58 protein-coding genes and 1 pseudogene are annotated in these 55,766 nt (G+C 68.9%); 24 read left to right on the top strand and 35 right to left on the bottom strand.

Annotated features, from left to right (window positions below):
- The coding region (locus N802_RS20520) for a hypothetical protein (RefSeq protein ID WP_169743451.1) at positions 1 to 1,294 on the top strand (1,294 nt) is incomplete at its 5' end.
- 26 nt (positions 1,295 to 1,320) lie between these two features.
- On the opposite strand, the pseudogene N802_RS15900 reads toward N802_RS20520, so the two are convergent.
- Both N802_RS15900 and N802_RS15910 read right to left on the bottom strand, forming a co-directional pair.
- Positions 1,321 to 1,944, bottom strand: a pseudogene (locus N802_RS15900) (LysR substrate-binding domain-containing protein); the annotation flags it as partial.
- A gap of 529 nt (positions 1,945 to 2,473) precedes the next feature.
- A complete protein-coding gene (locus tag N802_RS15910) occupies positions 2,474 to 3,388 on the bottom strand; it encodes a LysR family transcriptional regulator (protein ID WP_052110054.1) in 915 nt (304 codons plus the stop codon).
- Positions 3,389 to 3,561: 173 nt separating this feature from the next.
- Between N802_RS15910 and N802_RS20930 the strand changes: the two genes are divergently transcribed.
- Both N802_RS20930 and N802_RS15920 read left to right on the top strand, forming a co-directional pair.
- A complete protein-coding gene (locus tag N802_RS20930) occupies positions 3,562 to 4,218 on the top strand; it encodes a CatB-related O-acetyltransferase (protein ID WP_425402491.1) in 657 nt (218 codons plus the stop codon).
- Positions 4,218 to 4,454, top strand: coding sequence for a WhiB family transcriptional regulator (locus tag N802_RS15920; protein WP_035918144.1), 237 nt, complete (start codon positions 4,218 to 4,220; stop codon positions 4,452 to 4,454). The genes N802_RS20930 and N802_RS15920 overlap by 1 nt, the downstream gene beginning before the upstream one ends.
- Before the next feature lie 89 nt (positions 4,455 to 4,543).
- Here the strand turns inward: N802_RS15920 and N802_RS15925 are convergent, their stop codons facing one another.
- Together N802_RS15925 and N802_RS15930 are read right to left on the bottom strand one after the other, a co-directional pair.
- The gene (locus N802_RS15925) at positions 4,544 to 5,140 is read right to left on the bottom strand and encodes a peroxidase-related enzyme (RefSeq protein WP_084072283.1); all 597 of its coding nucleotides are present in this window, start codon (positions 5,138 to 5,140) and stop codon (positions 4,544 to 4,546) included.
- Positions 5,137 to 5,940 (bottom strand): aminoglycoside phosphotransferase, encoded by an 804-nt coding sequence (locus N802_RS15930; protein WP_052110055.1) that lies wholly within the window; start codon positions 5,938 to 5,940, stop codon positions 5,137 to 5,139. The genes N802_RS15925 and N802_RS15930 overlap by 4 nt, the downstream gene beginning before the upstream one ends.
- 204 nt (positions 5,941 to 6,144) lie before the next feature.
- Here N802_RS15930 and N802_RS15935 point away from each other — a divergent pair, with 204 nt between their 5' ends.
- The 4 genes from N802_RS15935 (at position 6,145) to N802_RS15945 (ending at position 9,454) form a co-directional block, all read left to right on the top strand.
- On the top strand, positions 6,145 to 7,170 hold the full coding sequence (locus N802_RS15935; RefSeq protein WP_035918146.1) for a Vgb family protein: 1,026 nt from the start codon (positions 6,145 to 6,147) through the stop codon (positions 7,168 to 7,170).
- A gap of 97 nt (positions 7,171 to 7,267) precedes the next feature.
- A complete protein-coding gene (locus tag N802_RS15940) occupies positions 7,268 to 8,698 on the top strand; it encodes a hypothetical protein (protein ID WP_156971460.1) in 1,431 nt (476 codons plus the stop codon).
- 359 nt (positions 8,699 to 9,057) lie between these two features.
- On the top strand, positions 9,058 to 9,210 hold the full coding sequence (locus N802_RS20330) for a hypothetical protein (RefSeq protein ID WP_156971461.1): 153 nt from the start codon (positions 9,058 to 9,060) through the stop codon (positions 9,208 to 9,210).
- 4 nt (positions 9,211 to 9,214) lie between these two features.
- Positions 9,215 to 9,454: a WhiB family transcriptional regulator gene (locus N802_RS15945; RefSeq protein ID WP_035918148.1), complete on the top strand. Its 240-nt coding sequence runs from the start codon at positions 9,215 to 9,217 to the stop codon at positions 9,452 to 9,454.
- Positions 9,455 to 9,492: 38 nt separating this feature from the next.
- Here N802_RS15945 and N802_RS15950 read toward each other — a convergent pair whose 3' ends face one another.
- Positions 9,493 to 9,921 carry a hypothetical protein gene (locus N802_RS15950; protein WP_156971462.1) on the bottom strand — a complete coding sequence of 143 codons (429 nt, stop codon included), beginning with the start codon at positions 9,919 to 9,921 and terminating at the stop codon, positions 9,493 to 9,495.
- Positions 9,922 to 10,112: 191 nt separating this feature from the next.
- Here N802_RS15950 and N802_RS15955 point away from each other — a divergent pair, with 191 nt between their 5' ends.
- On the top strand, positions 10,113 to 10,586 hold the full coding sequence (locus N802_RS15955; protein WP_156971463.1) for a hypothetical protein: 474 nt from the start codon (positions 10,113 to 10,115) through the stop codon (positions 10,584 to 10,586).
- 1 nt (position 10,587) lies between these two features.
- On the opposite strand, the gene N802_RS15960 is transcribed toward N802_RS15955, so the two are convergent.
- The 5 genes from N802_RS15960 to N802_RS15980 form a co-directional block, all read right to left on the bottom strand.
- Positions 10,588 to 10,983 (bottom strand): type II toxin-antitoxin system VapC family toxin, encoded by a 396-nt coding sequence (locus tag N802_RS15960; RefSeq protein ID WP_035918151.1) that lies wholly within the window; start codon positions 10,981 to 10,983, stop codon positions 10,588 to 10,590.
- Positions 10,980 to 11,207 (bottom strand): FitA-like ribbon-helix-helix domain-containing protein, encoded by a 228-nt coding sequence (locus tag N802_RS15965; RefSeq protein WP_035918152.1) that lies wholly within the window; start codon positions 11,205 to 11,207, stop codon positions 10,980 to 10,982. Before N802_RS15965 ends, N802_RS15960 begins: the two co-directional genes overlap by 4 nt.
- A gap of 45 nt (positions 11,208 to 11,252) precedes the next feature.
- Entirely contained in the window at positions 11,253 to 11,723 is a 471-nt protein-coding gene (locus tag N802_RS15970; RefSeq protein ID WP_035918153.1) for an SRPBCC family protein, read from the bottom strand.
- A gap of 185 nt (positions 11,724 to 11,908) precedes the next feature.
- Positions 11,909 to 12,958, bottom strand: coding sequence for an LLM class flavin-dependent oxidoreductase (locus N802_RS15975; protein WP_035918155.1), 1,050 nt, complete (start codon positions 12,956 to 12,958; stop codon positions 11,909 to 11,911).
- 26 nt (positions 12,959 to 12,984) lie between these two features.
- Entirely contained in the window at positions 12,985 to 13,452 is a 468-nt protein-coding gene (locus N802_RS15980) for an SRPBCC domain-containing protein (protein WP_035918157.1), read from the bottom strand.
- Positions 13,453 to 13,596: 144 nt separating this feature from the next.
- Between N802_RS15980 and N802_RS15985 the strand changes: the two genes are divergently transcribed.
- A complete protein-coding gene (locus N802_RS15985; RefSeq protein ID WP_052110056.1) occupies positions 13,597 to 14,115 on the top strand; it encodes a pyridoxamine 5'-phosphate oxidase family protein in 519 nt (172 codons plus the stop codon).
- 115 nt (positions 14,116 to 14,230) lie between these two features.
- On the opposite strand, the gene N802_RS15990 is transcribed toward N802_RS15985, so the two are convergent.
- Both N802_RS15990 and N802_RS15995 read right to left on the bottom strand, forming a co-directional pair.
- On the bottom strand, positions 14,231 to 14,899 hold the full coding sequence (locus N802_RS15990) for an IclR family transcriptional regulator (RefSeq protein WP_035918160.1): 669 nt from the start codon (positions 14,897 to 14,899) through the stop codon (positions 14,231 to 14,233).
- Positions 14,900 to 14,941: 42 nt separating this feature from the next.
- Positions 14,942 to 16,207 (bottom strand): homogentisate 1,2-dioxygenase, encoded by a 1,266-nt coding sequence (locus N802_RS15995; protein ID WP_035918162.1) that lies wholly within the window; start codon positions 16,205 to 16,207, stop codon positions 14,942 to 14,944.
- A gap of 190 nt (positions 16,208 to 16,397) precedes the next feature.
- On the opposite strand from N802_RS15995, the gene fahA reads away from it, so the two are divergent.
- Entirely contained in the window at positions 16,398 to 17,723 is a 1,326-nt protein-coding gene (gene fahA, locus N802_RS16000; RefSeq protein WP_035918164.1) for a fumarylacetoacetase, read from the top strand.
- Between the two features lie 17 nt (positions 17,724 to 17,740).
- Here fahA and N802_RS16005 read toward each other — a convergent pair whose 3' ends face one another.
- The 4 genes from N802_RS16005 to N802_RS16020 are packed head-to-tail and all read right to left on the bottom strand — an operon-like array spanning position 17,741 to position 20,493.
- Positions 17,741 to 18,976, bottom strand: coding sequence for a hypothetical protein (locus N802_RS16005; RefSeq protein ID WP_035918166.1), 1,236 nt, complete (start codon positions 18,974 to 18,976; stop codon positions 17,741 to 17,743).
- Entirely contained in the window at positions 18,973 to 19,272 is a 300-nt protein-coding gene (locus N802_RS16010; protein WP_035918170.1) for a hypothetical protein, read from the bottom strand. The genes N802_RS16005 and N802_RS16010 overlap by 4 nt, the downstream gene beginning before the upstream one ends.
- Positions 19,265 to 19,681 carry an SAV_915 family protein gene (locus N802_RS16015; RefSeq protein WP_156971464.1) on the bottom strand — a complete coding sequence of 139 codons (417 nt, stop codon included), beginning with the start codon at positions 19,679 to 19,681 and terminating at the stop codon, positions 19,265 to 19,267. The genes N802_RS16010 and N802_RS16015 overlap by 8 nt, the downstream gene beginning before the upstream one ends.
- A gap of 50 nt (positions 19,682 to 19,731) precedes the next feature.
- Positions 19,732 to 20,493, bottom strand: a complete 762-nt coding sequence (locus tag N802_RS16020) for a hypothetical protein (protein WP_035918172.1) — start codon at positions 20,491 to 20,493, stop codon at positions 19,732 to 19,734.
- A gap of 557 nt (positions 20,494 to 21,050) precedes the next feature.
- On the opposite strand from N802_RS16020, the gene N802_RS16025 reads away from it, so the two are divergent.
- From N802_RS16025 to N802_RS16040, 4 genes are all read left to right on the top strand, one after another.
- Positions 21,051 to 21,569 (top strand): Fur family transcriptional regulator, encoded by a 519-nt coding sequence (locus N802_RS16025; RefSeq protein ID WP_425402490.1) that lies wholly within the window; start codon positions 21,051 to 21,053, stop codon positions 21,567 to 21,569.
- Positions 21,566 to 23,773: a catalase/peroxidase HPI gene (gene katG, locus N802_RS16030; RefSeq protein ID WP_035918174.1), complete on the top strand. Its 2,208-nt coding sequence runs from the start codon at positions 21,566 to 21,568 to the stop codon at positions 23,771 to 23,773. The genes N802_RS16025 and katG overlap by 4 nt, the downstream gene beginning before the upstream one ends.
- A gap of 240 nt (positions 23,774 to 24,013) precedes the next feature.
- Entirely contained in the window at positions 24,014 to 25,231 is a 1,218-nt protein-coding gene (locus tag N802_RS19670; protein WP_156971465.1) for a serine hydrolase domain-containing protein, read from the top strand.
- A gap of 67 nt (positions 25,232 to 25,298) precedes the next feature.
- On the top strand, positions 25,299 to 27,095 hold the full coding sequence (locus tag N802_RS16040) for an alkaline phosphatase D family protein (protein ID WP_035918177.1): 1,797 nt from the start codon (positions 25,299 to 25,301) through the stop codon (positions 27,093 to 27,095).
- Between the two features lie 40 nt (positions 27,096 to 27,135).
- On the opposite strand, the gene N802_RS16045 is transcribed toward N802_RS16040, so the two are convergent.
- Entirely contained in the window at positions 27,136 to 27,513 is a 378-nt protein-coding gene (locus N802_RS16045) for a YybH family protein (protein ID WP_035918179.1), read from the bottom strand.
- Positions 27,514 to 27,612: 99 nt separating this feature from the next.
- On the opposite strand from N802_RS16045, the gene N802_RS16050 reads away from it, so the two are divergent.
- Both N802_RS16050 and N802_RS16055 read left to right on the top strand, forming a co-directional pair.
- The gene (locus tag N802_RS16050; protein WP_035918181.1) at positions 27,613 to 27,948 is read left to right on the top strand and encodes a P-loop NTPase family protein; all 336 of its coding nucleotides are present in this window, start codon (positions 27,613 to 27,615) and stop codon (positions 27,946 to 27,948) included.
- Positions 27,949 to 27,994: 46 nt separating this feature from the next.
- On the top strand, positions 27,995 to 28,990 hold the full coding sequence (locus N802_RS16055; protein WP_035918182.1) for a DNA topoisomerase IB: 996 nt from the start codon (positions 27,995 to 27,997) through the stop codon (positions 28,988 to 28,990).
- 115 nt (positions 28,991 to 29,105) lie between these two features.
- Here the strand turns inward: N802_RS16055 and N802_RS16060 are convergent, their stop codons facing one another.
- Genes N802_RS16060 through N802_RS21020 form a run of 4 tightly spaced genes read right to left on the bottom strand, consistent with a single transcriptional unit; the run spans position 29,106 to position 31,710 of the window.
- A complete protein-coding gene (locus N802_RS16060; RefSeq protein WP_035918184.1) occupies positions 29,106 to 29,630 on the bottom strand; it encodes a GNAT family N-acetyltransferase in 525 nt (174 codons plus the stop codon).
- 4 nt (positions 29,631 to 29,634) lie between these two features.
- Positions 29,635 to 30,342 (bottom strand): M50 family metallopeptidase, encoded by a 708-nt coding sequence (locus N802_RS16065; protein ID WP_035918187.1) that lies wholly within the window; start codon positions 30,340 to 30,342, stop codon positions 29,635 to 29,637.
- A 59-nt stretch (positions 30,343 to 30,401) separates the two neighbouring features.
- Positions 30,402 to 31,592 carry a N(5)-(carboxyethyl)ornithine synthase gene (locus N802_RS16070; protein WP_035918189.1) on the bottom strand — a complete coding sequence of 397 codons (1,191 nt, stop codon included), beginning with the start codon at positions 31,590 to 31,592 and terminating at the stop codon, positions 30,402 to 30,404.
- Positions 31,576 to 31,710, bottom strand: a complete 135-nt coding sequence (locus tag N802_RS21020) for a hypothetical protein (protein ID WP_281175151.1) — start codon at positions 31,708 to 31,710, stop codon at positions 31,576 to 31,578. The genes N802_RS16070 and N802_RS21020 overlap by 17 nt, the downstream gene beginning before the upstream one ends.
- 131 nt (positions 31,711 to 31,841) lie before the next feature.
- Here N802_RS21020 and N802_RS16075 point away from each other — a divergent pair, with 131 nt between their 5' ends.
- Positions 31,842 to 33,062 (top strand): ABC transporter substrate-binding protein, encoded by a 1,221-nt coding sequence (locus N802_RS16075; protein WP_052110059.1) that lies wholly within the window; start codon positions 31,842 to 31,844, stop codon positions 33,060 to 33,062.
- Positions 33,063 to 33,132: 70 nt separating this feature from the next.
- Positions 33,133 to 34,605, top strand: coding sequence for an MFS transporter (locus tag N802_RS16080; protein ID WP_052110060.1), 1,473 nt, complete (start codon positions 33,133 to 33,135; stop codon positions 34,603 to 34,605).
- A gap of 102 nt (positions 34,606 to 34,707) precedes the next feature.
- Here the strand turns inward: N802_RS16080 and N802_RS16085 are convergent, their stop codons facing one another.
- The 6 genes from N802_RS16085 to N802_RS19675 form a co-directional block, all read right to left on the bottom strand.
- A complete protein-coding gene (locus tag N802_RS16085) occupies positions 34,708 to 35,328 on the bottom strand; it encodes a GntR family transcriptional regulator (protein ID WP_035918191.1) in 621 nt (206 codons plus the stop codon).
- Positions 35,329 to 35,388: 60 nt separating this feature from the next.
- Entirely contained in the window at positions 35,389 to 35,811 is a 423-nt protein-coding gene (locus N802_RS16090; RefSeq protein ID WP_035918194.1) for a VOC family protein, read from the bottom strand.
- A gap of 59 nt (positions 35,812 to 35,870) precedes the next feature.
- Positions 35,871 to 37,403, bottom strand: a complete 1,533-nt coding sequence (locus tag N802_RS16095; RefSeq protein WP_245613980.1) for a multicopper oxidase family protein — start codon at positions 37,401 to 37,403, stop codon at positions 35,871 to 35,873.
- A 19-nt stretch (positions 37,404 to 37,422) separates the two neighbouring features.
- Complete coding sequence (locus tag N802_RS16100; RefSeq protein ID WP_052110062.1) at positions 37,423 to 37,938, bottom strand: hypothetical protein; 516 nt, start codon at positions 37,936 to 37,938, stop codon at positions 37,423 to 37,425.
- A 120-nt stretch (positions 37,939 to 38,058) separates the two neighbouring features.
- Positions 38,059 to 38,703: a response regulator transcription factor gene (locus N802_RS16105; protein WP_035918196.1), complete on the bottom strand. Its 645-nt coding sequence runs from the start codon at positions 38,701 to 38,703 to the stop codon at positions 38,059 to 38,061.
- Positions 38,700 to 40,931: a sensor histidine kinase gene (locus N802_RS19675; RefSeq protein ID WP_052110063.1), complete on the bottom strand. Its 2,232-nt coding sequence runs from the start codon at positions 40,929 to 40,931 to the stop codon at positions 38,700 to 38,702. Before N802_RS19675 ends, N802_RS16105 begins: the two co-directional genes overlap by 4 nt.
- A gap of 159 nt (positions 40,932 to 41,090) precedes the next feature.
- Between N802_RS19675 and N802_RS16115 the strand changes: the two genes are divergently transcribed.
- Positions 41,091 to 41,522 carry an OsmC family peroxiredoxin gene (locus N802_RS16115; protein WP_035918197.1) on the top strand — a complete coding sequence of 144 codons (432 nt, stop codon included), beginning with the start codon at positions 41,091 to 41,093 and terminating at the stop codon, positions 41,520 to 41,522.
- A 44-nt stretch (positions 41,523 to 41,566) separates the two neighbouring features.
- Here N802_RS16115 and N802_RS16120 read toward each other — a convergent pair whose 3' ends face one another.
- A complete protein-coding gene (locus tag N802_RS16120; protein ID WP_035918201.1) occupies positions 41,567 to 42,667 on the bottom strand; it encodes an NAD(P)-binding domain-containing protein in 1,101 nt (366 codons plus the stop codon).
- Positions 42,668 to 43,022: 355 nt separating this feature from the next.
- Between N802_RS16120 and N802_RS16125 the strand changes: the two genes are divergently transcribed.
- A complete protein-coding gene (locus tag N802_RS16125; RefSeq protein WP_035918206.1) occupies positions 43,023 to 43,529 on the top strand; it encodes a DUF6318 family protein in 507 nt (168 codons plus the stop codon).
- A gap of 71 nt (positions 43,530 to 43,600) precedes the next feature.
- On the top strand, positions 43,601 to 44,605 hold the full coding sequence (locus N802_RS16130) for a thermonuclease family protein (RefSeq protein ID WP_245613981.1): 1,005 nt from the start codon (positions 43,601 to 43,603) through the stop codon (positions 44,603 to 44,605).
- 24 nt (positions 44,606 to 44,629) lie between these two features.
- Here the strand turns inward: N802_RS16130 and N802_RS16135 are convergent, their stop codons facing one another.
- The 6 genes from N802_RS16135 to bioB form a co-directional block, all read right to left on the bottom strand.
- Positions 44,630 to 45,562 (bottom strand): alpha/beta hydrolase, encoded by a 933-nt coding sequence (locus N802_RS16135; protein WP_035918211.1) that lies wholly within the window; start codon positions 45,560 to 45,562, stop codon positions 44,630 to 44,632.
- 75 nt (positions 45,563 to 45,637) lie between these two features.
- The gene (bioD, locus tag N802_RS16140; RefSeq protein WP_052110064.1) at positions 45,638 to 46,393 is read right to left on the bottom strand and encodes a dethiobiotin synthase; all 756 of its coding nucleotides are present in this window, start codon (positions 46,391 to 46,393) and stop codon (positions 45,638 to 45,640) included.
- Positions 46,390 to 47,463: a cytochrome P450 gene (locus tag N802_RS16145; RefSeq protein WP_035918214.1), complete on the bottom strand. Its 1,074-nt coding sequence runs from the start codon at positions 47,461 to 47,463 to the stop codon at positions 46,390 to 46,392. The genes bioD and N802_RS16145 overlap by 4 nt, the downstream gene beginning before the upstream one ends.
- 194 nt (positions 47,464 to 47,657) lie before the next feature.
- Positions 47,658 to 48,785: an 8-amino-7-oxononanoate synthase gene (locus tag N802_RS16150; RefSeq protein ID WP_035918218.1), complete on the bottom strand. Its 1,128-nt coding sequence runs from the start codon at positions 48,783 to 48,785 to the stop codon at positions 47,658 to 47,660.
- Entirely contained in the window at positions 48,785 to 50,140 is a 1,356-nt protein-coding gene (gene bioA, locus N802_RS16155; RefSeq protein ID WP_035918221.1) for an adenosylmethionine--8-amino-7-oxononanoate transaminase, read from the bottom strand. Before bioA ends, N802_RS16150 begins: the two co-directional genes overlap by 1 nt.
- A complete protein-coding gene (bioB, locus tag N802_RS16160) occupies positions 50,133 to 51,203 on the bottom strand; it encodes a biotin synthase BioB (protein WP_035918225.1) in 1,071 nt (356 codons plus the stop codon). Before bioB ends, bioA begins: the two co-directional genes overlap by 8 nt.
- A gap of 54 nt (positions 51,204 to 51,257) precedes the next feature.
- Here bioB and N802_RS16165 point away from each other — a divergent pair, with 54 nt between their 5' ends.
- Positions 51,258 to 51,833: a TetR family transcriptional regulator gene (locus N802_RS16165; protein WP_035918227.1), complete on the top strand. Its 576-nt coding sequence runs from the start codon at positions 51,258 to 51,260 to the stop codon at positions 51,831 to 51,833.
- A gap of 240 nt (positions 51,834 to 52,073) precedes the next feature.
- Here the strand turns inward: N802_RS16165 and N802_RS16170 are convergent, their stop codons facing one another.
- Positions 52,074 to 53,588, bottom strand: coding sequence for a DEAD/DEAH box helicase (locus tag N802_RS16170; RefSeq protein WP_052110065.1), 1,515 nt, complete (start codon positions 53,586 to 53,588; stop codon positions 52,074 to 52,076).
- A gap of 253 nt (positions 53,589 to 53,841) precedes the next feature.
- On the opposite strand from N802_RS16170, the gene N802_RS16175 reads away from it, so the two are divergent.
- A complete protein-coding gene (locus N802_RS16175) occupies positions 53,842 to 54,744 on the top strand; it encodes an ROK family protein (RefSeq protein WP_035918229.1) in 903 nt (300 codons plus the stop codon).
- A complete protein-coding gene (locus tag N802_RS16180; protein ID WP_035918231.1) occupies positions 54,741 to 55,670 on the top strand; it encodes a 1-phosphofructokinase family hexose kinase in 930 nt (309 codons plus the stop codon). Before N802_RS16175 ends, N802_RS16180 begins: the two co-directional genes overlap by 4 nt.
- Positions 55,671 to 55,766 lie beyond the last annotated feature (96 nt).

The following is a 55,766-nucleotide window of genomic DNA, read 5'->3' on the forward strand; positions in this document are numbered from 1 at the left end:
CCCAATCCCCACCACTCCCCGGGGCTCTGTCTGTGGCTGCTGTTTGAGCTGGACAACCAGGCGGTCAAACGGACACATCTTGAAGCACCCCAAGGTCGATCAAGAGTTGACCGTCGCGATCCTCAGACGGTCCCGTCATGGCAAGAATGCTCGCCCGGACCTGAGTGGCTACGCAGAAGTCCTGACGACGGAGCGTGCCGAGTTCGCCGAGTTGGTCCTTGCACACTGTGATGACAGGGCGCTGGTGAATCTGGCCATCACGACCCATTCCGATTTCTGGTCCCCTGGACACGCCGTGATGTTGGCCGCGAGGAGTCTCGACTGGCCTCAACGCCTGGCTCGATCTGTGACCGCCACAGTGCACTCCCACATGGGAGCGTCTCTCCCGCCCGACGTCGATGCGCTCGTGGCAGAGGCAGGCAAGAGCGCCGAGGAGGGCACTCGGGCGAGTGCCGAGCTGGCTGCAGCACTTGAGACGGCGAAGCGTCTGTATCCCATCGAGGGCCAGCTGAGTGACCGCAGTCAGTCCCCCGAGGAACTGGTCAAGGCACTCGCCCAGGCGCCTCACCTGAGGGCGATCGAGGGCCAGCTTCGCGGATGGAGCGGTGACTTGCCTTGGCAGGAGCTCGCGGACGCCGTTGAGGAAGGCCGCCTCGGGAGAGCCGTTCGCAGCTGTCTGGCGACTTGGCCCGGTGCGAGCCCCGGTTTCGTGAGGCACGTTGTGGGGTCCGGGGAAGCGAGTTCTCTCTACGACCGCGTTGACCCGCGCTACTGGCTCGAGTGCTTGCTTGCTGATCCAGTTCAGGAAGGCGATCCTTATCGGTCAGCCCGGGTGGACCTCGCTCAACGTCTGATGCCGGACGAATCGGATGACTTCCGACCCCGGATGCCACACGGGGAGTGGGCGCTCGCGGCCCACCGGTTCCTGAGGAATGGGCTCCTCTGCGGGGCCGACGATCCAGCGGAACGACAAGATCTCCTGAAGGTGGCCAGTAAGTGGTTTGAGGACGGAGCGATCGAACCCAGCGTGGTGGCAGGGACGTTGCCACTTGCCCTGGCCAGCCAGTTCTGGTTTGCAATAGATCCGGATGCCGACGCCTGGGCAGTGACCGCACCGTCCGGCGACCCGATCCCTGCCGCCTTCGGGCGGTGGGTCGAAGCCAAACTTCGCGAACCTGAGCGCGAGTTCTCCGAAGGCGTCATCGCTTCCACCCTCGAGGCGCTGCACAGTTGGGAGGATTCCTTCCCGGATCTCATCGGGTCCGCCGAAGAACTCCAAGATCAGGAGAGCTGAGGCTCCAGCGCAGTAGGTGGCTGGACTCAGGGCACAGCGACAGCGCGGGGGCCGAGTTCTTCGGCGACGCGGACGAACGCGTTCACGTGCGGCGGCGGTGCGACCGTGTCGGGCAGTGCCAGTGCCCACTCCGTCACGGGCGCGTCCTCGATCGGGATGAGCACGACCCCCGGGAAGGTGTAGTACTTCAGCACGTGCTCGTTCACGGGGCTTACCGCGCGTCCCGCCGCCACCAGAGCCAGCAACTCGTGAAACGTCCGCGCCTGCGGCCCGCGGTGAATCATCCGACCATCTGGGGTGCGCTTCGGGCAGATCGCGTGAAGCCACTCCTGCGGCATCAGCGGCCCCCCATCGGGCACGGTGCGACCGGCCAGGCCCTCCAGCGACACCCGCGAGCGACCCGCCAACTCGGAGTCCGCCGGCACAGCCAGCAGCCGCCCCTCCGTCAGCACGGTCGGCCCCGACCGCAGACCCGGACTCGGCACCGGACGCCACATCACCTGGAGGTCCACTGCCCCTGACGTCGCGAGCCCCAACGGGTCACTGAAGTGGAACTCGGTGAACTCGACATCGCACTCAGGGTGCCGCTCCACGAACGCGTCGACGAGCCACGTCAGCTCCGGCGGCACCGCCGCCATCGCGCTGATCCGGACCCTCCGGCACCCTGAGCGGCGCCATAGAGGACGTACTCATGCTCCGCGTTAAGACGTTGACCATTCGCGTTATGAGCGCGTTATTGCGCGTTATGGAGACATGGGATCTGCGAGGGCTGATTGCGGGCGGGGAGACGTTCACTGTCGAGTCAAACGAGCAGCGAAGGTGCCCTGCACGACACCGATATCGTCCACGCGGTCATGTGCCTCGCCTATGGGGAGGTGGTCATCTCCTCCTGGGGGTCGAGGACGACGGGACCGTGAGCGGTGTCCATCCTCGCCACGGCACCCGCACTGATCCCGCCCGCCTGCAAGCGCTCATCGTCAACAAGATGATCGGGAGTCGACGCACTGCACGCTACGTCGCCGGGTCCGGAGCAGCCCAGGTCGAATCGCGCGATCGTCCTTGACGCCCTCGGACCCGAATGATGTCGGCGACGACGTGGCATCGCGACGCGCAACTTGCATCGCCTGGCGGAGCAAAAGACACTCCCTCAGCCGTCCCCTTCGAGGTGAGCCCGCGGATTCAGGGCACAGCGACAGCGCGGGGGCCGAGGTCTTCGGCGACGCGCACGAACGCGCTCACGTGCGGCGGCGGCGCCACCGAGTCGGGCAGCGCCAGCGCCCACTCCATCACCCGCGCATCCTCGATCGGGATGAGCACGACCCCCGGGAACGTGTAGTACTTCGTCACGTGCTCGTTCACCGGGCTTACCGCGCGTCCGGCCGCGATCAGCGCCAACAGTTCATGGAACGTGCGCGCCTGCGGACCGCGGTGAATCATCCGACCACCCGGGGTCCGCGCCGGACAGATCGCGTGGAGCCACTCCTGCGGCATCAGCGGCCCCCCATCGGGCACGGTACGACCGGCCAGGTCCTCCATCGACACCCGCGAGCGACCGGCCAACTCGGAGTCCGCCGGCACCGCCAGCAGCCGCCCCTCCGTCAGCACCGTCGGCCCCGACCGCAGACCCGGACTCGGCACCGGACGCCACATCACCTGCAGGTCCACGGCCCCTGACGCCGCGAGCCCCAACGGGTCGCTGAAGTGGAACTCGGTGAACTCGACATCGCACTCCGGGTGCCGCTCCACGAACGCGTCAACGAGCCACGTCAGCTCCGACGGCACCGCCGCCATCGCGCCGATCCGCACCGTCCCCGCGACGCGCTCCCCCTCACCGCCGCTCTGAACCGCACCTGCCGCCAACGCATTTCGCAGTTGTGTGTATGCCGGGTGCAACTCCTCCCGCATCTTCCGTCCCAGCGGCGTGAGTGAGACCGTGCGCGACGTCCGCTCGAAGAGCGCGCCTCCGAGGGCGCGTTCCTGGCGACTGATCGACTGACTCACCCGGGCCTGCGACAGGTGCAGACGAGTCGCCGTACGGCCGAAATGCAGCTCGTCGGCCAGAGTCAGGAAGATCTCGATGTCGCGCAGTTCCACGGCTCCCCCTTCGTCGCTGTGTCGTCGCTCGTGTCGTCGTGCAGTCGTCAATCACTCTGGCTAATGCCAGTCATGCGGAAGTGGCCGTTGATCAGATCCACAGGCTAGATGAGGCTCGAGGCAACCCGATTCACTGCCTGAAGGACACCACTGTGCCCGCGCCCGACCACACCGTGCCAGTTCCCACTCTGCCCGACCCCACCACCGTTCACCCACTTCCGGCCCACGACCGCGTCGTCTTCCTCGCCCCACTGATCACCTCGCCGCAGATCGAGGTCGGCGACTACACGTACTACGACGACCCCATCGGCGCCGTGCGCTTCGAGTGCCAGAACGTTCTCTACGCCTACGGTCCCGAACGCCTCGTCATCGGCCGCTATTGCGCCATCGCCAGTGGCACCCGCTTCCTCATGGCCGGCGCGGAGCACCCGACCATGGGCGTCTCGACGTACCCGTTCACGATGTTCGGCGGTCGCTGGGCCGAGCAGACCCTCGACCTCGTGACCTCCATGCCGAGCCGCGGCGACACCGTTGTCGGCAACGACGTCTGGTTCGGGCACAACGTCACCGTCATGCCGGGGGTCACGATCGGCGATGGCGCGATCATCGCGGCGGGAGCCGTCGTCGCAGGCGACGTGCCGGCATACACGGTCGTGGGTGGGAATCCGGCCCGAACGATTCGGCGACGCTACGACGACCAAGAAGTCGAGCTTCTCCTCGCAGCCGCGTGGTGGAACTGGCCCATCGAACTCGTCACCAAACACACGCGCACGATCATGGCCGGCACCCCCGCCGAGATCGCGGACATCGCCCGAATCGCGGTGCTCTGATGCAGCTCCCCTGCCAGGCGCATCCGGAGGACCTGTGGTTCGCCGAGGAACCCGACGACATCGAGCGCGCCCAGGCTCTCTGCCACTCCTGCCCCCTCCGGCGGGAGTGCCTCACGGACGCGCTCGACCGCCGCGAACCCGTGGGTGTCTGGGGTGGCGAGATCCTCCACAAGGGCGCGATCGTCCCGCGCAAACCACGCGCTGGCCGCCCCCGCAAGCACCCCGCCGCCGCCTGACGCGACGCCCGGCTTGCGTCACCGTGTGGAGCAAAGACACTCCCTGAGCGGACACCGCAGGGTTCCAGACCCAGAGGTCCGCCGCCAACTCACGCGTCGCGCGGCACCCGACCCATCACATAGAACTCCGCATTGGGCATGAGCCCGCTCCAGTGGACGAGGCGGTTGCTCATCGCGAAGAACGCCGTGATGGCGCCGACATCCTGGACGTCCTCCTCCGAGAGGCCGTGGGAGCGCAACAGGTCGAGGTCGGCATCGACGATCTCGACCGGGCGCACGGCGAGCTTCACCGCGACCGAGATGATGGCGCGCTGCCGCTCGTCGAGGTCCGCCTTGCGCCAGTCCGTGGCGAGTTGGTCACTGATGTAGGGGTTCTTGGAGCGGATGCGGGCGATGGCTCCATGCGCGACCACGCAATAGAGACAACCGTTTTCAGCACTTGTCGCGACGACGATCATCTCGCGCTCGGCCTTGGACAGGCCGGGTGTCTCCCGGTCCATGAGGGAGTCGTGGAAGTCGAAGAACGCCCGCATCTCGTCCGGGCGCTGGGCGATGCCGAGGAAGACGTTGGGGATGAACCCGGACTTCTCACTCACGGCCGCGATGCGGTCCTGGAGGTCCCGCGGCAGGTCCTCGACGTCGACCACGGGGAAGCGCTTCATGATGCTGGGGTCCAGCCTGGTCATTCGGGTCTCCTTGCCGCGGCGGCTTCGAAAGCGTGCTCATAGGTCACCACATCGGGCTCGAGGTCGCTGAGCAACCGGAAGATCCCCGCCCGCAGCATCGCCTGCCGCGCCGCCCCCACCGACCAGTCGCCCATCACCGCCACCCGCGCGCGCCCCGTGACGACGGCGTCGAGGACGCACACCGCCTCGGCCCACAGCGTGGGTCGCCAATAGGGCGCAAAGTCGATCACGAACGGCACCCCCTCACCATCGAGGAGCACGTTCCCGAAGAGGCCACCGTGGACGAGTTGGTCCGGTCCGAGGTCGGTCCCGTCCCGCTCCGCCGACAGTCGCGCGACAAGCGCCTCCACCTCCGTCGGTATGCCGTCCGCCCGCCTCTCGTCGAACGCGACCCGTTCCGCTCGTGCCCACCGGTCGTCACGATCCCGTATGCCGTCCGGCTCGCTTCCGACCTTGGCCGCCAGTCGCGCGTGGAGCAGCCGACCGGTGGCGAGCACGACGTCGAGCTCTTGGCACGGACGGGTGTCGGGTTCGAATCGTGTTGCGCCCCAACCCTGTTCGACCCAGTGCAACTCACGGGTAGGGATCGGCATGGCCAGTCGCAGCGACCGCGGGCGCTCGTGATCGAGGTCGGCCGAAAGCCGAGCGATGATCGGGTTGAGCCAGACAGCCACCCGGGGATCCCGCCCCGGTGACAACACGAGGTCGCCGGCCAGCGCTGAGTGCCCCTGGCCCCCGGCCAGGGGCGCCGAGTCCGCGGGCACGGCATACAGGTCAAGGACCTCGGGCGGTGGACGCACGATCGCAACGCTGCCACAACGAGACCTGGCCGGGGACGCGTCGGCGGCAGGCCACATCAGAAGGTCGCTGATTGTCCCGAAGGCATTGTGCCCGGCTTCTTGGCGGTGCCAGAGTGACGGGGAGTGCAACAGTCCGGACCTCTCGTGGGCCGCCGGGGTCCTAGAGCGCTCGCCTCTGTGCGGCCCGTTCAGAGGTGGAAAATCATGTCCAAGAGGCGTGTGCTGACCGCGACACTCGCGGCAGGGCTGGTGCTGTCAATGGGGAGCGCGGCGCTGGCCGCACCCGCGACGCGAGTGCTGAAGCAGTTCAAGGTGCCGACGGCGAACAGTCTGCCTCGCGCCATCACCAACGGATCCGACGGCAACCGGTGGTTCACCGAGAGCGACAACAACGTCAACTTCGCGAAGATCGCGCGCATCACTCCGTCCGGTGCGATCACCGAGTTCGATGTGACCGCGGCCGACGGGTGCAACTCGTGCGGCATCAGCGACATCGCCCATGGCCCGGGCAACATTCTCTACATCACCGCCAACGGCGGGGACCTGATCCGGTTCAACGTGTCGACTCTTGCCTTCGAGCCGCCGGTGCCGATTGCGACAGCTGAGCGCTCGGCCAGTTCGGTCGACAGCGTGGCCGTGAGCGGCAGCGACGTGTGGATCAGCGACTTCAACGCAGACGTGGTCTGGCGCTACAACCTCTCGACCCAGCAGTTCACCACGATCGACGTGATCGACCCGGCCGACATCGCCGTGGACGGGGCCGGCGACGCCTGGTTCGCGCAGTCCCAGCACAACCCGGATGGCACCAGCAACATCGGCCGCATCGACGAGGGCACGGGCGCGGTCACGGACACCTTCGTTGTCAATGCCGCGGCGGTTGACCTCACCGTCTCACCGGTCGACGGGAGGGTCTGGTTCTCCGCCCGATTCCCGAACTTCCTCACCTCAGCAGAGGCGGGAGTCGGCTACGTCGACCCGGCCGACAGCACCAGCGACTTCTTCCCGCTGCCCACCAATGGCCCCGCCAACATCGCCGCCGGCGCCGACGGCAGCATCTGGTTCACGCAAACGCTCAAGGGCAACGCCGCCAGCATCACCAACGCCGGCGTCATCAGCGAGTTCAAGGCCGTCAAGGGCAGTGGGCCAGAGGGCATCGTCGTGGCACCCAACGGCGACCCTTGGTACACGATGCTGGACGCCAACAAGATCGCTGCGCTCGTGACAAAGTAGGCCGCGGGGCCGCCAGAAGGTCACCGCTGCATCGAGGCCGGGGGACGGCTCGTCGCCCGTCGCGGCGCCTCCAACGAATCGTGGAACAGTGAGCGTCATGTCCTCGACCTCAGCGCCGGGTGGCTCCGGTGACCACGACCTCCTTCTGACCCACGCTGCTCGCTGGGCCGAGTCGAAGAAGCGGCCACTCGACCTCGCCCTGCTGGAGACGGTGCTCGACCTGGTCACGAAGTACGACGAGCGGTCGGCGCAGGCCTGGCCCCCGGGATCCGCGCGCAACCTCGTGCTGCATCGGTGGCCAGCCAATGGTCCCACCGCACTCCCCGACCGCGACGCCCTACGCGACAGCCTCGACACGTACTGGCGGTTCCTGCGCGCGACCGGCCGCATGACGTCGGGCTCGGCGGCACCGGCCGACCTCGTCAAGGAGCTGCGTCGGGCCCTGCCCGCGATGGCGGAGGCCACCGGCGACCGTTCCAACTGGTCGCAGGGGCGTGTCCTCCAGGACTTCGGGTCCTCGATCGGCATCGAGCTCGACGGAGTCGCCACGATGGAGGAGATGCAGGCCCGCCTCGACCGGATCATGGCCGCATGGAACGCGCTGCCGACCGAGGAGCGCATCCGGCTCATGCCCGATCCCTCCCCGAGGTCGGCGATGGGTGTGCGTGCCACAGAGGTGGCGAGCCAGATGCTTGGGGGCGGCGCCCCTGCGGCCGGCGAGCACGTCGGTGAACCTGACCCCGACGATATGGCGAGCGTCTATCCGCACTATCGACGCGGCATACCGAGTGTTGCAGTGCGGCAGGCCGCCGAGTCCGGCTTCGCCCGCAAGCTCTCGGCGCTCCTCGACTGGCTCGGTGACGGCAAGGCGGTGACGAGCACCGGAGTCCTCAAGCCGGCGCTCGCGCAGGAGGCATTCGCAGCACTGGACCTCGCGACGTGGGAGCGGCGCTACGAGGCGCTCGCGGATCCACACGGCGCCTGGGCAGCGGCGAAGCTGACTCCCGAGGCCAAGGATCACGATGCCCGGGCGCGCGCGTCGTCGATCCGGCGTGCCGGCGAGAATCTTGCACTCGACCGGTTGTGGTGGGTGGGGCAGGCCACCGAGGTGATCCGGGTGACGTCGACCCGAGCACTCCGGGCGGAGGCTGTGTCAGGTGATCCGCTGATCGGCGCCATCACACAGGTCGTGTCGCTGCTGGAACGCGTCGAGCACAACCCCACCGACATGCTGGCTCACATCCTGCTGCGCGCCATGGTGTCGCCCGACGGGGAGATCGATCTCGAGGACGTGCGCGAGGACGAATGGGAGACAGGTGGATTCGCCGATCGATATGGCGAGGTTCACGAGTTCATCGACGTGTGGCGGGACATCTCGGACGGCAGGATTGGACGATGTGTGGCGCTCTTCGACGACATGGCGCTCTGGACGCGACAGGGTGATGACCTCACGATCACCGACTTCGGACGCGAGGCGGCCGTGGTCGTCATGAGCTTGGCCGATCAGCTGGACGACGAACGCGACTGACCGCCGGAACGATCGAAGGCGACCCGAACCTCACCGACTAGCAGGTACGGACCTCGATCCAAGGGGTCGCTGCGATCCGGCTTGCGTCACGGTGTGGCGCAAAGACACTCCCTGGCCCGACCCCTCATGACCCCCTCCAACCCCGCAACCGCAGGCGAACCAGCCCACCTCGATCCGGGGCGGGAAGCGGGTCGCGGGCGGACGGCATACGCGCGCCTGAGGTAGTGACGAAAAGGTGCGCCTGAGGTAGCTCCCACGCACGAAATACGGCACCTGCCCGATGTGGGGGCCTACCTCAGGCGACGACTGTGGACGTGTCAGCAACCGCTGCCACCGACACAGGTCAGGAAGGACCGGTCATGAACACCACGTTCCTCACCCCCGAAGCGGTCCGGGCCGAGATGCACGCCCGCTACGGCCTCTACCCCGAGACGCAGGAGCGTCCCGGCTCCTCGCTCCACGTCATCCGCCGGGTTCGCGCCCGGGTCCAGGCCGCCCGCAACGCCCGCTGAAGCGGTGAGCAGGCTTCCTTGCCAGGTCCGTTCCGACGACCTGTGGTTCGCCGACGCGCCCGCCGACATCGAACTGGCGCAGGCGTTGTGCGGAGGCTGTCCCGTCCGACAGCAGTGCCTCACCGAGGCCCTCGACCGCGGCGAGCGCTGGGGCGTCTGGGGAGGCGAGATCCTCCACGAGGGCGCGGTCGTCGCGCGCAAACCGCGCGCCGGCCGCCCGCGCAAGCACCCCGTCGCAGCCTGAGGCGCGCGGTCGGCTCGCGCAGCGTGAGATGGACCGAGTCAGGAACCCACCATGGACCTGAACTCCGGGCACTGGAACTCGATCGCGGCGATCGCGACCTTCGCCGCCGCGTCGCTCTGGAGCTGGAACGTGTCCTTGAGCCAGGGGCCGACATCGGCCGGCTTCCCTGATTCGATCCGGGTGCACGTACCGCTGGCCAGCTCGTCCATCTTGGCGCTGTCGTCCATGCCGGCCGCCTTGGCCACGGCATAGAACGCGATCTTGGCACCCAGCGCTTCTCCCACTTCCTCGGGAGTCGTCGCCGACACCGAGGGCGTGGCACTGGCCGCAGCCGTCGAGGCTGCTGATGCGACCGACGTCGTCGGCGTGGTCGATGCCGAGCTCGCAGGGGCGGATGACGTCGGGGAGGCCGAGCAGGCGCACGCGACGGTTGCGAGGACAGCAAGGGTCAGGAGCATGTGCTTCACGGGTGGAGTGTGCTGCATCGCGATGTCGACCCTCAGCGGATTCCATGATTTCGTCAGGGTTCCCGCGACCTACCGCGTGGGCCTCACCCGATTGCGCGCCTCGGTGGGGGCACGCGGGGGCTATTGGCACGCCCCCGCCGGTGCGAGGAACGTGAGTGACGCTCAGGGAATTCGACGTACGGGAGGACCTCATGCTTCGACGACTTGCCATTGCACTCCTCGCTCCGTCCTTCGTCCTCGTGGCCGCTCCGGCGTACGCGGCTCCCCCGACCACGACGACCACCACGACCAAAGGAGCCACGGAAACCTTCGTCGATGTCCTCTGGGCGTGCGGGGACACGGAGAACGCACCCCTCTACACGATCACCACGAGGGGGAACAGCGTCGTGCACGAGACCGTCTTCCCCGACGGGCGGGTGCACACGATGTTCAAGGACCAGGGGCGCTTCTCGGCCGTGCCGTTCCGCGACGCGAACCTGCCGAGCTACAGCGGCAGGTTCACGATCCACGGCAACTTCAACGAGAAGAAGAAGACCTCCAACGGGACGTTCATGATCTCCATCCGCGCCAAGGGCTCCGACGGCTCAACCCTGCGGGTCCACCACACCGAGCACACCAACACCCGGCCCAACGGAACGATCAACGAGCGCCTCCGGTGCCGCTGACTCAGCGCCGGGAGGCCGGGACGACTTGAACCTGCGCAGTGTGGCCCCTTGTCGCCAACTTCGCGTCACACGTGACGAGCGGGGCGTCCAACCCCTCGGCCAGGGCGAGGTAGGCGGCGTCATACGCGCCGAACTGATGCCGCAATCCCCAGACGCGCTCAGCCAGGGGGGCCAACTCGTGCCGGTGAATCGTGAACTCGAAGAAGTCGTGGCGCGCCTGCTCCGCTGCCGGCTCGTCGAGCTTGCCGCCGAGGACCAGCCCGCGCAGCACTGACATGACTTCCACATCCAGGAGATGGGGTGCGGCCAAGTCACCACCGAGGGCCTCGAGCAGGCCTGCGTCAGGGCCAATGCCGACGAGAGCCTCGACCATGGCCGAGGCATCGACGACGATCAACGCCGCTCGGCCTGAACAGCGTCCAGGATCTCGTCAGTCGTCGGCCCGTTCGAACGATCCCGCGCTCGCAAGCGTTCCACCACCTGTGCGTTGCTGGGACGGGCAGCGACCTTCTCGAGCTGCGCGGCGACATAGGCCGAGAGCGACTGTCCTTCGGCGGCCGCCCGCGACTTGAGGGTCTCCGCGACCTCGGGAGAGACGTCCCTGATGTAGAGCGTCGTCATCTCGCCATGCTAGCACTCTGCAAGCAAGGTGCCTGGACGGCATACCTAATCGTCGTGATGGTGACCGAACGAGGCCTGGAGCGCTTCCACGGTGGTGGTGCGTTCGCGCACGGCCATCCAGTGGAAGAGCGGCGTCGCCGCGCGATAGACCCCGTGCGTCTCGAGTTTCACGTGATGGTGCACCAAGGTCGTGTGGTCACCCTTGGCTTCGAGCCGGTATGCCGGCCAGCCCTCTGCGTGGACCTTTCCTCGTTTGGACTTGTCCCACCAATGAAAGACGAGGCGTGTGGGGCGGTCGTACTCGGCGATCTCCCCGGGTGTGCGCCCGGCCAACGTGCGATCGACATAGGTCGTGCCCAGCGCCGACGGGTCGGGTGAGGTCTGCTCGGAGTGGCGCCGGATGCTGCCCTGGCGCGGCATCCACTCGTCGTAGCCGTTGATGTCAGCCAGCCGTGCGAACACGTCGTCGATCGGCGCGTGCACGACGCGGGCCAGTTCGAACTCGACGACGCCCATAACTCATGGTCCGCTCATCGAGCCCCGACCTCAAGACCCAGTCGGCCGCTGAGGTCAGAGGGTGCGAGGCGGCACTGTGCACTGCTGTGCTGCAGCGCAGCACTGCACAGTCAGGCTGTGCACTGCTGAGGCACAGCGCAGCAGTGCACAGCGCTGCACGACAACCCCGCAGGCAGGCGCCGACCTCAGTCCGAGTCGTCTGCGAGCAGCTCTCGCACGCGGGGTGCGACCTCCCCGCCGAACAGCCTGATCGAGGACATGCGCAGGTCGTGCGGGAGGCGCCCGTTGGAGTACTTGAACTGGAAGCGCGACGCCCCCAGCGTCCGCACCGTCGCGACGATCTTGCGCGCGACCGTCTCCGGCGAGCCGCAATAGGCCGCGCCCTGCGGGCCCATCTGGGCGCGCGCCGCCTCCTCGGACATCGGGGCCCACCCGCGCTCGCGGCCGAGCTTGCGCATCTGCTCCATGAAATACGGGAGGTACTCCTCCACCGCCTGCTCGTCCGTCGCCGCGACGTGCCCGGGCGAGTGCACCCCGATCGGCAGGTCCCCCTGCTCGAGTTCCTTGCATGCCCGCCGATAGAGGTCGGCAAGGGGCGCGAACTGAGCCGACGGCCCACCGATGATCGCGATGACGATGGGCAGGCCGTACTGCGCCGCCCGCACCACCGACGCCGGTGTCCCGCCGACCCCGACCCAGGTGCGCAGGTGTCCGGACTCGGTGGGCGGCATGATCGGCCCGGACTTCACCGGCGGACGCGTCGTGCCCGACCACTCAAAGGGCTTCTCCTGCAACACCTTTGCCAGCAGGTCGAGCTTCTCACTGAACAGCACCTCGTAGTCGTCGAGCGACAACCCGAACAGCGGGAACGACTCGATGAACGAGCCCCGGCCGACCGTGATCTCGGCCCGCCCGTTCGAGAGCGCGTCCACGGTCGAGAACCGCTGGAACACCCGGATCGGGTCGTCGGAGCTGAGGACGGTGACGGACGTGCCGAGCCGGATGCGCTCGGTCGTCGTCGCCAGTCCAGCGAGGACGGTGTCCGGCGCCGAGATCGCGTAGTCGGGGCGGTGGTGCTCCCCCACCCCGAAGAAGTCGAGGCCGAGCTCCTCCGCCAGCTGCCCCTCGGTGAGGACCTCGCGGACGACGACGGCTGCCGGAAGTGGCTCCCCGTCGGGTCCGAGCGCGATGTCGCCGAAGGTGTCGAGTCCCAGCTCCAAGGCCGTGTCCGTCATGGCATCCGAGCCTAGCGAGGCAGGGGTCATTCCTCCGCGACTGCGGCGAACCTCCCCAGAAGGTGCGGCCACTCGGTGAACTTGCCTCGGCGAGCCACGTTGTCCGGACCCCACCCGTCATGGGTGAGGGTCACGAGGGTGCCGTCATCGACCGGTTCGAAGTCGACGATGAGCTCCGTGGGATGAGCGCGGGGCAGCGACAGGTGGAACGACATCGCGAACCGCTCGCCGGTGGTCCACTCGGTCACTTCGCCGATCGGGTAGTCCTCACCGTCGTGATGGAGTACGACCGCGCCTCCCTCGACCTCCTCGACGTCCGCACCCTCGTAGGTCGACGGGTCCGACGTCAGTCGAGGATCCCACCAGTCGCCGAAGCGCTCGGTGAACACCTCGAACGCGTGCACCGGGTCGACATCGACCTGCCGGGTGCACACGATGGCCCCGTGGGCCGTCGCCTGGTCCTCGCCCCCATCCGCGACAGCTCCCGCGTTCATGACTCACCTGCTCGGTGTGGCACGCCTCCAGTGTGCTGCGATTGGTCGAATCGCGCCAGAGAGAATCTGTCGGCGGGGGCGTGCTCGACGTCGCGAGCGAGCGGCTCGTGGGCGGCTGTCGGAACCCGGGTTTAGCGTCGAAGGATGGATACGACGCCGAACGCACCGCAACCGACCGCCGACCGTCCTGTGTTCCCCGACGGCTACGGCATCCCGACGACCTCCGAGGGTCAGTTGACCTGGGCCGACGTCGAGCCCCGACTCGTGGAGTCGAAGCACTACTGGATCAGCAGCGTCCGACCCGACGGCACACCGCACTCCGTCCCCCGATGGGGAGTCTGGCTCGACGGGAAGTTCTGGTACGACGGAGCGCCGACCACACGGCATACGCGCAATGTCGAGAAGAACCCGGCGGTGACTCTGACGCTCGAGAGCGGCACAGAGGTCGTCATCATCGAGGGCGAGTCGGAGGCCACGCGCGCCGACGCCGACGGGCTGGGCGTGCGGCTCTCGGAGGCGTTCCGGAAGTATGCCGACAGCGACTACTCGCCCGGCCCGGACTCGTGGTCGGGCGAGGATGGCGGCGGGCTGCGGGTCATCACTCCCCGGCGAGCGATGGCCTGGTTCGCCTTCCCCAAGGACTGCACCCGCTTCACCTTCTGAGGGCATCGCAGGCTTGCGTCATGAGCGGGAGCAAAGACACTCCTGAAACCGACCCCTCACGCAGGGCCCGGCCACGAGCCGCCCCCCAGGAGGTTTGCCGTTGTGCAGGTGAGCGTCAGCTGAGGGCGCGGGCGAGATCGGCGGCGGCACGGCATACGAGAGGTCCGATCGCCTCGGCACTCAACTCGTGCAACGCCACCACCCCGACCGACGCCTCGACCCCGGGTTCCGACCCGCCCGACCCGCCCGATCGAGGCAGCGCAACCGCCAAGCCGAACGCGCCCGCCTGGAGCTCACCCGACGACGCAACCACTTGCGGTTCGCGGCCCGCACGACCGGCGCGCCCCGCGAGCAGCGCCCGACCACCGGCACCGACATCGAGCGGGTGACGAGCACCCTCGCGATAAGCGACGTGATAATCCGTCCACCGCGGCTCGACAACGACGAGCGCCACGGCCTCGTCACCCTCGGCGACGGTCAGGTGCGCCGTCGCTCCCGCGGCATCCGCCAGGACCCGCAACGCAGGCAGCGCCGCCTCACGGATCGACGGCACGACGGCGGCAGCCAACCGGTGCAGCCCCAACCCCAACCGCACTCGCCCGTCACGACGCGTCACGAGGTCGTGCGACTCGAGCGTCGCGACGAGCCGATAGACGACCGGGCGACCCGTCGCGAGCAGCCCGGCCAGCTCACTGATCGTCAGCCCGGCCGAGTGCTCGGGCATGGCGAGCAGCTCGACGACGCGGATACCGCGGTCGAGCGTCTGCGATGTCTCCGGGGGCATTCGCGCAGCCTAGGTTTGTGAGGGGGACGGGTCGGCAGCGGCTCAGGAGTGCGTCTCGGGCTCGCTCGCCCCGCGCTTCTCGCCGCGCGACCACGACTGGGCATAGAGCCCGTCGTCCGACGCGCGCCCGGCCTCGCCGATCTCCAGCGGACGGAACGTGTCGACCATGACGGCGAGCTCGTCGAAGTACTCGACCCCGATGGCCGCCTCATAGGCGCCCGGCTGCGGACCGTGTGCGTGACCGCCGGGGTGCAGCGAGATCGACCCCTTGCCGATGCCCGAACCCTTGCGCGCCTCGTAGTCGCCGGCGACATAGAACATGACCTCGTCGGAGTCGACGTTCGAGTGGTAGTACGGCACCGGGATCGACAACGGGTGGTAGTCGACCTTGCGCGGGACAAAGTTGCAGATGACGAAGTTGTAGCCCTCGAAGACCTGGTGCACGGGCGGCGGCTGGTGCACGCGGCCGGTGATCGGCTCGAAGTCGCGGACGTTGAACACGTAGGGATAGAGGCACCCGTCCCAACCGACGACGTCGAGCGGGTGGTGCGGCTGGGTGTGGATCGTGCCGACGACACCACCAGGACCGTTGCCGCGGTGCTTGATGTAGACCTCGGTCTCGTCGTCCGCACTCGCCCCGATGTGCTCGGCGAGCAGTGCCTCGCTGGGGGTGCGCAGGTCGCGCTCGCAGTAGGGCGCGTGCTCGAGCAGTTGCCCGTACTTGCTGAGGTAGCGCTTCGGCGGCGCGATGTGCGAGTTGGCCTCGATGGCATAGACGGCGAGGGGCTTGCCGTCGGCGGATTCGCTTGCGGCAGTGGGGATCCAGCGGTGGTTCGTCGCCCTCGGCACGATGAGGTAGTCGCCCTCAGCGAGGTCGAACGCCCCGAACACCGTCTCAACGCGGGCCTCACCGTGCTCGACGAAGAGGCACTCGTCGCCGATGCCGTTGCGATACCAGGGGCTGGTCTCGGTCGCGACGACGTAGGAGATGCGCACGTCGCCGTTGCCGAGGACGAGCCGTCGGCCGGTGACGACGTCGGTCTTGGTCGACGCCTCGTCGGCGAAGAGGTCGTGCAGCTTGAGGTGCAGCGGCGCGAGCGGGTGGTTCGGCGTCGTCGCCTGCCCCTGGATGTCCCAGATGCGAGTCGACGTGATGGTCGACGGGATGTTGCGGTGATAGAGCAAGGAACTGTCCGACGAGAAGCCCTCCTCGCCCATGAGCTCCTCGAAGTAGAGGCTTCCGTCGTCCGAACGATGTTGCGTATGCCGTTTCGCTGGGATGTGCCCGCGTGCCTGGTAGTGCGCCATCGCCTTCTCAAACTCCTTGTGTTCCGCCGTGTGCCCTCCGCCGACTTTGTGCCCCGTTGGGACGCGGCCATCGGCGCGAAGCGCCTCGCCCGGTGTCCCAACGGGGCACAGAGTCGAACGAGATCGACCATGTGAACGATAATCGGACAGATCTGTACTCCTATAAATACGATGCTGTACGGTCGGATTCGTGTCAAGAGACCTCGTCAGTGCTGACCACCCCTTCGGCCCCCAGACCCTCGCGTTCGGCGTCTTCTCGACCGATGCGAATGCGCCCCGCGTCGGCGTGCGCCTCGGTGATGACGTCATCGACGTGTCGACCCTTGCGGGAGCCGCGGGTCGCGAGGACCTCGCCGCCGCGTGGGCGACGCCGAGCCTCAACGCGTTCCTCGCGCTCGGGCACGAGGTCTGGGCCGACGCCCGCGCCTGGCTCACCGAAACGCTGGGCGCTGCGGTCGAAGGCGCCGACGACAGGCGTGCAATACCGTCCAATTGGGTGAGTTCGGTACAGCCTGACGGGGTCGCCGGCGAGGGTGCGGGTGCGGGTGCGGGTGTGGATGCACTTGCGGCACACCGTCACTCGCTCGAGGACGTCACGCTGCACCTCCCCATCGAGGTTGCGGACTACGTCGACTTCTATGCCAGCGCTCACCACGCCAGCAACGTCGGCAAGATCTTCCGCCCCGACAACGCCGCGCTGCCGCCGAACTGGAAGCACCTCCCCATCGGCTACCACGGTCGCGCCGGCACGGTCGTCGTCGACGGCACCGACATCACCCGCCCGACGGGCCAGCGCAAGGCCCCGGCCGACCCGGCCCCCACCTTCGGCCCGAGCATCCGCCTCGACATCGAGGCCGAGCTCGGCTACGTCGTCGGCGGTGCCACGACCATGGGTTCCCGGGTCAGCGTCGACGAGGCCGCCCAGCACATCTTCGGCGTCGTCATCCTCAACGACTGGAGCGCTCGTGACATCCAGGCGTGGGAGTACGTCCCGCTCGGGCCCTTCCTCGGCAAGTCCTTCGGCACCTCGATCAGCGCGTGGGTCACGCCCCTGGCCGCGTTCGACTCGGCCCGCGTCGCACTTCCGCGGGAGGAGGGCGACCCTGAGGTCCTCGACTACCTCCGCGGCGGCGAGGGTGACGGTGTCGGTGCCGCGTTCGGCCTCGACATCCATGTCGAGGTCAGCCTCAACGGCACCGTGATCTCCCGCCCCGAGAACCGCGACATGTATTGGTCGCCCGCCCAGATGCTCGCCCACATGACGGTCAACGGTGCGAGCCTGCGCAACGGCGACCTCTTCGGGTCCGGCACGATCAGCGGCGCCGAGAAGCCCACTCGCGGAAGCCTTCTCGAGCTTTCGTGGAGTGGCACCGAGCCGCTGACGCTCGACGACGGCTCGACGCGCGGCTTCCTCGAGGACGGCGACACGGTGACGATGACCGCGTGGGCTCCCGGCCCGGATGGCACCCGCGTCGGCCTCGGCCAGGTCAGCGGAACGATCACGCCAGCCACCTGAACCGAGCCGTCCGCGGGCTAGTCGAACAGGCCCTTGACCCCGCTCGCGATGGCGCCGCCGGTGTCCTTGATCGAGTTCCAGCCCTCCTCGGCTGCCTTGCCCACGTCCGGCCCGTTCTCGAAGAACGAGTCGATCGCTCCGTCGCTGAAGATGGCCATGCCACCGCCCACGATGCCGCCGACCACCGCTCCCACGGCCGTGCCCGCAACCGGCACGACGGAGCCCACGGCGGCGCCGACGGCCATGCCTGTCCCCGCGCCCACGAGGAGGCTGCCACCCTGCGACACGACGATCTGCGTCGTGGATTCACCCTCCTGGTAGTCGTTGTAGACACCGAGGCCAATCCCGACCGGGCCGAGGACCTTGCCGCCGATGCCGAGCAGCTTCGACAGCTTGCCCGTCGGTGCATGGTCAACGTTGCGGGCCTGCTTCAGCAGGTCCTCGGCCTCGTCGAGCTTGCCCTGGATCGCGAGCTTGTCGGCATTGAGCTTGGTCTCGTCGAGAGTCTTGAAGAAGATCCACTTGCGCTTCATGTAGCGATCCGGGTTCCGCTGCAGGTCATCGATCGCGTTCTTGGCCTCGGTGACGAGGTCGTCGGCCTTCTTCAACAGCGCGGACCGGTGCTTGAGTCCGGCGCTCACCGCCATTCCCGCCAGGACACCGTCACCCGTGAGATCGCCGAGGGTGAGGATCCAACTGGCGTGCTGGCCGACGGTGTACTTCTGCTGCAGGTCACGGCAGGCCTTGCCGTACTTGCGGTCGATGCGCGCAGCCTCCGTCTCGGCCCGGTAGTAGGCCTGCAGGAGGAGGACGTGGTCGTCGTAGGCCGTGACCTTGGCGTTGTGCTCGGCGACCTCCTCCTTCGTCCCGGTGAAGACCTGCGGGGGCCGAGTCGGAGCGGGCCCGGGGTGCTCGATGATGAAGCTGGTGACGGTCAGCTTGTCCGTCCTGGCCGTCGAACGACAGGTGCTCATCTCGTTCTGGCACGTGCGTAGGGCGCCGGCAAAGGTGTCGAGATCCGTCGCCATGGTGGTGGCGGCCTTCGCCAGGTCGTCAGCCTTGTCGCGTGCGGTCTTCATCTTCGCGCCGAACGCGTCCCCCGCTCCACAGTTCCACGTCGCGAGCCCGTCCTTGCGCGCCTCGTTGAACTCGTCGCCGGCGTCGCTGAGCTCGTCCTCCAGCTTGTCGCGCAGCCACGCCGCCGCCGACTCGATGTTGCCGGGCTTCCCCTTGATCTCGGTGTCTACGCTCATGGCTTCGGCTTCATGATCTTGTTGATCTCCTCCAGGGTCGCGGAGGCCTCTGCGTCGTCCCGGGCGTAGTAGCGGCGACTCTCTCGCACGAGGTCCGCCGCGGCCGTGCTCGAGGTCGAGACGTTGCCGGCGCTCGTGACGATCTGAGACAGCATCGCCGCGACGACCGCAGTCATCGGGCCGGCATCGATGCCCGCCGGCACTGATCCGGAGAGGTCCTCGAGCCCTTTGGCGCCGTCGTCCAGCCCCTTCGCGATGTCGGCCAGCACGTTGAGGTCGACGTCCACGTCAGCCATGAGACTCACCCCTGTCCTGCAGGCCGGGGTCCAGGTCGAGGAACAGCAGGTCGTAGGGCGTCTCCTCCTGAAGTCGCTGCAACGCGGAGCCGTCGCACAACACCCAGGGGTTGCCCGGCAGGTAGTAGTCGTTGAGCCGGTCCGGCGCGGAGTACACGAAGAGCGCGGTGCGCCCGTCCTCAAGGGAGTGCAGGATGACGCGGCGGTGAGTCGGGTCGGTCTCGTCGGTCGTGGGGACATAGACGACCGGAGGGAAGCTCGCGAGGTAGTCCTCCAGCGTCTGTTCCCCTTCCCCGGCGGCCGATGGTCGACCCGCCGTCTCCGCCACGCTCGGGGCCGGGGCCGATGCCGGCATGGGAGGCATCGGCGGAACGGGTGGCGCCACTGGCGGCTGCGGTCGATCGCTCATGGGTACTGCACTCCTCCTCAGATCAAGCACGAGTCAGGTTCTGCAACGAATCAGGTTCGGGACAATGGGCTGCGCGCGGACTGGGAGTCGAGCCCCAGCTCGTGCGAGAGCCAGGCCGCCACGTCCTCCAGGTCGTGCGCCGTCATGGTGAGGTCCACGACGGCGTGGTGCCGGCCCAGCAAGGCCGATCGACGACGCCACGGCCACGGACACCGTTCGAAGCTCACGCCGTCCTTCATCCCGACGACGAGTCCCCAGGTCGAGCGCGTCGACACGGCCGTGACCTCGTGGCGCGGGCACCGCACCCGGCCCTCGCCCGACTCGAGAACCAGCTCGTCGGCGGTGAGCCAGAAGCCGTGGTTGTTGCGCCGACTCGTGAGGCTGAGTGCGGCTCGGACCAGCCACCACAGTCCGACCACACCGACGATGATCCCCGGGAGGCGCAGGTCGAGACCCTGACGGATGCCGAGGAAGGCCAGCGTGAAGGCGCCCACCGCCAGTGCGAGGTCCACGGCGTTCGTGTGCCACCACTCGGGACTCCACGCGTGCACGCCCCTGGCCGGTTCCCCCTCGAAGGTGGACTCCCGCAGGGTGGGCAGGTGGCGCGTCACAGCGGCCGCGGCCGACAGCGCGAGGGTGAGGACGACGCCGACGAGCGTGTAGGCCACGAGCGTGCGCAGGAAGGTGTTCTCGCTGTCCACGGTGAACGCGGCCCAGGCGAGCAGGAGCCCGATCGCCGCGATGGCGGCATACATCGCCACGTGTCCCCACTTGTCGCGACCGTCGAAGGGACGTGTGGGGAGTTCGGACACGGAAGCGACCCTAACGAAACGCACGAGGTGCGGCGATGGGGAGCACTCCCCGCGCGTCTGTCCACAGGGCCATGGGGACAAGCTGGGGACAGACGCACAACGCGTGTGGACAACCACCACGTTTCGGTGCACAACCCCCGTCCTGCCTGTGGATGAGCGAAGTTCTCGAGAAACTTTCGCCAAACCCCTTGTGGCGCAACGCAATTCGGGCGTAGAAATGACCCACGCACTCCCCTCGGGGAGAGCGGGACAACTCGGAGACGAGGGTCCACACAGCGGATCCGTCCGCTGCGAGAGCCAGGTGACGTGGCACTCGGGGCCGGAGACGACGAGATGTCGATTGGGATGTCACCACGACCCGATCACCCGAAGGGCCCTTGGAACTCATACTTCCGAGGGCCCTTCACCTGTCCCCTGCCACGAGTTGACCCCGACTTATTGCCCGTTCGGCCAGTCGTCGCTGCCCTCCTCACTGGCCGAACGGGCAATAAGTCGAATGCAACGCGTCCACCACGCGTTTTCTTGACAGGTTCAAGAAAAGGGGAGAGGGTGGACCGGTGACCGACACCGCGCTCCGCCACCTGGAGGAGCTCGACTTCGAGCAACTTCTCCGCGGCGCCAACCTGCGTGTCACCCGCCCCCGCCTGGCCGTCCTCGACGCCCTGCACGAGAGCCCGCACGCCGACACCGGGACGGTCATCGAGAACGTGCGCGGACGGCATACACAGGTTTCTCACCAAGCGGTCTATGACTGCCTCAGCGCGCTCACCAACGCGGGGCTCGTGCGCCGCATCCAGCCCATGGGCTCCGTGGCGCGCTACGAGTTGCGTCGGGGCGACAACCACCACCACGCCGTATGCCGTCAGTGCGGCTCCATCGTCGACGTCGCCTGTGCGACCGGCAAGGCCCCTTGCCTCCATGCCACTGGAATGGAGAACTTCGCCGTCGATGAGGCCGAGGTCATCTACTGGGGCTTCTGCGCGAACTGCCAGAACGGCTCTGCGGCAACCGAATCCACCAGCCCCGAACCCACCACCAGCACCACCACAGAAGAAGATGAGAAGGGACGCCGATGACCGTCAACGACAACAGGACTGACGACGCCGAAGTCAGGGAGATGAACGAGGACCAGCCACAGGCCGGTGGCTGCCCCGTCCCCCATGGCCGGCCGCACCCCACGCAGGGTGACGCGAACCGCCAGTGGTGGCCGAACCGCCTCAACCTCAAGATCCTCGCGAAGAACCAGCCGGTGCTCAACCCGCTCGGTGAGGACTTCGACTACGCCGCGGCGTTCGAGACGCTCGACCTCGCCGCCGTGAAGCAGGACATCGCCGAGGTGCTCACGAACTCGCAGGAGTGGTGGCCCGCGGACTTCGGTCACTACGGCCCGTTCATGATCCGCATGGCGTGGCACAGCGCCGGCACCTACCGCGTGATGGACGGCCGCGGTGGCGGTGGCACCGGCCAGCAGCGTTTCGCGCCGCTCAGCTCGTGGCCCGACAACGGCAACCTGGACAAAGCCCGGCGCCTGCTGTGGCCGGTGAAGAAGAAGTACGGCCAGAACCTCTCCTGGGCCGACCTCATCATCCTCACCGGCAACGTCGCGCTCGAGACGATGGGCTTCAAGACCTTCGGCTTCGCCGGTGGCCGCGTCGACGCGTGGGAGCCGGACGACGACGTCTACTGGGGTCCTGAGGCCGAGTGGCTCGGCGACGAGCGCTACACCGGTGAGCGCGACCTCGAGAAGCCCCTCGGTGCGGTCCAGATGGGCCTGATCTATGTCAACCCTGAAGGCCCCAACGCCAACCCCGACCCGCTGCTCGCCGCCATCGACATCCGCGAGACCTTCGCGCGCATGGCGATGGACGACGAGGAGACCGTCGCCCTCATCGCTGGCGGTCACACGTTCGGCAAGACCCACGGCGCTGCGTCCCCCGACCCTGTCGTCGGCCCCGAGCCGGAGGCTGCGCCACTCGAGGCGCAGGGTCTCGGCTGGCTGAGCAGCCATGGCACGGGCAAGGGCGCTGACGCCATCACGTCCGGCATCGAGGTCACGTGGACGTCGACCCCGACCCAGTGGGGCAACGGCTTCTTCGACCACCTCTTCGGCTACGAGTGGGAGCTGTCGGCGTCCCCGGCCGGCGCCCACCAGTGGGTCGCCAAGGACGCCGAGGCCACGATCCCGGCTCCGAACGAGGGTGGCGCGAAGCGACTCCCGACGATGCTGACGACCGACCTCTCGCTGCGCATGGACCCGATCTATGGGCCTATCTCCAAGCGCTTCCACGAGAACCCCGAGGTGTTCGCCGACGCGTTCGCTCGGGCTTGGTACAAGCTGACGCACCGCGACATGGGTCCGGTCGACCGCTACCTCGGCCCCGAGGTCCCGCAGGAGGAGCTCCTCTGGCAGGACCCGATCCCCGCGAACTCGCTCGGGACGTCGGCTGACGACATCGCGGGTGCCAAGGCCGCTCTGGCGGACTCCGGTCTGTCGGTGTCGCAGCTCGTCAAGACGGCATGGGCCGCGGCTTCGTCGCACCGCACGTCGGACAAGCGCGGTGGCGCCAACGGCGGTCGCATCCGCCTGGAGCCGCAGAAGTCCTGGGAGGTCAACGAGCCGGCTGCCCTCGCCGAGGTGCTGCCCAAGCTCGAGTCAATCGCGGCCGACCACAACGTGTCCTTCGCGGACGTCGTCGTGCTTGCGGGCAACGTCGGTGTCGAGCAGGCTGCTCGCGCCGCCGGTGTCGAGGTCGAGGTTCCGTTCACCCCGGGTCGCGGCGACGCCACCCAGGAGCAGACGGACGTCGAGTCGTTCGCGTTCCTCGAGCCGAAGGCCGACGGGTTCCGCAACTACGACCGGTCCGACAACCGCCTCCCGGCGGAGTACCTCCTCCTGGACAAGGCCAACCTCCTCGGGCTGTCGGCTCCGGAGCTCACCGTCCTCGTGGGTGGCCTGCGGGCCATCGGCGCCAACACCGGCGACACGAAGCACGGTGTCCTCACGGACCGCGCGGGAGAGCTGACCAACGACTTCTTCGTCAACCTGCTCGACTTGGGGACGACGTGGACGCCGGCTGGCGACGACACCTACACGGGTCGTGGCGCTTCGGGTCAGGAGTGGACGGGAACGCGCGCCGACCTCGTCTTCGGCTCGAACTCCGAGCTGCGCGCCGTCGCTGAGGCCTACGCCGCCGACGACGCCGGTGAGAAGTTCGTCCACGACTTCGTCGCCGCGTGGGCCAAGGTCATGGACCTCGACCGCTACGACGTCAAGAAGTAGGGCGCCGACCCTCGAGGAGTTGCCACACCGGCGCACCTCGGGTCGTGGCCGCGCTGTGCACTGCTGCGCTCCAGCGAAGCAGTGCACAGCGCCCCTTGAGGTTCCCCGGCGAGGGCTCGGGGCGAACGTGCTCCGCTGCCCGGAAGCGACAGAGCCGGTGCTCCGGTCGAAATCGTTCCTGCTTTGAGGAACCGAAGGCACCTCCCGTGAGTCGTTCTTGTGGACGAAGGGAGGTGTCGCGTGAGCGACGTCGAGATCCGGGACCTGTATGCCGCGTCGTACCTGCGGCCTTTGGTAGTCAGCCTGATCCTTCTGGTGACCGCGTGTGGCCCGGGCACGCCGAGCGATCGTGCCTCAACACTCGGCGCAACACCCGCCGCATCATCGAGCCAGCAGGCCGCGGATTTCCCGGTGTACGCCTTCGCCAACATCAGTGCGGAACCTGTCTCGCAGGAGCGTGCCGAGGAGTTGCGCGCAGCGCTCGTCGAAGCGAGCCAACGGCTCGGCGGGGCGGGCATGTCAGCCACAGTGTTGTCGCCGGCTGGCACGTGGAGCGGAGCTGTCGGCAAGGCGGACAGCAGCCGGCCCCTTGGCGTCAACGATCAGTTCGCCATCGCCAGCGTCACGAAGACGCTGCAGGCCGCCCAGGTGATGAAGCTGGTCGAGGGCGGCAGGTTGCGGCTCGATGATCCGGCGCAGAAATACCTTCCGGCAGACCTCAACTTCGACACCAACGACGCGACGATCCGTCAGCTGATGGGGATGCGCAGCGGGCTCCCGGACTACTGGCCTGCAATCGAGCCGCTGGTTGCGAGCGATCGACAGCGAGTCTGGACCACCTCCGACCTGCTGGCCCAGGTCCCAGCAGGGCGCACGCCAGCGGGCACGACGCACGAGTATGCAGACACGAACTACCTGTTGCTCCAGCAGGTGATCGAGAAGCTCACTGGCCGCACGGTGGTCCAGGCCATGCGCGATGGCGGCGTCCTCGACATCGATGGGATCGAGCGGCTCGTCTATCAACCGGATGAGCGACCGTCGGCACCCATGGCGCTCCCGAACGCCATGTCCCCAGCTGAGTGGGAGAAGGGCGGTGGCTACCTCCCCTCGATCGCCTCCGCGACGGGGTACAACCAGTTCGCCACGAACTCCCTGTCGCTGGCGCATTGGTGGCAGGCGCTCTGCTCAGGAAAGCTCGTCTCCCAGGACTCGCTGACCACGATGGCGACCTTCGTCGATGACTACGGACTTGGGATGTTCCCCATCGCCGACCCGTACACCTCGTTCGGCCACCTCGGGGCGGACATCGGCTTCATCGCGTCGGCAGGCTGTCTGCCCGACAGCGGGTCGGTCGTGGTGGCCCTGAGCAACACCGGGGTCAAGGACGCCGCCATGATGCTTCCCTTGGTTGAGGCCGCAGAGTCTGAGGCAGGCACAGGCACAGGCACCAAGCCGTGAGTCGGGAAGGTCGAGGGTTCTCGCGGAACGGGCCCGCGCCACCGCACTGCGGGCGTAGCGTCCAGCCATGACGACCCAGACCGTCGACCGCCGCAGCCTTCTCAAGGGCGTGGCCGCCGCGACCGCAGCCCTCGCAGTGCCCCGCGCGTTCGACCCGGCCGCTGCCGCCGCGCCAGCCGCGAAGGGCGTCTTCGGCTATGGCGTCGCCAGCGGCGACCCGACCGCAGACGCCGTGGTGATCTGGACCCGAGCGACACCACCACCGAGGCGCAAGGGCGACCCCGTCGCTGCACCGGGCAGCGGTCTCGGCGCGTCGATCCCGGTGCGCTGGCAGGTGTCTCGGAACTCCCGGTTCACGCAGGTCGTGGCGCACGGCATGGTCATGACGAGCGCGGCCAGCGACCACACGGTGAAGGTCGACGTGGCAGGGCTCGACGCCTACACCCGCTACTACTACCGCTTCCAGAGCCTCGGCGAGTTCTCCCCCATCGGGCGCACCCAGACCGCCGGCGACATCGAGGGTGAGACGCATGCCCTGCGCATGGCCCTCGTCAGCTGCAGCAACTACACGGGCGGGTTCTTCAACGCCTACCGCTCCATCGCGGAGCGCGACGACCTCGACTTCGTCCTGCACGTCGGCGACTACCTCTACGAGTACGGCAACGGAGCCGACCGCTACGGCCCGGACTCGCTGGTGGGCGTGCGTGACAGCCAGCCCGCCACCGAGACCATCGACCTCGAGGGCTATCGCCTGCGCCACGCCCTGCACAAGGCCGACGCCGACCTGCAGGCCGCGCACCGCCAGCACCCCTGGATCACGATCTTCGACGACCACGAGGTCGCCAACAACGCGTGGGCGTCGGGCGCAGGCAACCACCAGGGCTCGGAGGGCGACTACCTCGCCCGCCGCGACCAGGCCATGCAGGCCTACCTCGAGTGGATGCCCTTCCGACTCCCCGACCAGTCGCAGTCGACGCCCCACCGCGGGACCCGCTTCTTCCGCCGGTTCACCTTCGGCGACCTCGGCGACCTGTCGATCGTCGAGACCCGGCAGAACCGCAGCGCCCCGATCACTGTGCCCGGAGTGCCGTTCGAAGGCCGCGTGCCGATCGGCGTCAACCCAGCGATCGACGGGGCCCTCGCGCATCCGGGGCGTCACCTGCCCGAGCCGGAGCAGCTCGACTGGATGAAGGACGGCATCGCCGAGCAGGGCCGTCGCTGGCACCTCTTCGGCAACCAGGTGATGGTCTCGCCGGTGCTCTACCCGGGCGCTGTCCTGGGCGCTCCCGGTCTGACGTTCGTCAACGCCGACCAGTGGGACGGCTACACCGCCGACCGGACGAACCTGTTGACCCACGCTGCCGCTCAACCCAGCGCCGTCGCCGGCGACCTTGTCGTGCTGACCGGCGACATCCACGCATCCTTCGCCTGCGACCTGCCCGTCGCCGCCTCACCCGGCAGCCCGTCCTACACCTCCGCCGGCGTCGAGTTCACCTGCCCCAGCGTCAGTAGCGACGGCTTCTTCGAGGTCCTCGGCGGGATGCCGCAACTCGCCGGACAGCCGCCCGAGGTCGTCGCCGCGGCGACCCGTCAGGCCATCGGTGCCGCCCAGCAGCTCAACCCGTGGCTCCGCTACGTCGACGGCATCGGTCATGGCTACGCGCTCGTCGACGTCACGCCCGAGCGCGTGCAGGTCGACTACCACCACACGCCGGTGCCCACCAGCGCCCGACCTGATCCGCGCATCGTGCCCGGCCTGGTTCCGACCTATGCCCGCAGTTTCCAGACGCTCGCCGGAAGTCGGCGCGCGACCTCCGCAGTGGGTCCGGTCGGTCCGCGATCGGATCGTCCGACGGGCGCCTGAACTCGGCTCCGAGAGCCACGGGGCCTTCTTGTTCAGCCTGTCACCCGTGCCCGTCGGGCTGGTCCGGCGCGAAGGGCCACTCCTCGAAGAACTCGGCTCGACCGTCCGGGGTGAACGTCACGACCCAGAGGTCGCGCCACCTCGAGTGCGTGTAGGCGACATCGACGCGCAGCACGGCGGTGTCGCCGTCGAGGGCCACCACCTCATGCGTGAACGTGAAGGCCTCGTCCGGACCGTCACGCTCGGCCTCCCACCATGGCTCGATCTCCGGCAACCCATGGAGAGGTGCGGCCCAAGGGGACGGTGAATAGGTCGCGTCCGGCGTGAACAGGTCGGCCAAGCGCTCGGTCCCCTCAGTGCGCCACGCGGCGAGGTAGTCGGCCACCCAGGTCTCGACCGATGCGCGATCCGTCGTCATGAACCCGAGTATCCACGTCCCTCCAGCATGGGCGGGACTCCGCACCGGGCCATTGTGGACTGCCGCTTCGGGGCGGAAAATGGTCCCGAGGTGAGCAGGATGGACAGCACCCTCGGCATGGTCGCGCTGGCGCTGCTGTCTGCCCTTCCGGCGGTGGTCGCGGCCGTCCGGCGGCGACGGCCCGCGGAGCCGCTCCCGCCAGTCCTGCTCGGCCTCGAGCTGGCCCGGATGGCCGAGCACGTTCGGCTCGTCGAGGAGGGCAACCAGCCGAGGAAGGCCGAGCGCCTGGCGGCCAGCACCCTCGCCTACGACCTCGTGCTCCGGGACTACTGCCGCAGCGTGGACCTCCCGGTGCCCGAGGGTCACGGAACCCTGTCCCGCAGCCAGCGGTTCGAGTTGGAATCTGCCCTCATCACCCACGGCCATGACTGGTGAACTCTCCGCGGCCGCTGACCCCTGCTGACCTGCGACGATCGAGGGCATGACCCGACTGCGCACGGTCTCACCGCAGGATCGTGGCTGGACGCGGCGCCGCGCCGGCAAGGGCTTCACCTACGTCGACGACGCGGGCAAGCGACTACCGCAGCGGGAGGCCGACCGCATCCGCTCCCTCGCGATCCCGCCTGCTTGGGAGGACGTGTGGATCTGCCCGGTTTCCAACGGTCACCTCCAGGCCGTCGGCACCGACGACGCCGGCCGTCGCCAGTACCTCTACCACCCGGACTGGCGCGCCAAGCAGGACGAGTTGAAGTTCGACCGCATCCTCGATGCGGCCGCCCAGTTCCCGAAGGTGCGTCGACGCGTGACGCGCGACCTGCACCGATCCGGTATGCCGTCCGCCCGAGCCAGCGCTGTCGCCGTGCGTCTGCTGGATCTCGGGTATTTCAGGATCGGCAACGACGTCTACACCGACGTCAACGGCTCCTTCGGGCTCACAACGCTCGAGCGACAGCACGTGCGCTCGGTGGGCAAGGATCTGCGCTTCCACTTCGAGGGCAAGGGTGGACTCGACCAGCAAGTGACTGTGCGCGACAAGGACGTCGCTGCGGCGATCGCCGAGATGCGCCGGCGACGCACAGGTTCACAGCGGGTCCTCGCCTATCGCACAGACTCGGGCTGGGCGGACCTGGAGGCCGCCGACGTCAATGCCTACCTCGCCGACGTGTTCGACGCCGACATCACGGCCAAGGACTTCCGCACCTGGCACGCGACCGTCCACGCCGCTGCGGCGCTCGCCAGCTCACCGGAGCCAGGCGACACCCAGACCTCACGCCGCCGCGCGATCAAGGACGCCATCGAGCAGGTCGCCGACTACCTGGGCAACACCCCGACCATCGCCCGCAACTCCTACGTCGACCCCAGAGTCATCGACCACTACGAGAGCGGCGAGACGATCGCCGTCCCCAAGGCGTCGGGGCGGTCTCCGCTCGCGCGCCAGGCCACCCTCGAGAAGGCCGTCCGAAGCCTCCTCGCGTGAATCTCCCACGGTTCCAGGGGCAGGCCGGCCCCCTTCGACTTTGTGCCCCATTGGGACCGTTCCAGCGAAGGCTCGGCGCCCGCGGTTCGGTCCCAATGGGGCACAAAGTCGGTTCTCAGGCTGAGTCGTCGGGAGGAACGGCCACGGGACCGATCGCCCGTTGCATCCACAGCGCGTCGCGCCACGAGCCGTGCTTCCAGCCCACCTGCGTGTGGACGCCCACCTCGATGAACCCCAGCGCCTCGTGCAGACCGACGGCAGCAACGTTCGGCAGCGGGATGAACGCGAACGCGCGCGTGAACCCCTTCCTCGAGAGCCGGGAGAGCAGCGCGGTGTGGAGCCGCTTCGCTCCTCCCGTGCCATGGCGCCCCGGCTCCACCCAGATCGCGACTTCGCACGCGTAGCGTTGCGCCGGACCTTCGCGATAGGGCCCCGCCTGCGCGAATCCGACGACGTAGCCCTCGTCCTCCAGCACGAGCCAGGCATGCTCGCGCGTGGCCGCTGAGATGCGCTCGGCCATCTCCGCCCGGGTCGGTGGATGGGTCTCCAGCGTCGACGTCCCCGCCGTGACGTAGGTCGAGAAGATCTCGGCGCACCGCTCGGCATCCTGCCCCGACGCGTCGCGAATCTGCCCGCCCATGGGCTCAGGTGAGTTCGAGGACGAGTCGGATGGCGCCCCACGACGCTGCCGCCAGCACCGCGACGAACGTTGCGTTCCACAGGAAAGCGGGTATGCCGGTCAGTTGCCTGAGAACGTTCGAGTCACTTCCCGGGTCGCGTCGTCCGCTGCTCGAGGCGAGCACGCCGAGGTGACGCCAAGCGCCGATGAGGAGGACGAACCCGGTCGCGACGACGGCGAGTGCCTGAACCTCGTCATCCCTCCACCACCACAGCGCCCCGATCGCAGCCCCCGCCGCAACCACGGTCACGAACGTCCCTGCGGAGCGCACGAAGACGAGGACGAAGACCAAGGTGAGGAGGGACGCGAAGAGCAGGAGGCCGGCATACCCGGAGGTTGTCGCCCACAGCATGAGGAGACCGACGAGGGCCGGCATCGGATAGCCCGCCCACGTCGTCACGATGCGTCCGAATCCGCGCGCCGGCCCGACGGTCACGGCGTGGCCGGACATGTCGCCGCGCACGACGAAACCGGTGAAGCGGCGGCCCGAGAGGATGCCGACGATCGCGTGGCCGAGTTCGTGCACGAGGGTCACGGCGATGCGTAGTTGCGACCAGACCGGCGGGACGAGGACGACGGCGAGGGCCGCGAGGCCGGCCGTGGCGACGGCACCGGATGGCAGGCCGGGGGTCGCGGCGGCGAGGCGGGTGCTGAGCTCGGTGCCGACGTCCATGGGCGCCGACCGTAGCCGCTGCACCTGTGCCCCTGCCCGGTAGGTGAGGCTTCGGGCGGTCAGGTGGTGCTGGAGGTGTCCGGCGTCGGTGGGCGGACGGCATACGGGTGGGTGTCTTCGCGGTTCTGGAACGCGAGGATGGCCGGGTTGCGGATCTCGCCGTCCTGGATCTCGATGGCCCGCTCGATCGTGGGCGCGGCAGCCCACGCCTCCGGACCGGACAGGACCGTGCGCAGGTGCGGCAGGAGCGCCTCGCTGTTGACCCAGGTCGCCGAGTTCCAGAGGTAGGACGGCGTGTGGTCGACGGCGTAGTAGGTGATGTTGTCGCCCACGACGAACGTCGGCTCCTCGAACGACGTGGGGCGGGCCCAACTGAAGCCCATGCCCTCGTCGCACGACACGTCGACCATGAGACTGCCCGGTCGGAAGAGCTCGAGGTCCTTCTCGGAGAGGAACGTCCATGGAGCATTCGGGTCCTGGAGCACGCAGTTGACGACGATGTCGTTGTCCGCGAGGTAGGGCGCGAGCGGGAGTGGCCCCTCGGTGGTGACGACAGTCGTCTGTGACGGGTCGTCATCCTGGTCGAGGTGCACGATCTCCACGGAGTGGATCGGTGACGCCACTGCCGCCACGGGCCGATGCGTCAGCACGCGGACGTCGGCGATGCCCTGCGCGCTCAGCCCGGTGACCGCGCCACGCGCCGTCGCGCCGAAGCCGATGACGACCGCACGCAACTTGCGCCCATAGGTGCCGGTCCTGCCCAAGAGGGAGAGGGCGTGCATCACCGAGCAGTAGCCGGCCAGCTCGTTGTTCAGGTGGAACACGTGGAGGAGGAAGCGTCCGTCTCGAGCCCAGTGGTTCATCGCCTCGAACGCGATGAGCGTCTGTCGGCGGTCGATCGCCTTCTGGGTGAGGACGGCGTCCTGGACGCAGTGCGGCCACCCCCAGATGACCTGTCCGTCACGAAACTCGGCGAGGTCCTCGGCCTGGACCTTGGGGAGCAGGATGACGTCGCACTCGGAGATGAGTTCGGCGCGGGTCCGGACGCCGCCGAGCGCGGTGGCCAGCGTCTCGTCGGACACCCCGAACGGCAGGCCGTAGCCCTCCTCGACGAAGATCCGTGACCTCAGGTCCCCGTCGATCCGGTCGACGTGCTCCGGGTGGATCGGCAGTCGGTGCTCGTTCTCCTTGCGGGAGCGGGCCATCACCCCGAGGGTGAGCAGCGGGCTCGACTCAGCGCTTCTTGCCATGCAGGGTCGTCTCGATTCCGGAGGTTTCGGTGCCCTTGGCCTTCTTCTCGGCCCGCTTCTCCTTGATGGTCTTGCCGGACTTCTTGGACATCGAGTGACGCGGTGACTTGTCGGACATGATCAGTCCCTTGGTAGGGAGACCCGGAGGGTCCCGCTCCTGCGGACACTACGCCCCTGCGAGCTTCCGGGGGCGGGTCATCGAAGCGGTTGACGCATACGATCACTCGCGACATCGATCGGAGAAATGCCATGACGCATCGCCACCGGCTCGGCCTCAGCGCCTGCGCAGTCGCCCTGGGCCTGACCCTGAGCGCCTGCGGCGGCGCCACCGAAGGCGGCAGCGACGTGGGGGTGGAGGACGGCGCCAAAGAGGCCATCAAGGTCGGAATCCTCGCCGACCTCAGCGGCGACACCGGTGACGTCGGCACGCCCTACAACGAGGGCATGCTCGGCTACATCGACGCGCTCAACGCCAAGGGCGGCATCGACGGTCACAAGATCGAGGCGATGTCGAACGACTACGCCTACAAGCTTCCCGAGGCGGAATCGCTCTACACCCAATACGTCAAGGACGGCGCCGTCGCGATCCAGGGCTGGGGTACGGCCGACTCAGAAGCCTTGCGCGCCAGGGTCGCGGCCGACGAACTGCCCTTCATGTCGGCGTCCTATGCAGAGGCCCTGACCGACCCCAAGGTGTCGCCCTACAACTTCGTCGTCGCGGCGACCTACTCCGACCAGATGCGCGTTGCGCTGGACTGGATCGCCAAGGACTCCGCCAACCAGGGCCAGGTCGCGGTCTTCCACAACGACAGCCCCTTCGGGACGGCGCCCGTCGCCGACGGTGAGAAATGGATCGACGAGAAGAGCCTCGGGCTCGGCTACACGGCGTACCCGATGCCGAAGGAGCCGAACCAGGTCGGTCTGCTGACCCAGGCCAAGACTCAGGGTGCGCGGTACATCGTGATCCAGGACGTCTCCTCGCAGGCCGCCCAGGTCGCCAAGGACATCAAGGCTCTGGGCTTCGACATGAAGGTCGTCTGCCTCAACTGGTGCGCCGACGAGCTCTTCATCAAGTCCGCGGGCGCCGAGAACGCCGAGGGCACGATCTTCGTCCAGCCGTTCGCCTTCCCCTCTGCGGCCAAGCCGGGTCACGCCGACATCGAGACCTACCTCAAGGCCAAGGGCTCGTCGCTCGCCGACAAGGGCGTCCACTACGTCCAGGGTTGGGCGACGATGGACGTCATGGCCGCGGGCATCGAAAAGGCCCTCAAGGATGGCGAGGAGCCCGACGGCCCGAACATCAAGAAGGCTCTTGAGTCGCTCGGCTCGACCGAGACCGGTGGCCTGATCGGCGCCGGGTCCGTGGAGTTCACGGCGGACTCGCACCGCGGCAGCACCGGCACGGGCGTCTATGAGGTCAAGGCGGGTCAGGTCACCGAGCTTGCCGCCAACGTGACGCCGGGCGCATGACCTGGGACTGACTCCGCATTCACCCGGGCGCGGGGTGTCGTATTGGGTCGGGCCCGTTCGTGGAGGAGGTATGGAGACCTTCACCAGCCCCGCTGCCACCGCCACCGCCGCCGCCACCGCCACCGCCACGTTCCACCGACTGCTCGGCAACACCCTCATCGCGAACGTCACGAACACCTTCCTCTGGTTCGCGCTGACGTTCTGGGCCTACCTCGAGACGCGCTCCGTCATCGCGACCTCGATCGTGTCGGGCCTCTACATGCTCTTCGCCTCGCTCAGCGGCACCGTCTTCGGCGCCATCGTCGACGCCCACCGCAAGAAGGTGGCCATGGCGGCGGCCGGAATGGTGACGCTCACGGCATACGGAATGGCCGCAGGCCTCTACCTGGCCGTCCCGACCGAGCGGGTCACCGACTGGAGCGGTCCGTGGTTCTGGGTCTTCTCGGGACTCGTCCTCGCCGGCGGTGTCGTCGGCGGCCTGCGCGGCATCGCCCTCTCGACCACCGTCACCCTCCTCATCCCGGCCGACCGCCGCGACAAGGCCAACGGTCTCGTCGGCACCGTCGGTGGTGTCGCGCACGTGACGACGAGCATCTTCAGCGGCCTCGCCATCGGGTTCCTCGGCATGGGCGGCACCCTCGTCGTCGCGGTCGCACTGTCGGCGATCTCGATCGGTCACCTCCTGACCATCCGCATCGACGAGCCGGCACCCGCGCGCCTGAGCGCCAACGGCGAACGTCAGCGGATGGAGTTCGGCGGCGCGATCGCCGCGGTCCGCGCCGTCCCCGGTCTCGCCCAGCTCATCGGCTTCACCGCCTTCAACAACCTCATCATGGGTGTCTTCATGGCGCTGGTGGACCCCTACGGCCTGGAGCTCTTCTCGGTCCAGGGCTGGGGCATCGTCCTCGGCGTCACTGGCTTCGGCTTCATCCTCGGCGGCATCGGTGTCGCCCGCTTCGGCACTGGCCGCAACCCCGTCCGCACCCTTCTGCGCGCCAACGCCCTCATCGCGATCATCGGCATCCTCTTCGCGCTGCGGGACTCGCAGGTACTGCTCATCGTCGGCATGTTCGCGTTCATGCTCGTCATCCCGCTCATCGAAGGGTCCGAGCAGACGATCCTCCAGCGCGTCGTCCCCTTCGAGAAGCAGGGCCGCGTCATCGGCTTCGCCCAGAGTGTCGAGCTCGCATCGACGCCGGTGTCGGCGTTCATCGTCGGGCCGCTCGCCCAGCTGGCGCTCATCCCCTGGATGGAGTCGACCTCGGGGCAGTCGACGTTCGGCTGGCTGCTCGGGTCGGGTGAAGGTCGCGGGATGGCGCTCGCGTTCGTCCTCGCCAGCACGGTGTCCTTGATCGCTGTGGTCGGCGCGTTCTCGACCGTGGCCTATCGCCGACTTTCCCGCTCGTATGCCGTCTCGCCCGCTTCCGCCCCCACCTCACCCGCCGCCGTGGCTGGCGTTGCGTCCCTTGCGTCAGCGGAGACGGCTGCTCTAGCAACCATTGGCACTGACGCTCCGGGTGAGTTTGAGCCGGTTCCCGCCTGATCCCGCGGACTCAGCTCCGACTTTGTGCCCGATTGGGACACGCTCATCGGCCGTAGGCCTCCGTCAGCGTGTCCCAATCGGGCACAAAGTCGAGAGGTGGGGTCAGGTGCGAGGGGTGGTCTGCTCGATGTGGGTGGCGAGGGCGGAACGGAGCGGCTCGGCTCGACGGCTCCGGAGCAGTTCCACGAGTTCCTCGTGCTCGCGCACCAGCCCGAGCATGTGGCGCTTCGTGGTCGCCTCGCCCAGGCGGCCGAGCCGCACGAACGCCCCCAGCTGTCCGAGCATCCGCGACAGGGTCGGCATGCGTCCGGCGCCTGCCAGCGTCAGGTGGAACTCCTCGTCGAGGCGCAGGAACACCTCGGCCTCGCCGGCGTCGGCAGCCCGCCGCTGCTTCAGCAGGAGCAGGTCCAGCCGGTCGAGATCGTCCTCGCCCCTCAGTTCGCACGCCGACTCGACCGCAGCACCCTCGAGCGCGACGCGGAGCGTCGTGATCTCCCGCCGGTGCTCGGGCGACACATCGACGACGAGCAGTTGGCGGCGAGGTCCGGTCTCGAGGAGGCCGTCGCTCTGCAGGCGGCGCAGTGCCTCACGCACCGGCGTCCGCGACACCGAGTGCTGCTCGGCCAGGGCACCCTCGTCGAGCGGTGAGCCGGCGGGCAGGGACCCCGACATGATGTCGGTGAGCACTGCCTTCCGGACGCGGTCAGCCTTGGTCGAGGTCACGGGCGTGACCCTACTTCGAGGCGGACCCTGGTGAAGTCGCGCGGGCAAAACGCGCGAGCGTCACTTGGCGAAGATCTGTGCCTCGTCGGCGAAGGCCTTGAACTCCATCGCATTGCCCGACGGGTCGAGGAAGAACATCGTCCACTGTTCGCCCTTCTGGCCCTCGAACCGGAGGTACGGCTCGATGACGAACGTCGTACCGGCCGCCTTGAGCTTGGCCGCGAGCGCGTGGAAGTCAGGGATGGCCAGCACGGCGCCGAAGTGGGGCACGGGCACCTCGTGGTCGTCGACGTGGTTGTAGCCGGCCGGACCGGGGTGGGTCGCCACCTGGTGGGTCACGACCTGGTGGCCCCAGAAGTCCCAGTCGATCCACTGCTCGGCCGAGCGACCCTCGGACAGGCCGAGAATGCCGCCATAGAACTCGCGGGCGGCGGCGATGTCCTCAACGGGGATGGCGTGGTGGAAGGCGGGGCGGGCGGTCACGGCATACTCCTCAGTGTTGTGTGCAATAAATCCAATTGTATACATAAATCCCTGAGAGGTCACTCGGGCGTGTTGTGCACGTCCCCGCCGATCACGAACGGCGACGTCACCCCGGCATAGGCCAGGTGCGCCACGAGTCCCTCGCGCGCGTGTCGGAGGTTGTGGCAGTGGTCCATCCAGATGCCCGGGTTGTCGGCCACGAACGCGATGTCAAAGGACTCACCATCCTCGACATTGAGCGAGTCGACCCACCAGGGACTCCCGGATGCACGAATTCCGTTGCGGGACAACACCACTGCGTGATGCCCGTGGAGGTGCATGGGGTGAACCTCGCCGGAGTCGTTGACGACCCGCATCCGCACGACGTCCCCCTCCGAGACCATGAACATCGGGACATCGGGATACATCTGGCCGTTGATCGTCCACCACATCCCCGGCTTGCCGTCGAGGAAGCCGAGCCGTCGCCCGATGACGTAGTCGAAGCTCCGGGTCGCGGCCGCCGGGTTGAAGCCCAGCGGCGCAGGGGTCCCGTACGACAGCAGCTCCACCTCCTTCGCCGGCGCCCTGGCCGGGGTCGGGGCCGGTCCATCCCCCACCACGAGTGACGCGCCGGCCACCTGCAGTCGCACCGCTCCTCCGCGGGGAATGGTGACCTCGAGGTCGGCCCTTCCACCGGCGGTCACGAGAATCGACCGGTCCTCGACGACGCCCGGCTCGTTCAGATCCCGTCCGTCGACGGCGACAACCTTGTATGCCGTGCCGGTCACCCAGACCGGCATGGGTCCCGGGTCCGTGTTGATGACTCGAAGGCGAACGGTGCTGCCCGCAGGGGCGGCGACCCGTGACTCACCCGCGAGACCGTTGAGGGTCCGTTTGCCGCCGTACGTGTGGGAGAGAGCGATGACGTCGACCGGGGGTGCGGCCGCCTCGACGGTGCTCCCCTGTTCACCGTCACTCGGCGCGACGACGAGGGCACCCAGCAGGCCACCGCGGACCTGGGGGTCGGAAACCTGGTGCGAGTGGTACCAGTACGTCCCCGCCTGCGCGACGAACCGATAGACGTGCCGCCCCCCGGGCAGGATCGCGTCTTGGGTGACCCCCGCGACGCCGTCCTCGGCGTTCGGCACGTCCACCCCGTGCCAGTGCAACGTCATCCCCTCAGTGACGTTGTCATTGCGAACACGCACTTCGATCAGTTGCCCTTCCACGGCCGTGATCGTGGGACCAGGGGTCTCGCCGTTGAGTGCGAACCCGTCCACCGTCCCACCGTCCGGCAGGCGAACCCTGCCCTGGGTGGCCACGAGGTCGACGACGACATCAGCGCGCAGGGAGGGATCGGTGACGAGGGACCGGACCGACGTCTCCCGCGCGGCCGTCGCCGCACCCGGCGCGATGGCCCCGACCGAGCCGTGGCCCGCGTGCCCCCCAGCCGCGCTGCTGACCGTCCGCCCGAGGTCCACCGTGCCCATCGACATGACGTTGTAGCGGTCGGGCAGCCGGCTCGAGAACCACGCGGCGGTGACGACGAGCGCCAGGGCTGCGACGAGGACCATGGATCCCCACCGCAGCAGCCGGCCCAGCGGTCGCGTCACCACCGCGTCCTCGGCCATGTCAGTGCTCGGCCGAAGTCAGTGGCGCGTCCCCGGCCACAGTGGGCGGCATGGCGGCAGCGGAAGTGCCGCCGGCATCGTCGTTCACGTCGGCGGTGTGACGGGCGATGACCATCGCCGCCGCGAAGATGAGCAGTGCGTTGAGGCCGTGGATGAAGCCGAGCAGCGGCAGGTCGCGAATGCTGTAGGCGATCATGATCTGGACGAAGACGAGCCCGAACAGGATGCCGGCGTTGCGCCGGGCATGCGGCAGTCGCGCCCTGAAGGACACGCCGAGCAGCGCGAGCGCCGCAAGGGGGATGAGCATCCCGCCGTTGATGCCGTGGATCATGAATCCGAAGACCTCGGGCCACGGAGCCTCACCGCCGGCCCTGGCCGCTTCGACGAGGGCCTTGTCGACGACTCCACCGTTCTCGATGAAGCGGCTCTGGCCACCGACACCCCACGCCATGGACGCGGCCTGGAGCAGGACGAGCCCTGCGATCACCCACCCGAGAGTGGTGTATGCCTTGCGCATGTCTGCCTCCCTGCTCACGTCGGGTCCGGCACGTGCGTCCGGACGCGGACCGACAAGGCTCAGGGTGGGCGGCAGGTGTCCCGGACGTCATGGGCAATGTCCCGGGCAGGCCCGGGAACTTCAGGTCAGTCCCGCGTCGCGCGCCGCAGCGATCGCGCCCGATCGGTCGGCCACGCCGAGCTTCGCGAAGACCGACGAGGCGACGTTCCGGACCGTCTTGGGACTGACATCCAGGTATGCCGCGATGCCGGCGTTGTCGCGTCCCTTCACCATCAAGCCAAGGACGTCTCGTTCCCGCGCCGTCAGGTGGGCGAGGGGGCCGTGCTCGCGCTGGAGGGTGGCGAACCACGAGGCGAGCCGGGTCGCCAGAGCCGGGGAGAGGACTGCCCCGCCTTCGGCGACAGTGCGGATCGCGCTGATGACCGAGGTGGGCGCGGCCGTCTTGACGAGGTATCCGCGGGCACCCGCCTGCATCGCTCGGAACACGAGGTCGTCGTCATCGGACATCGTGAGCATGAGGACCGCCGTCCCGGGTGCCGCTGCGACGATCTCGCGGCAGGCCGCGACCCCGTCGAGGTCGGGCATCGTGAAGTCGAGGACGACGACGTCGGGGTGGAGTCGGCTCGCGAGGTCGATCGCCTCCCGGCCCGTCCCGCCCTGGCCGACCACGTCGATGTCCGGTGCTGTCGCGAGCAGGCCGGCCAACCCCTCCCGGTAGAGCGGGTGGTCGTCAACCAGAACGACGGTGGTGCCCTGCTCGCTCATGTGCGGTGTTCCTTCCGGCCCTCTGGCGCTGCGGTCGGGAGTTCGGCGCGCACGATCGTCCCACCCTCGGGTCGCGGCCCGAACGTGCAAAAGCCACCGAGTTCCGCAGCCCGCTCGGCCATGGAGGTGAGGCCGACACCGCGAAGGTGGGCGGACGGCATACCCACTCCGTCGTCCTCGACGACCACGACGAGACGGTGCGGTTCGCGCGACAGGCGCACGGTGCAGGTGGTCGCCTTCGCGTGTCGGGTCGTGTTGTCGATCGCGCTACGGACGATCCGGTATGCCGCGACCTCGGCTGCCGCAGGCAGCGGCGCCATCGCGTCGTCGTCGAGTCCGTCGACGGCCACCTCGATCGCGAGATCGGGCGAATCCGCGATGAGGCGGATCGCAGCGACCAGGCCGAGCTCGTCGAGGGCCGGAGGCCGCAGGTCGTAGGCGAGGGAGCGCAGTGACTCGGCCGACTGTGCTGCGGTTCGCGCGATGCCACCCAGCAGGCTCTGGGCGTCGCTGATCGCCGAGGGGTCCGACAGGGCACGCCGGGCGGTCTCGGCCTTGAGGGCCAACGCGGCCATGGTCGGACCGATGTCGTCGTGCAGCGTCCTGCGCAGAGCGCGTCGTTCCTCCTCGCGAGCTGAGACGATGCGCTCCCGCGACGACTGCAGGTCGTGAGTCATCCGCTCGGCGCGGAGGCGGCCCCCGAGTTCGCGAGCGATGTCGTCGAGGAGTCGTCGCTCCGTGCGGGAGAACCGGTCTCCCCTGCCGCGGCGGGCCACGACGAGGTGGCCGACGACCTGGTCGGACCATGCCGTGGGGAGTGCGACGACACCGTTGGCGAGGGACTTCGGATTCCCGGAGCTGACGGTGCCCGCGCTCTCGGGCTCGATCCCGACGAACGGAACCCGGAGGGAGCGGCGGACCTCCTCGGCGACCGATGCGAGCGACCTGTTCGGATCGGCCACGTGCGCGGCAATCCTGCTCAGGGCGACATAGGGCTCGTGGCGATCGCCATAGAAGGCCCGGTTCACGAGGCGCTCAAGGCGGATGCGGAGCGGGTTCGCGCCGAGGGCCACGACCACGGCACCGACGGCGACGAGTGGGCCGTCCACGACGGAGCCGAAGATCGCCGCCAGCGTCGCCGTGACCAGGAGGTAGGTGGCGACCGCCGCGAGGAGGAGCAGTGAGTGGACGATCGTGCGGGTCAGCACGACATCGAGGTCGAAGAGCCGGTAGCGCAGCATCGCCACCGCCAGCCCGGCAACGGTGATGAGGCCCGGGGTGCCGATGAGCACATTCGGGAGGAGTGCCTCACCGGTGAAGAGCTCGGGCACCATCCAGATGCCGAGGACGAGGCTCGCGGGGATGAGCACCGAGCCGGCCACCCAGAGCATTTGTTGACGGGCGACGTCCGACTGGTCGGAGCGGAGTACCTGGCGGACGCGCACGACGAGCAGGGCCACGGCGGTGAAGACCGCGAGGACGGTGAGCGACGACTGGACGACGATGGAGGTGCGGACCCAGCCGGTGAAGGTGGGGCGTTGGAGGGCGCCAGCGGCGAGAACCACGGCCAACCAGACCGCGGCCGGCGCCAGCAGGGCGACCCACGTGAGCCGTGTGAGTGAGCTCCTCTCCGTGGCGCGACCGGTGGTGAGCGGCGTGGGGAAGTGCAGGATGGAGGCGAGGAAGCCTCCGGAGGACAGGAGGAACCCGCCCTGGACGTTGGCGAACCACAGCCACCTCGCGACCCCACCGAATGCCGCCGACGGTGGGAGGCCGGTCATCGTGGCGAAGGTGCTGCCGAGGAGTCCCGCGGCGAAGACGGCCAACGCGGCAGGTGCGGGTGCGCGGGGTCGGCGGCGGACGACATACAGAGCAAGGGCGAACATCGCGACGACGAAGATCATCGTTGATGCGGACTGACCAATCCGCTGTGCGACAACGGTTCCCGGCGCGTTGCGAGGAAGCGTCACCCGAGAGCCGTCCTCGAGACTGAGGGACACCGTGTCGGACGTGACACTCGCCGCGATGACGGTCTGGCCTTCGGTGAGCTGACAACCGCTGGGGACGTTGGGGCGGACGCCGGTGTCCGTCCAGGCGGATGCCGAGGGCGCGAGCCAGGCGCATTCGGACGGGTACGAGAGGCGCCAGACGCCGAAGGCGACGCCAAGCGCGAGAAGGGCGATGGCGACGACATGGAGCGGCAAGGCGCGAACCTCTCCCTGGGCCATGTCCCGAATGATCCTCGCGCCCTCCGGTGTGTGTCAGCCACTCACCCGGGTTGCTCCTGCCCGCTGAACCCGTTGGACGCGCGTGAACTGCACTTGTGGCCGAGCGCAGGTCACGCAAAGGTGGGGCAGGACAGACCCACCACTGATCGAGGAGCACTCATGGCAGGAACCACCCGCACCGCCACCAACCACTGGGAGGGCGACCTCATGTCCGGCACCGGGCAGGTCACGCTCGAGTCGTCGGGCGTCGGCACGTTCGACGTCAACTGGCCGTCGCGCTCCGAGGAGGCGAACGGCAAGACCAGTCCCGAGGAGCTCATCGCCGCGGCGCACTCGTCCTGCTTCAACATGGCGTTCTCCGGCGCACTCGCCAAGGCCGGCACCCCGCCCACCACGCTCGACACGACCGCTGCCGTGACGTTCGTGCCCGGCACCGGCATCACCGAGATCGCCCTCAAGGTCGTCGGCTCCGTCCCCGGCATGTCCGCGGAGGACTTCCAGACCGCAGCAGAGAGCGCCAAGACGAACTGCCCTGTCTCGCAGGCCCTCAAGGCCGTCCCGATCTCCCTCGAGGCCACCCTCGCGGAGTGATCCGGCGCCTCACCCCCACCGCAACGTCAGCGTCAACGGCTGCTCTAGCCGCCACCCACGCTGACGTTGCGGGAGGTGCCGAAGGGTGAGGCCACCTTCTTGGCGACCTCCATCGCTGCTCGGCGTGCTGCTCGGCTTGCGCCGATGGTGCTCGCCGACGGCCCGTAGCCGATGAGATGAACCCGCGGGTCGAGCGCAGCCGTCGTCGCCGCCTGAACGTTGCCCTCCACCCGCACGAGCGGAATGCCACCCTGCGGTCCCCGCAGCCCGAGCGGCTCCAGGTGGTCCACGGCGGAACGGAATCCGGTGGCCCAGAGGATGACGTCGGCCTCCTCGACCACGCCGTCGGACCATTGGGCCCCACCCTCGACGATCCGCTCGAAGATGGGCAGCGGGTCCTCGAACGCGCCAAGCCGAGCAGCCTCCTGCTCCTGCTCGCGCAGCATCAACCCGGTGGCGCCGACGACGCTGATCGGAGGCAGCCCGGCGACGACGCGCTTCTCGACCTCGGTCACGACTTCGAGCCCCGTCTGCGGCCCGAAATCACTCGTGCGCCACTGCGGCGGGCGACGAGTCACCCACAACACGTCGGCGATGGGCGCCAGCTCACCGATGAACTGCACGGCCGACGCACCGGCACCGACGACGATGATGCGCTTCCCGCGCAGGTGTTCACGACCGGGATACGTCGCAGTGTGGAACTGCTCGCCGCGGAAGTCGTCGACCCCCGGGTAGTCCGGCCAGTTCGGCCGGGTCCACGTGCCCGTCGCGTTGACGAGGGTTCGGGTCCGCCATGCGCGACCGTCGCTCGCCCGGACGACGAGGAGTTCGCCTTCGCTCGTGACCTCCTCCACGACGACGGGCCGCACGATGGGCAGCTGATGCCGCGCCTCGTAGTCCGCGAAGTAGTTCGGCACGGCGACGTTCGCGCGATCGGCCGAACGTGCGGGCGCGGTCTCGCCGGGGAGGTCGGCGACGCCGTGCACGTCGTGCATCGTCAGCGAGTCCCATCGGTGCTGCCAGGCCCCGCCGGCAACGGGATTGCCGTCGAGCACCAGGTGCGTGACCTTGCGTTGGGTCAGGAAGTACGACGCCGCCAGACCGCCCTGCCCCGCACCGATGACGATCGAGTCCCAGACATCCACGGACCGTGCAACGCAGAAAAGAGCTCCCGTATGCCGTCCGCTCGCCACCGCTGTTCGGCGCACCAACGGTCTGTGCCCAACCGAGGAATTCGGTGAGTTCGGGACGATCAGGCGAGTGGGCGAGCCCGGTCTCGAGGCGTCCACGCCCGTTCTCACAGGATGAGAGTTCCCTGTGTGGCGCCCCAAACCATTGTCCGGAGGCCGTGGGCTGACTACTGTCCGCAAAGGACCCGTCGCCAATGGAGGTGTTTCGACGGTGGTTGGAGTACGGCTGAGAAGCCTTCTCGGCGCCCTCGTCTGCTGCTGTGCGCTCGCAGCATGCGGTGGCGGTGAGCCCGAAGCTGCGAACGCAGGCGTGACGCAGCCGACCACTGCCGCACCGGAACCCACCCCCTCCGCGGTGGTGGTGCCCAAGGCTCAGTCGACGGGTGTCCCGGCCAACCCACCCACGCAGTCGATGTCGGCCCAGGCGCGAACCCCGGATGGTGCGACGGTTTTCCTCAACCACTACGTCGCACTGCTCAACTGGGCGCACCAGTCCGGGAACATCCGACCGATCGAGACGGTCGAGGGTCCGGAGTGCGACGAGTGCGCCACCCTCCAGTCCCAGATCACCGGGCTCGCGGCCAAGGACCAGCACACCGGCCCGAACCTGTTCACCCTCGAAGCGATCAAGCCGCCGCCGAACGCCGAGGTCAGCCCCTACGTCGTCCCCGCCACCCTGGTCCAGAATGCCACTCCACTGCTGGACACCGCGGGCGCTTCGGTCGGCGAGCTCAAGGCATCGTCGAGGCGCATGTTCTTCCAGCTGCAGTGGACCGGGCTGGGCTGGTTGGTCACCGACATCACGCCGTCGTCCTGACCGACGAATCCACGCACGCGAGTTTCGCCATTTCACTGGTGCCAAGGGGCAGAGCCGCCTAGCCTCCACGGGTGCACCATGACTCTCCCCGCGTCGCCGGGCCAGCCCCTGGATCCCGTGCTCGCAGGCTGCTCATCGTCGTGGTGGCGATTCACTGCGGACTCGTCCTGTCCATCGTGGGCCTGGGCTCGGCCGGGGCGCTGCTCGCGGGGCTCGGCGCGACGCCGACGCCCTCGACCAACGCGGCCGGGCCCGCCGCGACCGCGGAGCCGGCCGACTCCGACTTCGCCGGCGGTCCAGTCGCAACCCCGAGGCCGAGCGCATCAGTGACAGCGACGGCGTCCGCTGTGGCGGCGCCCGCCCCGTCACCCACACCGAAGCCGTCACCGGCGCGCCCCGCGCAGCCCGCACGCCCCGCACAAGGAGCGGCCGCCGCCGCCGGGGCCCTCTATGCCGTCGCCGGCATCACGGACGGTGACACGATCAAGGTCCGCGTCGGTGGCAAGACGGAGCGTGTCCGGCTGATCGGCCTGGACGCACCTGAGCTCAAGGGTCGCGAGTGCTGGTCCCAGAAGGCGTCGAGCAAGATGCAGAGCCTCGTCCAGAGTCGCTCCGTGCGCATGGTGCGTGACCCGAGCCAGGCCGACCGCGACCGATTCGGCCGACTGCTGCGCCACGTCAGCACCGAAGATGGAACGCTCGTCGCAGCCGTGCTCATCGAGAACGGGTTCGCCCGTGAGTACACCTACGACAACGCCTACCAGCATCAGGCCACGTTCCGCGCTGCGGAGAAGCGCGCGAAGGCCAAGGCACGCGGCATCTGGAGCGCCGCGTGTGCGTTGCCTCCCGGTGCGGCCAAGCCCAAGACGGGAACGCCGGCTGCCCCCATCGCCCCGGCCAGGCCCACGGGCGGCTGCGTGATCAAGGGCAACATCAGCAGCAGCGGCGAGAAGATCTTCCACGTGCCGAGCGGCGGGAGCTACGCCAAGACGGTGATCACGCAGTCCAAGGGTGAGCGGTGGTTCTGCTCCGAGCAGGACGCCCGCGACGCCGGCTGGCGCAAGGCCCGCAACTGACCCTGGCGCCAACCGCGCAGGGCGTCAGTCGCGCTGCGGGATCCGCTCGTCGAGCCACTCGAGGACGTCAGCGACGACCTCGTCCCGGTTGGTCTCGTTGAGCATCTCGTGGCGACCTTCGGGATGCATCGTCGTCGTCACGTCGGTGACACCAGCGGCTCGCAGTCGGTCGGCCACCTCGCGCGGACCCTTCCCGTTGTCGCCGACCGGATCCAGCTCACCCGAGAAGACGAACACGGGCAGGTCGGTGGGGACGGCGGCATACGCGCTGGGCTTGTTGATCTGCTGGATGCCGTGGAGAAGGTCGGCGAAGAACCCGGCAGAGAACACGTTGCCGCACAACGGATCCGCGATGTATTTGTCGACCTCGGCGTGATCACGAGACAGCCAGTCGAACTGCGTTCGGTTGGGCTTGAACTTCGTGTTGAACTGTCCGAAGGTCAGCTTGTCCATGAGGCCCGACCGGTGCTTGCGCCCGCGAATCCGCCCCTGGAGTGCGGCGACACGCTTGCCGACAGCCGCGAGAGGCCCCGGGTCGCCAGCGGTCCCGGACAGGATGAGGCCGGCGAGGCGGGACCCGTGCAGGGTCACGTAGGCGCGGCTGAGGAACGAGCCCATGCTGTGCCCGAAGAGCACGACCGGAACGCCCGGGTGCTCGGCCTGCGCGAACTCGGTCACCGTGCTCAGGTCGGCGACGGCAGTCGCGAAGCCGTCGTGGTCGGCGAAGTAGCCGTGGTCGTCCGGCGACGCCGTCCGCCCGTGGCCGCGGTGGTCCTGCGCATAGACGGCATAGCCTGCGCTGACGAGCTCCTTCGCGAAGCGCTCGTAGCGCGCCGCATGCTCGGCCATGCCATGAGCGATCTGGACGATCGCACGGGGCGGGGTGGCCGGCAGCCAACGGTAGGTGTGCAGCGACGTGCCATCCGCGGCACTGATGGCATGGGTGCTCGACTCCATCGACGACTCCTGTGCGGGGTTGGGCGTGAGGGCCGAGGCTACCTGCCCGTTCTGGGGCTCACAGGCTGTCTGCGATCAACCTCTCCTCCACCGCGTGGACGAGGTCGTCACAGGCGTCGCACCCGTCCCGCCCGCCTCGCCCACACCGCCGCCGGCGAACCAGAGTGGCGCCCGATGGACGAAGTCCGCACGGTCGAGATGGCCGGCCCTCGCGGGGATTCGCGCCAGCAGGGGGGCGTCGAGCGCGGCGAGGAACTCCTGGTTGCCGAGGTCCACCGCGTCAGGGTGGTCCGGCCACGACCCGATGAGCGTGCCGCGGGTGTGCAGTCCGCGAGCCGTGAGCGCTTCCAGGGTGAGCAGCGTGTGGTTGAGCGTGCCGAGGCCGGCGCGAGCGACGACGACCACCTCCGCGTCGGGGCCCAGCACGCCCGCGAGGTCAGCGAGGGTCTCGCCCGCGGATGTGAGGGGCACGAGCAGTCCGCCGGCACCCTCGACGATGACGTGGTCGTGCCGGGCGGCGAGCTGCCGCAGCCGCCCGAGATGATCCACGAGAGCGGGCAGCGTCCTGGATTCCAAGGCAGCCGCCTGCACCGGCGCCATCGGCTCACGCAGGCGAACGCCCTCGGTCCCGCGGACGCCACTGAGCCTGAGAACGTCCTCGATGTCGCCGTCCTCGCCGGGCAGCACGCCGGTCTGCGTCGGCTTGTCCACGGTGACGGTGGCACCTGTCGCCGCGACCATTGAGGCCAGGGCGGCCGTCGCGATGGTCTTGCCCACGCCCGTGTCGGTGCCGGTCACCACGACGAACCGGCGGAACCCGTGGCCCGTCACTCTCCGCTCCGCACGGTCAGGGTGAGTGGGCTCTGGAACGACAGGAGCCGCAACCATGCCGGCTCCGGTCCGCTCAGGCGGAGTCCGGGCAGCGCCCGGGCCGTCTGCTCGAGCACGGCGACCACCTCCACCTCCGCCAGCCGGGCACCGAGGCACCGATGCGGTCCATAGCCAAAAGCGAGTCCGTATGCCGTGTCGCGCGCTTCCGCTGGATGGTTGCCTGTCAGTTCGAGCAGGATCTCCGTCCCCGCGGCGACGTGTGCGTCGCCGAGGGTGGTGCCGTGCGCGGCGATGCGCCGCCACGTGGGGACTGACGACTCCGTGGCGAGGATCCGGCGGACGATGCCGGTCGCCGGAGCGCCGTCGGCCAACCGCTGCCAGACGTTGGGGTGTTGCAGCGTGCGATAGAGCGAGGTGGTGATGAGCTGAGCCGTGGTCTCCTGTCCGGCGATGAGGAGGAAGTAGCCGAGCGAGCAGATCTCACGCTCACCCAGACCGTTCTGGTGCAGGGTGCCGAAGAGGCTGGAGTCGTCGCAATGGGCCCGCACGTCCTTGCGCAGCCACGCATAGAGCTCGGCCGCGCTGTGGGCCAACTCGAGCTGTCGCTCCGGATCCGGCCAGCCCCAGAACAGCTCGAGCGAGTCGCGGCTCCACCGGTTGAGCAGGTCGAGGTCGGGGCAGCCGCTGCCAATGAGGTCCTGCATGATCACCGGCGGGATGTGGCGGCTGAGTTCGCGCACGAGGTCGACGGGTCCGTCGTCGAGGCGTGCCCGGACGGTCTCGCAGCGTGCGTCCGTGAGGTGGCGTACGCGCGGCTCGATCCGTGCGACCTTCGTAGGACTGAAGTATGCCGTGACGAGACTCCGCACCCGCCGGTGCGCCTCGCCGGTGGCCGAGGCCAGGACGTCGGGGAGGGCGAAGCCGACTCGGCTGAGGATGCGGAGGGCTTCCGGACTCAACGGTGTCACGCTGACCAGCGCGTTGTGGGGCGCGAAGTCGTCGACCCGCCGGAGGACCTCTCGGACCTGATCCGGGTCGCGCACCGTGAGGTACGGCGTCGTGTGCGTCACCGTCCAATTGGGTGAGTTGGGTACGGCAGGTGAGTCGGGGCGTCCGTGCGCAACCGTCCATTTGGGTGAGTTCGGTACGGCGGGTGAGCCGGGGTGTGCGTGCGTAACCGTCCAATTGGGTGAGTTCGGTACGGCGGGTGCGCCGGGGCGTTCGTGCGCAACCGTCCAATTGGGTGGGTTCGGTACGGCGGCTCTCACGCGGGGGCCCCCACTGAGGTGAGCTCGCGGATGAGCTGGGCGGCACGGCATACATCGGAGTGAGCCGCGTCGCTGTGTGCGGTGACCCGCAAGCGCGAGATGCCATCGGGCACGCTGGGCGGACGGAAGCAGCCGACGAGGACTCCGGCTTCGCGCAACTGCTGCGACACCCGGAAGGCGTCTGCGGCGCTCGGCATGGGGCGGGACTGCACCGCTCCTGGTGTCCGGGCGACGCCGAGTTCGTTGGCTAGCAGGTCGGCGACGTCGTGGAGCCGCTGCACCCGCGACGGCTCGGCCTCGATGACGGCGCAGGCCGACGCAGCGGCTGCTGCGGGTGCGGGTGCCAGCGCGGTGTCGAAGAGGAAGCTGCGTGCGGCGTTGACGAGGTGGTCGCGCAGGGCTGCGGACCCGAGGACCGCGCCGCCCATGGAACCGAGCGCCTTCGAGAGCGTCGCGGTCACGATGACGTCGTCGGCGTCGGCGAGCCCCGCGGCGTGAACGGCACCCCGGCCCTGGCCGAGGACACCGATGCCGTGGGCCTCGTCGACGACAAGGACGGCGTCGTGCCGTCGGCAGACCTCGACCATCGCGGCGAGATCGGTCGCGTCGCCGAGGACGGAGTAGACCGACTCGACGGCGACGACGGCCCGCCGCTGGGTCCGTTCGGCGAGGACGGTGTCTAGCGCTGCGAGGTCCTGGTGGGCGAAGGTCGCGACCGGTGAGCGCGACGCCCGGGCGCCGTCGATCAAGGAGGCGTGGATGTGTGCGTCGAGCACGAGGAGGGTGTCGGGACTGCTCAGGGCACCGAGGATTCCGAGGTTGGCGGTGTATCCGCTCGAGAAGACCAGTGCTGCCTCGCGTCCCGTGAGTTGGCACAGCGCCTGCTCGAGGCGGGCGTGGACCTGGAGGGTTCCGGTGACGACGCGGGAGGCTCGGGCTCCGGCGCCGTGCCGCTCCATGGCCTCGCACGCCGCGGCCACCACCTGGGGGTGGCGGGACAGGTCGAGGTAGTCGTTGCCGGCGAAGTCGACGACGGCCTCGGGGTGGAGTCGGGTGAAGCGCTCCATGTCCCGCCGCCCTCGCACCCGCGCGGCGTCGGCGAGCCAGACGTCCATGGCGCCCATCAGCCGTGCACCTCGGCGACGGCTTGGAGCATGGCGTGACCGATGGTGCGCACGTCGTCGGTGGACACATAGGGCGGCATGGCATAGACGAGGTTGCGGAAGGGGCGCAGCCAGACGCCGTGTCTCACGGCGGCAGCGGTCACGCCGGGGACGTCGACCGGGCGGTCGAGCTCGACCACGCCGACGGCGCCGAGGACGCGGATGTCTCGCACACTGCTGGGGCGGGGGACCCCGCAGGCGTCGGCGGCATCGCCCAGCAAGGAGGTGGTCAGCGCCAGTCGGATGCGTTCGACGCGGTCGAGGCCGTCGCGCTCCACCAGCGACAGCGAAGCCGCGGCCACCGCGCACGCGAGCGGGTTCCCCATGAACGTCGGGCCGTGCAGCAGTGCCGCTTGCGGGGTGCCCTCGAGGGCTGCGGCGACCTTGGTCGAGCAGATCATCGCGGCCAGCGTGAGGTAGCCGCCGGTCAGGGCCTTGCCCACACAGAGGATGTCGGGGACGACGTCCGCCCACTCCCCCGCGAACATCCGGCCGGTCCGCCCGAAGCCGGTCGCGATCTCGTCGCAGATGAGGAGCAGCCCGTGCGCGTCCGCCACCGCCCGCAGGAAGGTCAGGCACTCGGGGGCGTAGACGTACATGCCACCGGCGCCCTGCAGCACCGGCTCCACGATGATCCCGGCCACCTCATCGGCATGGTGGGCGATGGTCACCTCGGCCGTGGCACACCAGTTCGCGACGGCGTCCGCGTCGGAGACGAGAGCGCCGTCGACAAGGCGAGCGGACGGCATACGGGGAAGGAAAATCTGCTCGGAGACGTGACCCGCGAAGGTCGCGTGCATCCCGTCGACGGGATCGCACACGCTCATCGCTCCCGCAGTGTCGCCGTGGTAGCCGCCGCGCAGGGCCACGAAGCGCCGGCGGCCGGGTCGGCCCCGGGCTGCTTGGTATTGCACCGCCAGCTTGAGCGCGACCTCCACGGAGACTGATCCCGAGTCGGCGAGGAAGACGTGCTGGAGTTCGGGCGGCGTCAGGGCGACGAGGCGCTCCGCCAGGGCGACGGCCGGCTCGTGGGTGAGCCCGCCGAACATGACGTGGCTGAACCGTCCGGATTGCTCGGCGAGCGCGCGGTCCAGTTCGGGGTGGCGGTAGCCATGGATGGTGCTCCACCACGAACTCATGCCGTCGATGACTTCGTGGCTGGTGCCGTCGGCGTCGGTCAGCGTGAGGCGGACACCCTCGGCGGCGTCGACCTGGAAGAGCGCCGGCGAGGTGAGCGGGGCGTAGGGGTGCCACACCAGGCCGCGTTCGCGGCCGATGAGCCGGGTGTCGCTCCGCAGCAGCGTCGCGTCAGGCATTCGCAGGAGACGTCGTCCCGGCGCCGCGCTGGCGCAGGATGACCTCGTCGCGGCGCTCCTCGTTGCTGGGGTCCGCGTCGTCGCCGGCACCCAGCACGGTGAAGCCGGAGTCCTTGATGAGGTCGAGGTCGGCGGTAGCCTCCTGCCCCTCACTCGTGAGGTAGTCGCCGAGGAAGAGCGAGTTGGCCAGGTGCAGCCCGAGCGGCTGCAGGGTGCGCAGGTGCATCTCGCGGCCGCCGGACATGCGGACTTCGGTTGTGGGACAGGCGAATCGGGCCAGCGCGAGGATCCGGATGCAGCGGCGTGGGTCGAGCTCCCAGGTGCCCTCGAGTGGCGTTCCCTCGAAGGGCATGAGGAAGTTCACCGGGATCGAGTCACCCCCGAGGTCGCGCAGCGCGAACATCGCGTCGACGAGCTCCTCGTCGCTCTCGCCCATGCCGACGATGAGGCCCGAGCAGGCCGAGAGTCCAGCCTGCTGCGCCTTGTCGACGGTGTCGACCCGGTCGTCGAAGGTGTGGGTCGAGCAGATGTCCTCGTAGCGGGACTCGGCCGTGTTGAGGTTGTGGTTGTAGGCGTCGGCGCCCGCGTCGCGCAGCCGCTCGGCCTGACCCTCCTTGAGGAGCCCGAGACAGACGCAGACCTCGACGGCGGGGTGCTGGGACTTGAGCTCGTCGACCATCCCGGAGACGCGGTCGATGTCGCGGTTGCTCGGGCCGCGACCGCTGGCCACGAGGCAGACCCGGGAGGCTCCGGCCTTGATGCCCACGGCGGCCTGGTCGGCGGTCTCCTGCTCGCTGAGCCAGCTGTACTTGAGGATGTCGCTCGTCGATCCGAGCCTCTGCGAGCAGTAGCCGCAGTCCTCGGGGCAGAGTCCCGACTTGAGGTTGACGAGGTAGTTGACCTTGACCGTGTTGCCGAAGGCCGCGCGCCTCAGCCGGCCGCCGGCGGCGACCAGCGAGAGCAGTGCCTCGTCGGGTGAACGGAGGATCGCCAGGGCGTCGTCTCGGGTGAGCACGCCGCCGGCGAGCTGCTGGTCGGCCAGGTCGTCAAAGGAATTGAACACCGTTCAAGGATACGATCGCGGTGCCCGCGACCGAGCCCCACCCCGAGGAATCCCATGGCGTTGACGCGATCCCTCGTGGTCGACGCGGCAGTCGCGCTGCTCGATGAGTACGGCCTGGAGTCCCTTTCCATGCGCCGACTGGCGACGTCGCTGGATGTCCAACCGGGTGCGCTCTACTGGCACGTCAAGAGCAAGCAGGACCTGTTGGCAGCCGTCGCGTCGCGGATCATCAGCAGCGTCCCGCTGGAGGCGTCGACGCGTGATGAGCCGCTGGCGGCCGTGCGGACGATCGCTCTCTCGTTCCGTGAGGCCCTGCTGGCCCATCGCAACGGGGCCGAGATCGTGACCCTGGCGCAGGCGCTCGCGGACACCCCGCTGCCGGTGCGGCGCGCGATGCACACGGCGCTGCTCGAGGTGCTGGAGCCGGATCCTGCGGCGTGGACCGCGCAGGCCGTGACGCACTACGTCCTCGGCGCGACGAGCGAACAGCAGAGCCGCGCCGACTTCACCCGGGCCGGTGTCCTGCCTGCGGGCGACGAGGATGAGGCGGACCTGCCGGCGTTCGTCTTCGGACTCGACGCCCTCATCGCCGGCGCCTCCCGTACCGAACTCACCCAATTGGACGGTTAGGCCCGCCCGCCTGAGTCGCCTGCCGTACCGAACTCACCCAATTGGACGGTTAGGCCCGCCCGCCTGAGTCGCCTGCAGGCCCGAACTCACCCAATTTGGACGGTTGGGGCACGGACGAACCGGGCCACCTGACGTACCGAACTCACCGAATTCCTCGGGTGGGGACGCACACAAAGGCGATCCGGTATGCCGGCCGCACGAGCTGCGCGGCCGGCATACCGGATCGTTGTGAAGGGTTTGTCAGCCTCGGCGACCGGCGCGCGACTGCGACGAGAACGCCGCCGCCCCGCCGCTGCGTCGCTGCCCGCCCGACTGGCCGCCGGAGCGACGGGGGCCGCCGCTGCGCTGACCCTCGGGCTGGCCACCGCCGGAACGCTGTCCACCACCCGAACGCTGGCCGCCGGACTGGCGCTGACCACCCGAACGCTGTCCACCGCCGGAACGCTGTCCACCACCCGAACGCTGACCGCCGCCGGAACGCTGCCCACCGCCGCGCTGGCCCCCACCCTGGGGAGCCGCGCCCGGCACGACGAACGGACCGGGGAAGGTGCGCTCACCCGGCGCTAGCTCGGTCAGGAGCGGGTGGGACGGGTTGACCTTGGTCGTCGTCGGCTTGATCCCGGCCTTGCGGGTGAGGTCGCGGACGTCGCGGATCTGGTCGTCCATCATCAGCGTGACGACCGTGCCGGAGTTGCCCGCGCGGGCGGTGCGGCCGGAGCGGTGGAGGTAGGCCTTGTGCTCGACCGGCGGGTCGGCGTGGATGACGAGGCCGACGTCGTCGACGTGGATGCCGCGAGCGGCGATGTCGGTCGCGACGAGCGTGTGCGCCGTGCCCGAGTGGAACGCGTCCATGGTGCGGGTGCGGGCGTTCTGGCTGAGGTTGCCGTGGAGCTCGACGGCCGGGATGCCCTCGGCGTTGAGCTGGCGGGCGAGCTTCTTGGCGCGGTGCTTGGTGCGCGTGAAGACGACCTTGCGACCGGGAGCGGCGGTGAGGTCGACCAGCACGGGCAGGTGGGCGTCGGCCGTGACGTGCAGGACGTGGTGGCTCATCGTGGCGACCGGTGACTGCGCCGAGTCGGCCTCGTGCGTGACGGGCGACGTGAGGTAACGCTTGACGAGCGTGTTGATCCCGGCGTCGAGCGTGGCCGAGAAGAGCATGCGCTGACCGTCACCCGGCGTACGGTCCATGATGCGCTTCACGCCCGGGAGAAAGCCGAGGTCGGCCATGTGGTCGGCCTCGTCGAGCACGGTGATTTCGACGGAGTCGAGGTTCACGTGGCCCTGACCGATGAGGTCCTCGAGGCGACCGGGGCAGGCCACGACGACGTCGACACCGCGGGCGATCGCCTGGACCTGGGGGTTCTGGCCGACGCCACCGAAGACCGTCTTGGATGTGAGGCCGAGTGGCTTCGCGAGCGGCGCCAGTGCGTCGTCGATCTGGGTCGCTAGTTCGCGCGTCGGCGCGAGAATGAGGGCGCGGGGGCGCTTCGACTGGCGTCGACGACCGCCGTCCGCCGCGAGGCGCGCGAGCACCGGCAGGAGGAACGCGTAGGTCTTGCCGGAGCCGGTGCGGCCCCGGCCGAGCACGTCCCGACCGGCGAGGCTGTCAGGGAGCGTCGCGGCCTGAATCGGCGTGGGAGAGGTGATGTCGCGGTCCGCGAGGACGCGGACGAGCGACTCGGGAACGCCCAGCCGGGCGAAGCCCGCGGTGTCGCGGGACGTCGTCGGGGCAGGGGTGAGGGTGTCAGTGGACACGAAGGAGTACTCCAGAGAGTTTCTGATGCAGTCGGTTCTGCCCGGCGCGTTCCGAGTCTCGCGAGGCCTGGCGCAACGTCAGTGTTGGCGGCTTCGTGTCTCTCGGTCGCGGCGCAATGGCATCGACAGTGAGAAAAGAAGAAGCAGGTCCGAGGCAGAACAGTGCGGACCGCTGAAGTCGAGTCTAGGGGCTGAGGGCCGATTCCCCTCAATCGGGGCCGTGTGCCCGAACCCTAGACTGGCCAGCGTGGCGATGAGGCTGGTGGCGGGAGTCGACGTCGGGGGGACCCGGGTCAAGTCCGTGCTCAGCGACGCCGATGGCTCAATCGTGTTGGCGCACACCGCTCCCACGCCTACCCAGCCCGGCGAACGGGTCGTCGACGTCATCTCCGAGACGGTGTCCACGCTGCTCGATCGTGCAGTGGACGAAGGCCTTGACGGCATGCTTACAGCTGTCGGGGCGGTCGTCCCCGGTCTCGTCGAGGAGGCCACCGGGGTGGCGGCGTGGTCGGCCAACCTCGGCTGGCGCGATCTCCCACTGCGGGAGCGGCTCGAGGCTCGGTTCGACGTTCCGGTCGCCGTGGGTCACGACGTCCGGGCCGGACTGCTGGCCGAACACCGGCTCGGTGCGGCGCTCGGGGTCCCGGACGCGTTGTTCGTCGCCCTGGGGACGGGCATCGCTGGTGCGCTCCTCACCTCCGGGCGGGTGGTCGCCGGCACGGAGTGGACCGGCGAGATCGGTCACGTGACCGTGGCTCCCGAGGGGCCGGTCTGTGGCTGTGGTCGGCGAGGGTGCCTCGAGGCGGTGGCGAGCGCCGGGGCTCTGGGGCGCGCGTGGCGGGAGCTGGGGCGCGAGGGTGATGCCGAAGCGGTGAGTCGGGCCGTTGCTGCCGGAGACGCCGAGGCGATCCGGATCTGGGAGGGCGCGATCGATGCACTCGTTCGGGTCATCGCGCCGGTGTGCGCGGCAGCCGGGACGCGCGTCCTCCTGGTCGGTGGCGGGCTGGCCCTGGCGGGCGGCGTCCTGCTGGATCCGTTGCGCGACAGGCTCGTTGGCGCCTTGGGCCACGAGCGCATCACCGTGACTCACGCAGCACTCGGTGACCGTGCCGCGGCACTTGGAGCATCCCTTCTCGCCCTGGAGACCCTCACGTGATCCTCACCCTCACCCCCAATCCGGCTCTCGACATCACGTATGCCGTGCCGCGCCTTCTCGTGGGCGAGACCCATCGCGTCTCGGTCACCGGAACCCATGCGGGAGGCAAGGGTCTCAACGTCGCCGGGGTCCTGGCCTGCATGGGCATCGACCACGTGGCCCTCGCGCCCCTCGGGGATCGGCAGCGTGAGTTCTTCGTCGAGGATGCGGCTCAGCGTGGCCTGCGACTCCGACTCGTCGACACGCCTGTCGCGACTCGCCGGTCGGTGGCGGTCTTCGGGGCGGACGGCGAGGCGACGGTGCTCAACGAACAGGGCAACCCGCAGCCTGCCGAGGTCTGGGACGAGCTCACGGACATCGTGGCCGCAACCCTCAGCCCGGGGGACGTGTTCACCGTCTCGGGGAGCCTGCCGCCCCAGACTCCGGACGACACCCTGGTTCGGTTGTGCCGCACCGCTGCGGATGCAGGGGCTGAAGTCGTCGTGGATGGCCGTGGCCAGTGGGTCAATGAGGTGCTGCGGATCGTCCCGGCCCTCGTGAAACCCAATGCGTCCGAGGCTGCGGCGATGACCGGCATCGAGGAGCCGACTGAGGCTGCGCGCGCGCTTCTCGCTGCTGGGGCCTGGGCCGCGCTGATCTCCAAGGGTGCGGACGGGCTCGTCCTCCTCACATCGTCCGGTCGGCACTTCGAGGCGCGTCCCCGCACCCGAGCGGCGGGCAACGCGACCGGCGCGGGCGACGCCCTCACGGCCGCGATCTCGGCCGGACTCGACGGAACGCCGCGCGACGAGGTCGACTGGCCGGAGGTGCTGCGGGTCGGTGTCGCCTGGTCGGCTGCCGCCGTGCGACAGATGGTTGCCGGCGTGATCGACCGCGCCGACGTCGACTCCCTCCTCGACGACGTCGAGGTCATCGAGCACGCCTGACGCCGACCCGTCGTGCGGAACTCACCCAATTGGACGGTTCGGTACGGGCCGGTGGGTGTCTGCTGTACCCAAGCGTCCAATTGGGTGAGTTCGGTA

Origin of the sequence: Knoellia sinensis KCTC 19936, from assembly GCF_000768705.1 — a bacterium.
GTDB lineage: Bacteria > Actinomycetota > Actinomycetes > Actinomycetales > Dermatophilaceae > Knoellia > Knoellia sinensis.

What these genes read in the sequence shown, in the direction of transcription:
- N802_RS15970 (WP_035918153.1), bottom strand. Translation starts at nt 11,723, where the DNA reads ATGGGCGTCGTCGAGTTCGAACTGGCCCGCGTCGTGCACGCGCCGATC.
- N802_RS16060 (WP_035918184.1), bottom strand. Translation starts at nt 29,630, where the DNA reads ATGGGCGGGCAGATTCGCGACGCGTCGGGGCAGGATGCCGAGCGGTGC.
- N802_RS15955 (WP_156971463.1), top strand. Translation starts at nt 10,113, where the DNA reads ATGCTTCGACGACTTGCCATTGCACTCCTCGCTCCGTCCTTCGTCCTC.
- N802_RS21020 (WP_281175151.1), bottom strand. Translation starts at nt 31,710, where the DNA reads ATGTCCGACAAGTCACCGCGTCACTCGATGTCCAAGAAGTCCGGCAAG.
- N802_RS15940 (WP_156971460.1), top strand. Translation starts at nt 7,268, where the DNA reads ATGTCCTCGACCTCAGCGCCGGGTGGCTCCGGTGACCACGACCTCCTT.
- N802_RS15965 (WP_035918152.1), bottom strand. Translation starts at nt 11,207, where the DNA reads ATGACGACGCTCTACATCAGGGACGTCTCTCCCGAGGTCGCGGAGACC.
- N802_RS16080 (WP_052110060.1), top strand. Translation starts at nt 33,133, where the DNA reads ATGGAGACCTTCACCAGCCCCGCTGCCACCGCCACCGCCGCCGCCACC.
- katG (WP_035918174.1), top strand. Translation starts at nt 21,566, where the DNA reads ATGACCGTCAACGACAACAGGACTGACGACGCCGAAGTCAGGGAGATG.
- bioA (WP_035918221.1), bottom strand. Translation starts at nt 50,140, where the DNA reads ATGCCTGACGCGACGCTGCTGCGGAGCGACACCCGGCTCATCGGCCGC.
- N802_RS16050 (WP_035918181.1), top strand. Translation starts at nt 27,613, where the DNA reads ATGGACAGCACCCTCGGCATGGTCGCGCTGGCGCTGCTGTCTGCCCTT.
- N802_RS16040 (WP_035918177.1), top strand. Translation starts at nt 25,299, where the DNA reads ATGACGACCCAGACCGTCGACCGCCGCAGCCTTCTCAAGGGCGTGGCC.
- N802_RS20330 (WP_156971461.1), top strand. Translation starts at nt 9,058, where the DNA reads ATGAACACCACGTTCCTCACCCCCGAAGCGGTCCGGGCCGAGATGCAC.
- N802_RS15990 (WP_035918160.1), bottom strand. Translation starts at nt 14,899, where the DNA reads ATGCCCCCGGAGACATCGCAGACGCTCGACCGCGGTATCCGCGTCGTC.
- N802_RS19675 (WP_052110063.1), bottom strand. Translation starts at nt 40,931, where the DNA reads ATGGCCCAGGGAGAGGTTCGCGCCTTGCCGCTCCATGTCGTCGCCATC.
- N802_RS15995 (WP_035918162.1), bottom strand. Translation starts at nt 16,207, where the DNA reads ATGGCGCACTACCAGGCACGCGGGCACATCCCAGCGAAACGGCATACG.
- N802_RS16135 (WP_035918211.1), bottom strand. Translation starts at nt 45,562, where the DNA reads ATGGAGTCGAGCACCCATGCCATCAGTGCCGCGGATGGCACGTCGCTG.
- N802_RS15935 (WP_035918146.1), top strand. Translation starts at nt 6,145, where the DNA reads ATGTCCAAGAGGCGTGTGCTGACCGCGACACTCGCGGCAGGGCTGGTG.
- N802_RS16115 (WP_035918197.1), top strand. Translation starts at nt 41,091, where the DNA reads ATGGCAGGAACCACCCGCACCGCCACCAACCACTGGGAGGGCGACCTC.
- N802_RS16150 (WP_035918218.1), bottom strand. Translation starts at nt 48,785, where the DNA reads ATGGGCGCCATGGACGTCTGGCTCGCCGACGCCGCGCGGGTGCGAGGG.
- N802_RS16010 (WP_035918170.1), bottom strand. Translation starts at nt 19,272, where the DNA reads ATGGCTGACGTGGACGTCGACCTCAACGTGCTGGCCGACATCGCGAAG.
- N802_RS16075 (WP_052110059.1), top strand. Translation starts at nt 31,842, where the DNA reads ATGACGCATCGCCACCGGCTCGGCCTCAGCGCCTGCGCAGTCGCCCTG.
- N802_RS16100 (WP_052110062.1), bottom strand. Translation starts at nt 37,938, where the DNA reads ATGCGCAAGGCATACACCACTCTCGGGTGGGTGATCGCAGGGCTCGTC.
- N802_RS16005 (WP_035918166.1), bottom strand. Translation starts at nt 18,976, where the DNA reads ATGAGCGTAGACACCGAGATCAAGGGGAAGCCCGGCAACATCGAGTCG.
- N802_RS16015 (WP_156971464.1), bottom strand. Translation starts at nt 19,681, where the DNA reads ATGAGCGATCGACCGCAGCCGCCAGTGGCGCCACCCGTTCCGCCGATG.
- N802_RS16105 (WP_035918196.1), bottom strand. Translation starts at nt 38,703, where the DNA reads ATGAGCGAGCAGGGCACCACCGTCGTTCTGGTTGACGACCACCCGCTC.
- N802_RS16165 (WP_035918227.1), top strand. Translation starts at nt 51,258, where the DNA reads ATGGCGTTGACGCGATCCCTCGTGGTCGACGCGGCAGTCGCGCTGCTC.
- N802_RS15920 (WP_035918144.1), top strand. Translation starts at nt 4,218, where the DNA reads ATGCAGCTCCCCTGCCAGGCGCATCCGGAGGACCTGTGGTTCGCCGAG.
- N802_RS16065 (WP_035918187.1), bottom strand. Translation starts at nt 30,342, where the DNA reads ATGGACGTCGGCACCGAGCTCAGCACCCGCCTCGCCGCCGCGACCCCC.
- N802_RS15975 (WP_035918155.1), bottom strand. Translation starts at nt 12,958, where the DNA reads ATGACGGACACGGCCTTGGAGCTGGGACTCGACACCTTCGGCGACATC.
- N802_RS16045 (WP_035918179.1), bottom strand. Translation starts at nt 27,513, where the DNA reads ATGACGACGGATCGCGCATCGGTCGAGACCTGGGTGGCCGACTACCTC.
- N802_RS15980 (WP_035918157.1), bottom strand. Translation starts at nt 13,452, where the DNA reads ATGAACGCGGGAGCTGTCGCGGATGGGGGCGAGGACCAGGCGACGGCC.
- N802_RS16055 (WP_035918182.1), top strand. Translation starts at nt 27,995, where the DNA reads ATGACCCGACTGCGCACGGTCTCACCGCAGGATCGTGGCTGGACGCGG.
- N802_RS15985 (WP_052110056.1), top strand. Translation starts at nt 13,597, where the DNA reads ATGGATACGACGCCGAACGCACCGCAACCGACCGCCGACCGTCCTGTG.
- N802_RS16175 (WP_035918229.1), top strand. Translation starts at nt 53,842, where the DNA reads ATGAGGCTGGTGGCGGGAGTCGACGTCGGGGGGACCCGGGTCAAGTCC.
- N802_RS15925 (WP_084072283.1), bottom strand. Translation starts at nt 5,140, where the DNA reads ATGACCAGGCTGGACCCCAGCATCATGAAGCGCTTCCCCGTGGTCGAC.
- N802_RS16070 (WP_035918189.1), bottom strand. Translation starts at nt 31,592, where the DNA reads ATGGCAAGAAGCGCTGAGTCGAGCCCGCTGCTCACCCTCGGGGTGATG.